The organism is Sphingomonas sp. ID1715 (genome assembly GCF_013044515.1).
Lineage (GTDB): Bacteria > Pseudomonadota > Alphaproteobacteria > Sphingomonadales > Sphingomonadaceae > Sphingomonas_B.
In genome coordinates, this window is sequence record NZ_JABEPR010000001.1 from 1 (window position 1) to 56690 (window position 56690).

Below are 56690 nucleotides of genomic sequence, written 5' to 3' on the forward strand. Positions count from 1 at the left end.
TGGCGAGTGGCCGACTGTCTTCGGCGACCCCAAGATGACCACCGCGCTGCTCGACCGCATTACCCACCACTGCGACATCGTCGAGACCGGCAACGACAGCTGGCGCTTCAAACACCGCAGCTGACGCCCGAGGCACCCGGCAGAGAACGCTTCGCGCTGGTTGCGCCTCCGGTCGGGCTACGCCCGCCCTACGCCGCAACCAGCGCGAACGGCGCGCCCGTCATACCTGTCACGCTGCTCGACGAAGGGGGTCTCTTTTGGACGCCGATAGGGGGTCCTTTTTGGACGCCGATTGACACCGACGAGCTGCACGTCCTGACTGACGGCGGCTACTCCAACGCGCTCGAGGTCGCCCGTTGCGAGGCCGACGCGATAATCGTGTCAGCGCCCATCAAACGGGGCGCGATGAACACCGAGCATTTTCGGCCGACCCAGTTCGTCTACGACGAGGAGAGCGACACCATCAGGTGTCCCGCTGGCGAGATCCTCCGGCCATCAGGCAAGCATACCCGCAACCGGGCGATCAGATATCGCACCTCCGCCTGTAAAGACTGTCAGCTGAAGAGCCGATGTACGCCGGGCGCCCAGCGGACGATCCACCGACTTGTTGATCAGAGCGCACTGGATCGCATGGAGAGGCGCGTCTATGCGGACCCAAGCCTCATGCGGATCAGGCGATGTACGGTCGAACATCCCTTCGGCACCATCAAACGAATGTCCGGCGGCGGTAGATTCCTTACTCGAGGCCTACGGAAGGTGAAGGCGGAAGCGGCACTATCGGTCCTGGCGTTCAATATCATCCACGCCGTGAACGCCTTCGGGTCTGAAACGATGATCGCCAAAGGCTGAGGGCCCTCTGCAGCTTTTGCGAAGTTCGCGCGGACCACGCCGTTCGCAAGTTTCTGCACAGCCTGGGGGTGTCCCCGCAGAAGGGGTCGGTCGAGACGAAAGGCTTGGCCGCAGGGGAAGGCTTTCCCCTCCAGCGATGATTACCTCTATGTTTATCTTGTTGGGTAAGCCGAACTTCACATCTTACGACTATTATAGTCGCATCCCTAAGTGTCAGTTGAGTTGGACGGCGACCGTGTTGTTGCATATCCAGAACAAGATATTGCGGATGATCGCCAACAGCGAACCTGTGGCTGACACGGCGCGCGAACTCTGTGCCGACATTGAGACACTGATGTCTGGCGTGATCTGCTCGATCCTGACGGTCGATCAGGCCGGACTTTTGCATCCGCTCGCAGCGCCGAGTCTGCCTGCGGACTATTCTTCTGCACTGGATGGGATGATGGTCGGCCCGGAGGTCGGGTCCTGCGGCGCTGCGGCTTATCTGCGCGAACCCGTCATCATCGAGGATATCCGACGTGATCTGCGCTGCGCCCGCTCCATGGGACTCATAGAAGGCCTTGGCGTGAGCGGATGCTGGTCCTTCCCTGTCGTCAACGCGGGCGGTGACGCCATTGCCGTCATCGGCTTCTACAGCGAGCAAGCGCGCTCGCCGAGCGCTTCTGAGCGCGCGCTGGCGGACGCCTGTGTCGATCTCTGTGGTCTCGCGCTTCAGCGGCATGAGCGAGCCGTCGACCGCGAGCGCCGCGCGAACATAGACGCGCTGACCGGACTTCCCAACCGCTCGGGCTACAACGTCGCGATGGCGCAGATTCCGTGTGACGTCCCGGGGGCCTGGGCCCTCTTCATTATCGACCTCGATAATCTGAAGATCGTAAACGACACGTTCGGCCATCTGGCCGGTGATGCTCTCATCAAGGCGGCGGGGACCCGGATCGCGCGGGCGATGGCGCCGGACGTCAGCTTCCGGCTGGGCGGCGATGAATTCGCCGTCATCATTCAGAACCCCGGCTCACTCGCCGATCTGAATGCGGCGGCGGAACGCGTGCTGACAGGATTGGAGCGCAGCGCCGATTGCGAGGGGCATGCCGTGGCGCCTCGTGCGACGATCGGCGGCGCGGTTCTGGGTGTCTCCGAACGGAGTGCCATGGCGGTCAACGAGGCCGCGGATTTCGCGCTCTATCACGCCAAGGAGACCGGGCGCGGCGGCTTCGTGCGCTACTGGCCGGGAATCGGCACGCGGATCACGCGGCGCCGGGACGCGATACGCGATGTGGCCGATGCGCTCGCCGATGATCGCATGGAAACGCATTACCAACCGATCGTCGGTCTCGATACGGGCGAGATCGTCGGGCTCGAGGCGCTCTGCCGCATGCGCACCGTGACGGGTGAACTCGTCAGTGCCCTCGCTTTTCGGGAAGCGACCAGCGACGCCCATATCGCTGCGGAGCTTACGCAACGTGTTGCGGTGACGGTTGCGCGGGACATCGCCTTCTGGCGGGATCGGGGTCTGGTTATCCAGCAGGTCGGCCTCAATGTTTCGACCGCCGATTTCTATACGGGCAGCCTGGCTCAGAAACTCGAAGACGCCTTCGGTCGCGCTGGCGTCCCGCTCGGCGGTTTGATCGTCGAAGTGAGTGAGGACGCATGTATCGGCCGAAGTGATCGCGTCGTAGCACGAGAGATAGAGGCATTGCGCGCTGCAGGCGTCCGCGTGGCGCTGGACGATTTCGGTACTGGCCACGCGTCATTGACGCACCTGTTGAATATGCCGGTCGACATCATCAAGATCGATCAGGCGTTTATCGGCCGTCTATGGCCGGACGATCCGAGCTTGGTGATCGTGGAGGGCTTGATCGATATCGCCCGCCGCCTCGGTATCGAGATCATCGCCGAAGGGATCGAGACCGAGGTGCAAGCAAGCCAACTCTGGTCTATGGGCTGCAAGATCGGCCAGGGGTACGCCTTCGCGCGCGCCGGTGACCGCGATGCGACGGCGACCCTACTTCGCCGCCACGCCAACGGCGTTGAGGGCGCGACGCCTCTTTTCGCCTATGGTTCGGCGGACAGCACGCCGCAATCAAGGCGGCGCGCCGCTGCATCGTGAACGCCGCAGTGCATCGTACGTCTAGCGAAGGCGCGCGGCGTGTCGTCGAAGGATGGATGTGAAGGCGACGAGGCCATGGCGTTCGAGCGCGTCCACGAATTCGGTAACGGATGGCGTCGTGCGCCTGAGGTTTTCCCGAGCCCGCGCGATACTACTGAGAAGGGCTTTCGGATAGGCTCGGTGCAGGGCCGAAAGGAAGGCGTCGGGCGACACTGCGGCGATTCCGTGAGGGGCGATCTGCGGAGCGGGGAAATCCTTCAGGTTCCAAGTCACGATCGTCTCGGCACCGCCAGCGATCGCGGCCGCAAGCACATGCCGGTCATCCGGATCGGGCAAGGAAAGGCTCGGGATCAGGCTCCGATGGTTGGCGACATTGGCGTCAGGCAGGACGGCTTTCATCATGTCGCGGGTGGTCTCGAAGCGCGCGACCGGTGTGCCGGGGGAATTGGCGGCCAGATTGCGTATCCATTCCGCGTGAATGTCGTCGGTCCAGCGCGCGGCAACTAAGCCATCGAAGGCGCACTGGATCAGGACGTTGCGCAGATGGAAGGGATAGAGGACGCAGGCGTCGTAGACCGCGATGGGCGGTCTAGAGGCCATGGTTGACGACAAGATCCTCTGTGTCCTCAGCCAGGGCGTCCATCGCCTTCTGGCGGGCGTCCAGCGTCTCCTTCAAGGCCAGCACGTCCTTCAGCGATGCCCGGCGGTGCTTTCCGACGTAGCGGAACGGCAGATCGCCGATGTCCATGCGATGGACGACGAGCGGACGCGAGATGCCCAGGATCACCGATGCGTCGGTCGGGCTCAGCTCTTGATCTTCCGTGAGCACGGCGACCCTCTCGCCGTTCAGCAGGCGAGACAGCAGCGTCTCGACGGCGCTGATGGCGGCCGGCGGAAGGGACAGGGTCTGCTCCCGTCCATCGCGACGCCGCACATGCAGCTCCACGTGATCGCCCTCTGCCAAGGTTGGCAGAGGCGTCACGGTCTTGCGGTCGCGGTCGGACAGACCGGCGAACTGAACCACTTGGCTGGCCATGATCGTGTCTCCTGACCATCCAATATAAGGGGTGCGGGGCTTAACTGCAATAACTGAAACCCCCATCGCGCGATCAAGCTGCAAGCAACTGCTCCGCGTCCTCGGCCGTGTCCTGTTCCGTAGCGGCGGCCTTCTGGAGGAACCGCGCAAGGGCGGCTTTCCGTGAGTCGCGGTCCAGGGCGTAGGCCGTCTGTTTGAACTCGATCCCATCCAGAAGCCCCTGAATGTAGCCCGAGATAGTGTCGGCGGCCATGATGAGCGCGGTATCGAGCGTATGGATGTAGTTGCTCGTGACCGATCCCTTCGCATGCCCCACCAGCGCGGCGATCGTGACTTCGGTGAAGCCGAGATCGTTGGCGATACTGGCGAAGCTGTGCCGCAGGACGTGTGGGGTGATGTCGGCGAGCGCGGTGTCCGCGAATATCTGCTCCCAATGGTTGGGGAAGCTCCCGAACGCATTGTCATCGCCTTGGCCGGGGAAGACGTAGGTGCCGCTCCGCTCTTTCCGGCGCGCTTCGAGATACTCTACGACAGGTAGGCCGATAGGGCGGATCGAGCTTCCTTCCTTGCTGTCGATCAGGCGGAGGCAGCTTGAATCCGTATCAGCCTCGGTCCAAGCCAAGGTGATCATTTCGGTCCGACGGCATCCGGTCAGTGCGAGCTGCCGGATGATGTCGACCGACAACTCATACTTCTCGTTGGCGGCGGCTTTGGTCAGGATGTCACCGAGCAGGCGATATTCGGCTTCGGTCAGGCGCCGTCCGCGTACATTGTCCTTCGGCCGCCGAACGCCGTGGACGGGATTGATGTCGATGATGCCTGCTTCAACCGCGTAGGTGAGGATGCCGCCGAACAGCCCGATCGTGCGGGTAGCCGTTCCGGCGCCGCCGCGTACGATGGCGCGGCCGCGCAGCTTCTTCGTCTTGACGCTGCAGCGGGTCTTGCCGGCCATAATGTCTTTCAGGGCCTTCGTGATGTCGGCCTTCACGAGGTCCTTGACCCTCCGAGTGCCAAGCAAGGGCACGATGTGGCGCTCGATGCGTCCTGTATCCGAGAGGATCGTGCTCGCCTTCTTTGGCCGGCCACCCTTACCCAGGATGAGGCCAGCCTTGAGATCAGCGACGTAGAGGTCACACAGCTCCTTGACGGTGATCGCCTTGTTGTCGAGCTGCTTCTCCTCGGCGGGATCTTCACCCTGAGCAATGCGGCCCAGTTGGACCTTCGCTTCCTGGCGCGCGCGCTCGGGCGTCCAGATGCCATGCAAACCGATGGTGAACCGACGCGAACGCTTGCCGAGGCGATACTGGATGACGTAGCTGCGCTTGCCCGACGTGAAGACGCGGAGGCCGAAGCCGGGGAGTTCGTCGTCCCAGATGACGTAATCTTTGGAGCGGCTTTCAGCGGCGTCAACGACTCTTTTTGTGAGCTTAGACATGGGCTTTCTCCGACCCAACAGCGCTCTCTCGCGTAAGCACCACGTAAGCAAGCGGGCGAAAACTGTGGCGAGACAAAGCGTACCTCCGGCGGAAGGCGAAAGCAAATTCTTTAGCGATTACAGTGAGATAGGCGGTCATCGGCGGTTCCTGGCGTTTATTGGCGGAGCCAGCGATAATCCCTCCGAAGGCAAAGGCCACACGTTCGAATCGTGTCGGGTGCGCCATTTTCTTACCATCGCCGACCCCTATATCCTCACCGTCATCAGCGATGAGGCGCGAGGAGTTATGAGCCTGGTATTGCCAGCTGGACTGGCCGCACGCATGTCGAGCGACCGCCTGTCGGGCTTCGAGAAAGAGCTGGCGGCGGAAAAGGTCTCGTCGCTGGGAAGGGCAGGGCGGCGGCTGGAGCTGGCGCTTGCCCGCTGGCGCGAGCCGCGGCCGGAGGACGACGCCGAAGACCTGTTGTTCAACGCGGCAGAGGCGGCGCACGCCTATATGATCCAGCGGGAGCTGTGCGGCTTTCGCGATCACAAGTCCGCCTTTGCACATTATCAGGTGCCTGCCGCCGTCATCGCACGGATGGGCGCGGCGCGGCGCTGACCCTTCGGTCCGTTTCGGATCGAACTCCTTTTGACCCGCTCCCCGGCCCCGGACACCTTCGCGCAAACGCGTGATTTCAGGGGGGATTCGGATGCGCCGCTTGCCGGTTTACTTGGTGCTGGACGTGTCGGGCTCGATGATGGGCGAGCCGATCGAGGCAGTCCGCAACGGCATGCAGATACTCGCAAGCACGCTGCGCACCGACCCCTATGCGCTGGAAACCGCCTATCTGAGCGTCATCACCTTCGACGGCGAGGCGCGGCAGGTGGTGCCGCTGACCGAACTCGTCGCCTTTCAGCCCCCGCAGATCGACGCCGGTTCCACCACGTCGCTGGGCGCGGCGCTGAAACTGATCAGGGAGTGCATCGAGCGCGAGGTGCAGAAGACCACGCCCGACGCCAAGGGCGATTGGAAGCCGCTCGTCTTCCTGATGACCGATGGCGCGCCGACCGACGATTGGCAGAAGGGACTGGCCGAGTTCAGGAAGGCCAAGGTCGGCATGGTGATCGGCTGCGCGGCGGGGCCGGGCGTCGACACTTCGGTCTTGAAGCAGATCACTGAGAATGTCGTCTCGCTCGACACAGCGGATTCGAGCACGATCGGCGCCTTCTTCAAATGGGTGTCGGCAAGCATCTCGACCTCTTCCAAAAAGGTCGATCTGAACAAGTCGGACGCTGGCGACATCAGCGAACTGCCGCCGCCGCCGCCCCAGATCAGCCTGGTCTGAGCCGATGCGGAGACTGCCCGTCTATCTGCTGCTCGACACGTCCGGATCGATGCGGGGCGAGCCGATCGAGGCGGTGAACACCGGCCTCAAGGTGATGATGAGTTCCTTGCGACAGGACCCCCATGCGCTGGAGACGGTGCATATCGCGATCATCACATTCGACGCGGAGGCCAAGCTGGTGGTGCCGCTCACCCCGTTGGACGAGCTGCAGGTGCCCGAGATCGTCACGCCGGAATCCGGGCCTACGCATCTCGGCATGGCGCTGGAGCTGCTCGTCGGGCGGCTGAAGCGGGACCTGATCCGCTCGACGCCCGAGCGCAAGGGCGATTGGGCGCCGTTCCTGTTCGTCATGACGGACGGCAAGCCGTCGGACACGATGCTGTTCGAGGATCATTGCCCGATCGTCCGGCGGCAGGGCTTTGCGAACATCGTCGGCTGCCTGGCAGGTCCCAAGGCGCGGCGACAGGATCTCGAGCCCCTGTGCGACCACATCGTCTCTTTGGACACGATGGACAGCGCTGCGTTCAACTCGTTCTTCAAATGGGTGACGTCCACCATCGCCGGCGGCAGCCGCTCGATGGGCCTGCAGGGCGAGGTGCCGCTGCCGCCGCCACCGGCCGAAATCCAGCTGGTGATCTGATGCGCAGGCTTCCCGTCTTCCTGCTGATCGACGTCTCGGAATCCATGGTCGGCGACAGCCTCTACCAGCTCGAACAGGGGCTGACCGAGATCGCGCGCACGCTGCGCACCAACCCATATGCGTTGGAGACGGCTTATCTGTCCGTGATCGCCTTTGCCGGCAAGCCGCGCACCCTGGTGCCGCTGACCGAGATGGCCATGTTCCAACCGCCGGAGCTGCCGATTGGCGGCGGCACGGCACTCGGGGCGGCGCTCGCTCATCTGATGAAGGAGATCGATCGCCAGGTCGTCCGCACCACGCCCGACCGCAAGGGCGATTGGAAGCCGCTCGTCTTCCTGCTGACCGACGGCCACCCCACCGACGATGCCGAGGCGGCGATCCTTCGCTGGATCAGCAGCTATGCGGCGCGGGTCAATCTGGTGGCGGTCTCGATCGGCGGCGGCGCCGACCACAGCCTGCTCGGCCGCCTCACCGAGCAGGTGATCCTGTTCAACGATCAGGCGCCGAATGCCTTTGCGCGGTTCGTGCAATGGGTCAGCATGTCCGTGCAGGCGCAAAGCCGGAGCGTCGACGCGGTCGGTGATGCCGCGCCCGTCAGCCTCGCCAAGAGCGATGCCGACCTGATCGCACCTTTGCGTGATCCTCATTCGGGAGAAATGGCGAGCGGGGTGGACGATCGCTACGCGGTGATCGTCGGCAAGTGCGCGGAGAGCCGACGGCCCTATCTGATCAAATATGAGCGGATGAAGGCCAACCTCGAAACCGGCGATGCGCGACTGGCGGGGCTGTTCTACCAGAACAGATACACGCTGCGCACGGCGGTACCGGTCAAGAACAGCTATTTCGAGCTGAGCGACGACAGCGGCTCGACGGCAAAAATCGCATCGGCCGACCTGATCGGCGCGCCCAGTTGCCCGCACTGCATGGCCCGCTTCGGCATGGCCATGTGCGGCTGCGGCGGCGTGCACTGCATCGAAGGGGAAGTGGAAGCGGTCTGCCCCTGGTGCGATCGCGGCGCGACCTACACCGCGGTCGATGAGGATGCGCCCGGACCCGCCATCAACCGGGGGCGGGGATGAGCGGATACGAGCCGTCGCGACTGGCACGCAGCGCGATCGAAACCCTTCTCCACGCGATCGAACACGAGCCGGTGCCCGACACCCATCTCTTCCACGAAGACGGAATGGACCCGGCATATCAGCGCGCGCTGGCCGTCCTCCGCGCCTGCGCCGCGACCGAAACTCGCGCTGCTCCGGCGGCGGAACTGGACGATGCGGGTGCGGAGGCTGCGCCGGAAGAGCCTCAGGTCATCATCTCGCGCTTTGGTGACGGCCCTCAGCCTGTGAAGAAGTTCGACCTTGGCGCGACCCAGTTCACCACGCCGCCGATCCTCCCCAAGGAAGCGGCCGATCCTGTGGCCCGCGATGAGCCTCCCGCCGAGACGCAGCCAACTGGGGAAGCGCCCGATCGGGTGAGCCTGCTAAGGGATGACGAGCCGGCGCAGCCCATCGCCAAGCCTGAGCCAGCGCAGCAGTCGATGCTGGCGATCAGAAGGCGGGTTGCACTTAAGAATGCGCGGGCAGGCGAGCCCTACAGCGCCGAACTCGCGATCGACGGCGCGCGTGACCTGAGGCTGGTCGACGCCGGTCAGACCGGCCTGTGCTTCGATGAGGCGAGCGGCAGCCTGTCCGGCACCCCCAGCGACGCTGGCGATCATGAGATCCAGCTTACCGGCGTCATCGATGGGCGCGCCGCTGAGATCACCGCGACATTGATCGTGGTCGCGGACCCGAAGTCGCTCTGGACATCGCAGGACAGCAACAGCTCCGATCCTTATTGGAAGCCGGACGAACATTTCTCCGCACTTACCGGACCGACGTTGCGCATGATCGGAGCGAGCAAGCGTGGGCGTTCGCATGCCAAGAATGGCGGCTTCCGGGAGGATGATTTCGCGTTTGCAGTCCATGGCGAGTGGCACATCGCGGCAGTGGCGGATGGCGCGGGGAGTGCGGCCTATTCGCGGCTCGGCTCGAAGCTGGCGGTGGAAACGGTCGTGCGCGAACTGCCGCCGCTGATCGACAGACACCTCGGCGACGACTTCGCGCCGCTCCTCGAGTCGCGTGCGGACGGCCAGATCAGGACCAGGCTTTACGAAACGCTGGTGACCGCGGGGTTCAAGGCGGCGGAGGCGCTGCACCGGCAGGCCGAACAACTGGATGAGACGGTGTCCAAGCTGTCGACGACGATCATCGCCCTGATCGCCCGTCGTTACGGCACGCGCTGGTTCGTGGGCTCCTTTTCGATCGGCGATGGCGGCGCGGCGCTGTTCGATCTCGCCGCTCCTGCCGTGCAGCCGCTCACCTCGCCGGACGCGGGCGAATATGCTGGGCAAACCCGTTTTCTCGCCAAATCCGAGTTCCTCGACAGTGCCGAAGTGATGAACCGGGTTCACTTTGCGATCGCGGACCGGTTCACCGCCATCGCGCTGATGAGCGACGGGATCACCGATCCCAAGCTGCCGACCGACAAGGTGTTCGCCGATCCGGCTGCCTGGACGGCGCTGTGGCACGACGATCTCTGCAAGGATGTGGATCTTGCCGCCTCGGACGGCGACATCGGCGAGCAATTCCTCGCCTGGCTCGATTTCTGGTCGCCCGGCAATCACGACGATCGCACGCTCGCCCTGCTGCTGCCGAAGGAGGGCTGAGGCCGTGGCGATAGTGCGCCTGCAGACGCTCGACGGCCGCACGGTCGAATATGACGATGCCAAGCTGCTCGGGCAGGGCGGCATGAAGGACGTCTATCTGGGCGCGGACAAGAGCTATGTCGTTGCCTGGTACCGTGACAAGCTGGACCATGCGGGCCAGGAGCGACTGAAGGCGATCGTCGGCTCCTACCGCGAGGGGATTCAGAGCCGCGAGGGCGGCGACTATTGGCGCGACCTGTATTGCTGGCCGTCCTCGATCGTGCAGGATGGGCAGCGGATCGGCGTCGTCGCCCCGGTTTATGGTCAGAACTTCTTCTTCAAGCACGGCTCGGTGCAAGGCGATGTGCTCGGTATCAAGGGCAAGGAGAAGGAGGGCAAATGGTTCGCCTCCGCTTCCAATCGCGCCAAATATCTGGCGGCGGAAGAGAAGGGGACCTGGCTCAGCTATCTGCAGGTCGCGCTGTCGATCAGCCGCAGCGTGCGGCGCCTGCACGCGGCCGGCCTTGCCCATTCCGACCTGTCCTACAAGAATGTGCTGGTCGATCCTCTGACCGGCAAGGCGTGCATCATCGACATCGACGGGCTGGTCGTGCCGGGCAAATACCCGCCGGACGTCGTCGGCACGCCCGACTTTATCGCGCCCGAAGTGATCGCGACCCAGCATCTGGCGAAGACCCACCCGGCGCGGAAACTGCCCTCGACGGCGACCGACCGCCACGCGCTCGCGGTGCTGATCTACATGTACCTGTTCTACCGCCATCCCCTGCGCGGCGGGAAAGTGCACGACATGGACGCGACGAAGGACGAGGAGCTCACCATGGGCTCCAAGGCTCTGTTCGTCGAGCATCCGACCGATGCCAGCAACCGGGTCAAACCCGCCGATCTGAAGCCTGCGCAGCTTCCCTGGGGCGATCCGGCGAAGATGCCGCACACGATTGCCGGGCCGCTGCTCACCGATCTGTTCCGCCGGTCCTTCATCGACGGGCTACACAATCCCGCGCTCCGGCCGACCGCCGCCGACTGGGAGACGGCGCTCGTCCGCACCATCGACATGGTCCAGCCCTGCTCCGCCAAATGCGACATGGGCTGGTACGTCTTCGACAACAGTACGAAGCCGAAATGCCCTTATTGCGGTACTGCCTATCGGGGGCAGTTGCCGGTGCTGAACCTCTATTCCAGCCGCGGCGGCACCGATTTCAAGTCCGACAATCACCGGCTGATGGTCTGGGACGGTCAGTCGCTCTTCCCATGGCACGCCAACCGCCTGCTCTTCCCCAACGAACATCTGAAGCCCGAACACCGCAGGCGTGCCGGCTATTTCCAGAAGCATCAGGGCGACTGGTATCTCGTCAACGAGAATTTGCCGACGATGCATGACGCCGATGCGAGGCAGGATGTGCCGATCGGCAAGAACGTCCGGCTGAAAGACGGCGCCAGGATCCTGCTTGGGCGCGAGGAGGGCGGGCGGCTGATCCATGTTCAGCTGGTGACCGGCTGAGCCTTTCCGCTATGGCGGACGCCGGAGGTGGAGCATGGAGCAAGTGACCGGCGGCTGCCAGTGCGGGCGGGTTCGCTACCAGGTCGGCATCGAGGATGACGAGGCCTATCTCTGCCATTGTCGCATGTGCCAGAGGGCGACGGGTGGCTTCGCCGCGGCGTTCAAGAATGTGAAGCGCGACAATCTGCGCTGGCTGGGCGACGAGCCCGACTGGTATCGAAGCTCGCCGATCGCGCAGCGGCCCTTCTGCTCTCGCTGCGGCACGCCGCTTGGTTTTGCCTTTGTGGAAGGCAGCGGCAATATGGACCTGACCGTCGGCAGCTTCGACGATCCCGGCCGGTTCAAGCCGACCAGCCATTTCGGCGTCGAGAGCATGCACGAGGCCTGGCTCGACACGACCGGGCTCAAGCGGATGCGCTGCGACGAATATCAGGCGCTGATGGACAAATGGGCGAAGGCTGGCGCGGTCCCGCCGACCTGATAGGGAGGCGGGATGAAGCCGACCACCCACTTCTTTACCGCGCCCGACGGCGTGCGCCTCGCCTGGCACGAACTTGGGGAGGGCCGGCCGGTCATCCTGATCCACGGCTATATCTCGTCGGCCGATATGAACTGGATCCGCTTCGGCCATGCGGCGAAGGTCGCCGCCAAGGGGTTTCGCGTGATCATGCCCGATCTGCGCGGGCATGGCGCCAGCGACAAGCCGCACGATCCCGCGCTCTACACGCCCGACATACTGGCCGATGACGGATTTGCCTTGCTCGATCAGCTCGGGCTCGCGGACTATGATCTGGGCGGCTATTCGCTCGGCGCGCGCACCGTCTCCCGCATGCTCGCGCGGGGTGCTGGCCCCAAGCGCGCGATTCTGTCGGGCATGGGATTGGAAGGGCTTACCCAGACCTCGCGCCGCGCCGGCCACTTCCGCGAGGTGCTGACCAATCTCGGCAGCTTTCCGCCGGGAACGCCCGGCTATAATGTCCAGACGTTCCTCAAATCGACCAAGGGCGATCCGGTCGCCCTGCTCAACATCCTCAACAGCTTCACCGACACGCCGGAAGAGGTCATCCGCGGGCTCGACCTGCCGGTGCTCGTCCTGTGCGGAGATGAGGATGACGATAACGGCTCCGCCGCCGCCCTGGCAGAGGCGCTGCCGCGCGGCGAGCTGGTGCTGGTGCCCGGCGGCCATATGAGCGCGGTCGTGAAGCCTGAGCTGGGGAACGCCTTGGCCCAGTGGCTCGCGACCACTTGACCCCGCGCAGGCCACGGCTTTTAGCGGCTTTCACAAGATCAGATTGCGAGAGGGTTTCGATGAAGAAGACGATGATCTCGGCGCTTGCCCTGGCGGCGGCGCTGGCCGGCGGCGCGGCGGTTGCGCAGAATGCGGCCGCCCCGACTAAGGCCGATGCGGATGCCTTCGTGGCCGATGCCGAGAAGCAGCTTTCTACCTTCGGCGTCGACGCCGCGCGCGTCGCCTGGATCAACAACACCTACATCACCGACGACACCGACGCGCTGTCGGCCAAGTACGGCACGATCGGCACCGAGATGTCGGTCAAGTTCGCCAAGCAGGCGGCGACCTTTCAGAACGTGCCCGGGCTGTCCTTCGACACCAAGCGCAAGCTCGACACGCTGCGGGGCGGTCTCGTGCTGCCCGCGCCGACCACCCCCGGTGCGGCGGGCGAGCTGAGCGAGATCGCGACGCGGCTGAACTCCACTTACGGCAAGGGCAAGGGCACGCGCGGCGGGCAGCCGATCAGCGGCAGCGACATCGAAGCGGCCATGGGCCAGAGCCGCAACCCCGACGAGCTCAAGGAAATGTGGGTCAGCTGGCACGACAATGTCGGCAAGCCGATGCGCAGCGACTATGCCCGCATGGTCGAGATCGCCAACCAGGGCGCAAAGGAGCTCGGCTATCCGGACGTGGGCGCCATGTGGCGCTCGCAATATGACATGTCGCCGCAGGAGTTCGCGGCGCTTACCGATAAGCTCTGGGCCCAGGTCAAGCCGCTCTATGACGAGCTGCACTGCTACACCCGCACCAAGCTGAACCAGAAATATGGCGACGCTGTGCAGCCGAAGTCCGGCGCCATCCGCGCCGACCTGCTCGGCAATATGTGGGCGCAGGAATGGGGCAATATCTACGACGTCGTCGCGCCCGCGGGGGCGGGGGATCTCGGCTATGATGTGGGCGAGCTGCTCAAGGCGAAGAACTACGATTATCTGAAGATGGTGAAGGCCGGCGAGGGCTTCTATTCGTCGCTCGGCTTTGCGCCGCTGCCCGAAAGCTTCTGGCAGCGTTCGATGTTCCTGAAGCCCGCCGATCGCGAAGTGGTCTGCCACGCCTCGGCCTGGGACATCGACAATAAGGACGATCTGCGCATCAAGATGTGCATCAAGGTGAACTCGGACGACTTCACCACCATCCACCACGAGCTCGGCCACAATTACTATCAGCGCGCCTATAACAATCAGCCCTATCTCTATCTGAACGGCGCTAACGACGGCTTCCACGAAGCGATCGGCGACTTTGTGGCCTTGTCGATCACGCCGGAATATCTGGTGCAGATCGGCCTGCTCGACCGCGCGCAGGTGCCGAGCGCGGACAAGGATATCGGTCTGCTGCTGCGCCAGGCAATGGACAAGGTCGCGTTCCTGCCGTTCGGCCTGCTCGTCGACAAGTGGCGCTGGGGCGTGTTCTCCGGCCAGGTCCAGCCCGCCAACTACAACAAAGCATGGACCGATCTCCGCCTGCAATATCAGGGCATCGTGCCCCCGGTCGAGCGGACGGAGGCGAATTTCGATCCCGGCGCCAAGTATCACGTGCCCGGCAACACGCCCTACACGCGCTACTTCCTGGCCCGGCTCCTCCAGTTCCAGTTCTATCAGGCCGCGTGCAAGCAGGCCGGCTGGAAGGGCCCCCTCCACCGCTGCTCCTTCTACGGTAACAAGCAGGTCGGCGAGCGGCTGAATGCGATGCTGGAGATGGGCGCGTCCAAGCCCTGGCCCGACGCGCTGCAGGCCTTCACCGGCAGCCGTGAAATGTCGGGTGACGCGATGGTCGCGTACTTCAAGCCGCTGATGACCTGGCTGAAGGCGCAGAACAAAGGGCAGAAGTGCGGCTGGTAAGCGCCTGAAGACTGCGACCCGAAACGGGACGCAGTCAAAGCTTCGTCAAAGCTTCACCAAAGCGTCACCGGCACATGCGAGGCCGGCGCCGCGACCGGGGGAAGTCAGTCAACCTCTCTCTCGATTGCTCTCACCGAGGGCCTGGGTGCTCGGAAGCCGGCCGCTTCCCGGGTCGAGGCCCTCTGTCTGAAGATCTTGGAAGGGGTGTTCCATGAAGACTATGCTCTTGGCCGCTGCCGCTTTGGCCGCGTTCGTTGCCGGCGCCGCTCATGCGGAAACGATCAGCAATCCTGCGAGCGGCTCAAACGTCGGTCCGCTCTGCGGCTGGCCGTATCAGGGCGGCGCCTGTCAGACCGTGTTCATTGGCGAGAGCTTTGCCGCCTCGACATCCGGCAACCTGACGAGCCTTCAATTCTCGCTGCTGGGCGGATCGACCCTCACCTCTGTGCAGGCCATCGTCTATGCTTTAAATGGCCCACTGGGTTCGACCTTCACGCCGGGTGCGGAAATCTGGCGTAGTGCCGCCGTAGCCGGCAGTTCCGGCCTGCTCGAGTTCAATCCCGTCGGCGTGAAGCTGACGGCGGGGCAGAATTATGTCGCCTTCCTCACCACCTATTACACCACCGGCACGGGCCAGGCGAGCGTTGCCTCCTGCAACGTCTTTATTGGTGGCCCGGCCTGCCAGGCCGCCAACGCGAACCCGAGCCTCGGCCGGGCGATCACGGGGCGCGCCCTCGGCGCCAATCTCGACGAGCTCACCTTCACTCAGGTCGTAAACGGGTCGCAGGACCTGACCTTCTCGGCGACCATCACGCCTGTGCCGGAACCCGCCAGCTGGGCGCTGATGCTTGGCGGATTCGGTCTGATCGGCGGCGTCATGCGTCGTCGGGTGGCGAACGTCACTTACGCCTGAACTGGTCGTGCCGCGGGAGATCGTCTCCCGCGGCCGCCCAGCCGATCCGGCTGGCATAGAAGATGTGGAACTCCGGCCGGACCGCGTCCGGATCGTCGAGCGTCGCGATGCTGAAGTCGACCGTCCCCGGCTGGTGGTCGACCTTCATGTACAGCGGCGTGCCACAGCGGGTGCAGAATGCGCGGTGGCCGGAGCTGCTGGATGGGATTGTGCCGAGCGCATCCGCGCCTTGGTCCAGCTGCCAGTCGCCGACTGCGACGCTTGCAAAGGCCATGGCCGGGCTTCCGGAGTTGAGCTGGCAGGTCCGGCAGTGACACCAGCCCGCGTCGAACGGTTCCGCGCCAAGGCGATAGCGGACCGCGCCGCACAGGCAGCCGCCGGTCAGCTCGGTCATGACCGGTAATCCGCGTTGATTGAGATATAGCCGTGGGTCAGGTCGCAGGTCCAAACCGTGGCGCGGCCATCGCCCATGCCCAGGTCTGCCCCGATTTCGACATCCTGGCCCTTCAGGTGCGCGGCGACGGGGGCTTCGTCATAGCCCTCGACCGCACAGCCGTCGCGCGCCACGATGGTGTTGCCGAAGCGAATCGACAGGCGGTCGCGCTTGGCCGGTTCGCCGGCCTTGCCCACCGCCATGACGACGCGGCCCCAATTGGCGTCCTCGCCGGCCACTGCCGTCTTCACCAGCGGCGAGTTGGCGATGCTCATCGCGATGCGGTGCGCGCTGGCGTCGCTGGTCGCGCCGGTGACCTGAACCTCGATGAACTTGGACGCGCCTTCGCCGTCGCGTACCACTAGCTGCGCGAGTTCAAGGCACAGCGCATCGAGCGCCGCAGCAAAGGCGTCCGCGCCCGCATCGTCGAACGATGACAGAGGAGTGTTGCCGGCGCGACCGGTGCCGAAAGCAAGCACCGTGTCCGATGTCGAAGTGTCCCCGTCGACGGTGATGCAGGAGAAGCTGCGGCGATTGGCGCGCTCGAGCAACTGCTGAAGAAAGCCCGGTTCCACTGCGGCATCGGTGAAGATGAAGCCGAGCATGGTCGCCATGTCCGGCGCGATCATGCCAGAGCCCTTGATGATGCCCACCAGCGTGACGGTGCGGTCGCCGATCACGGCACGCTGCACGGCTCCCTTGGCGAAAGTGTCGGTCGTGCCGATGGCTTCCGCTGCGTCCCGCCAGCTGCACTCCGGCGCGGCAAAGGCGGCGTCGAGCCCCGCTTCCGCCTTGTCGATCGGTAGCGGCACGCCGATCACCCCGGTCGAGGCGACGAAGATGTCGGACGGCTGGCAGCCCAGATGCGCGGCAGCGCGGGCGGCGATGGCTTCGACCGCAGCGCGTCCGCGCCCGCCGGTGAAGGCATTGGAGTTACCCGCATTCACGACCAGTGCCCGTGCCCGGCCGAGCGTCAACGCCCTGCGGCACCATTCGACCTCGGGCGACGCACAGGCGCTGCGGGTCAGCACGCCCGCAACCGCGGTTCCCTCATCCAGGGCGACGAAGGTCAGATCGCACCGATCCCACTCCTTGTAACGGGCGCGCGCCACGGCTGGCTGTGCTCCGGCGATCGGCAGCAGGTCGGGGAAGGGACGGGCGAGGGGAGAGATGGCGGACATGGGCGTGCCCTAATCCCGCTTCCCCGCACGCGCCAGAGATGGTTGACCGGTGCGGAGACGGTGGACGGAAGGCGGGGGCGATACTATGTGCCTGATCTGTTTCCGCTGCTGTGCATGGGCTTGGCTTTGCGCTTTCTGATTCTCCTGTCCGCGATGATCGCGGGTCTGACCGGCCTCATCGCCGGCAGCCCGGCATCAGCGCGTGCGGGCGAGCCGACCATGATCGCCGCTTCGCTCGTCTCGGGAACCGAGCAGGCGCGGACTTCGGTGGCGGTTCGCCAGTTCGCAACGCGCCACACGTCCCTGCGGTCGGACGAAGCACGGCCTTTGGCCCGGAGCCTTCCGCTTGCTCCTCAGTCGCACCCGGTGAACGAGCGCCGCAACGAATAGCGCGTGCTGACGTCTTTACCGATTCAAGCGCGGCTGAACGGCCGCACCCAGCATCATATTCAAGGGTTCATCCATGCTCGCCGCAGTCGCCAAGGCAATTTTCGGTTCGTCCAACGAACGTTACGTCAAATCCCTCCAACCCATCGTGAACCGCATCGCCGGCTTTGAGACCAACATCTCGGCCCTGACCGATGACGAACTGCGCAACCAGACCGTGCTGTTCCGCGAACGGCTCGCCAATGGCGAAAGCCTCGACAGCCTGCTGCCGGAAGCGTTCGCGACGGTGCGCGAGGCGGCCAAGCGCACGCTCGGCCAGCGGCACTATGACGTGCAGATGGTCGGCGGCATCGTCCTGCACCGCGGCGAGATCGCGGAGATGCGGACGGGCGAGGGCAAGACCTTGGTCGCGACGCTCGCCACCTATCTGAACGCGCTGCCGGGCGAAGGCGTGCACGTCGTCACCGTCAACGACTATCTCGCCCGCCGCGATTCCGAATGGATGGGCCAGATCTACCGCTTCCTCGGTCTCACCGTCGGCGTGATCGTGCCGAACCTGACGGACCAGGAGCGCCGCGATGCCTATGCCGCCGACATCATCTACGGCACCAACAACGAATTCGGCTTCGACTATCTGCGCGACAATATGAAGTACGAGCGCGCGTCGATGGTGCAGCGGCCGTTCAACTTCGCGATCGTCGACGAGGTGGACTCGATCCTGATCGACGAAGCGCGCACACCGCTGATCATCTCCGGCCCGACCGACGACAAGTCCGAGCTTTACAAGCAGGTCGACGCGATCGTGAAGCAATTCGTGCCCGAGGATTACGAGCTCGACGAAAAGCAGAAGTCGATCATCCTGACCGAGGACGGCACGGAAAAGGCGGAGCGCATGCTCGAGGCCGCCGGGCTGCTTGAGGGCTCGAACCTCTATGATTTCGAGAATACCCAGGTGGTTCACCATTTGAACCAGGCGCTGCGCGCCAACGCCATGTTCAAGCTCGATACGGACTATATCGTCAAGGACGGCAAGATCGTCATCATCGACGAGTTCACCGGCCGCATGATGGACGGTCGCCGCTGGTCGGACGGGCTGCACCAGGCGGTCGAGGCGAAGGAAGGCGTGACGATCGAGCCCGAGAACCAGACGCTCGCCTCGATCACCTTCCAGAACTACTTCCGTATGTATCCAAAGCTCGCCGGCATGACGGGCACCGCGGCGACGGAGGCTGGCGAGTTCCACGACATCTATAAGCTGAACGTCGTCACCATCCCGACGAACAAGCCGATCGCGCGCGTGGACGAGGACGATCAGTTCTACAAGAATATCAAGGACAAATTCGCCGCCATTGCCAAGTCGATCGAAGAACATAGCGGCCGCGGCCAGCCGGTACTGGTCGGCACCGTGTCGATCGAGAAGTCGGAGCTGCTCAGCCAGTTTCTTCGCCAGCTGAACGTCCCGCACAATGTGCTGAACGCCCGTTTCCACGAGCAGGAAGCGCATATCGTGGCACAGGCGGGGCGTTCGGGCGCAGTCACGATCGCGACCAACATGGCCGGCCGCGGCACCGACATTCAGCTCGGCGGCAATGTCGAGTTCCGCGTCGAGGACGAGCTGAAGGGTCTGCCCGAAGGCCCGGACCGCGACGCTGCGATCGCCCGCATCAAGCGCGAGGTCGAGGAAGAGCGGCAGAAGGTGATCGAGGCGGGCGGCCTGTTCGTGCTCGGCACCGAACGGCACGAGAGCCGGCGCATCGACAATCAGCTGCGCGGCCGTTCGGGCCGGCAGGGCGATCCCGGCCTCAGCCGCTTTTACCTGTCACTCGACGACGACCTGCTGCGCATTTTCGGCCCGGACACGATGTTCGCCAAGATGATGAACGCCAATCTGGCGGACGGCGAGGCGATCGGTTCGCGCTGGCTCAACAAGGCGATCGAGACCGCGCAGAAGAAGGTCGAGGCACGGAACTACGACATCCGCAAGCAGCTGCTCGAATATGACGATGTCATGAACGACCAGCGCAAGGTCATTTACGAACAGCGCACCGACATCATGGATTCGGACGCGCTGCAGGATGTCGTGGAGGACATGCGCCACGAGACCGTCAATGTGCTGGTCGGCGAGGCGTGTCCGCCGAACAGCTACCCCGAGCAATGGGACATTGCCGGCCTCAAGACCCGGTCGCAGGAAGTGCTCGGCATCGATCCACCCGTCGAGGAATGGATCAAGGAAGAAGCGGTCGATCCGGAAATGGTCGAGGAGCGGCTGCGCGCGCTCACGGACGAGGCGATGGCCGCCAAGGCTGGCGAGCTGGAGCCGGGTACCTGGACACAGGTCGAAAAGAGCGTGCTGCTCCAGTCGCTCGATCTCCACTGGAAGGAGCATCTGTCGACGCTCGACGCGCTGCGCCAGGTCATCCACCTGCGCGCTTATGCGCAGAAGACGCCGATCAACGAGTATAAGCAGGAGGCGTTCGGCCTGTTCGAGCGCATGCTGGAGGTGATCCGCGAGGATGTGACGCGCGTCCTCTCCCATGCCCAGTTCATGGCCGCACCGCCGCCGCTGCCCGCCATGCCGGAGTTCGTCACCACCCATATCGACCCGCTCACCGGCGAGGACGACACATGGGACGGCGAAAGCCTGGGCGAAGGCACGATGACCCTCCCGCCGTTGCAGGTTGCCCGGCCGCAAATGGCCGATGAACTCGGCGACGATCCGGCGCAGTGGGAAGGCAAGGTCAGCCGCAATGCGCCGTGCCCGTGCGGATCGGGGCAGAAGTACAAGCACTGCCACGGGGCGCTGTAAGGGCCTAGGTTCTCCGCTCGCTTCGAGCGTAGTCGAGAAGCGTATCTCGACTTCGCTCGATACGAACGGCTACTCCTAAGCCTTGCTCGGTCTCGCCCTTCTTTTCGCCCTCACCGCCGCGCTCTACGCCAGCGTCGGTTTTGCCGGCGGTTCAACCTATAATGCGCTGCTTGCGCTGGCTGGCGTGGACCACCGCGTGTTCCCGGTCGTGGCGCTGGTCTGCAACCTGGTCGTCGCGACAGGAGGCACGATCCGCTTCGCCCGCGCGGGGCTGGTGCCATGGCGTCGGCTCGCGCCGTTACTTGCGCTCTCGGTGCCCGCCGCGTGGATCGGCGGGATGGTGCCGGTGTCGAAGCAGCTCTTCCTGCTGCTGCTCGGCTGCTCGCTGATCGTGGCGGCCTTGCTGCTGCTCCTCCAGCAGGAGCGGGAAGCGGAGGAGCGTCGCTGGCCGTTGCTCGGTCCCGCCTTGGCTGCTCCGATCGGGCTCCTCTCCGGCATCGTCGGCATTGGCGGCGGGATCTTCCTTGCGCCGGTCCTGCACCTGATCGGCTGGGAGCGCACCAAGCGCGTCGCCGCCGCCGCCTCGGTCTTTATCCTCGCCAACTCGCTCGCCGGACTGGGCGGACAGCTGACCAAGCTGGCTGGATCGCCTGAGCTGGTCGATGTCGCCTTGGCATATTGGCCGCTCGTTCTCTCGGTGCTCGTCGGCGGTCAGATCGGCAGCCGAATCGGCATCGAGCTTCTTCCCGCCGCCTGGCTGCGTCGCTTAACGGGCCTGCTAATCCTCTACGTCGCGGTGCGGCTGCTGCTGCAGGCGTGGAGCGCATGAGCTTTCAGCGTTCGCTCGGCACCGTCGGCGTGCTGCTGCTGACCCTCTCGGCAACGACGCCGGCCTCGTCCGTGTTCGTGATCGTGCCGGAGATGCTGCAGGTCGCCGGGAGCGGAGCCCTGATCGCGATGCTGCTCGCAGCGGTCGTCTGTGTAGCGACGGCGTTCGTCTATGCCGAGCTGTCCTCGGCCTTTCCGGTCGCGGGGGGCGAATATGTGATGGTCGGCCGCACGCTCGGGCCGCTCGCCGGGTTCGTGATGCTGGCGATCAACCTGGTCAACAATCTGCTGTTCCCGGCGGTGATCGGGTTGGGGCTGAGCGACGTGCTTTCGGGCGTGCTGCCGGGCCTGCCGGTGATCCCGACCGCCATCACGATGGTCGCGCTGTCGACGCTTGCCGGCATACTTCATATCCGCCTGAACGCCTGGCTCACCGGCCTCTTCCTGCTGGCTGAACTGGCGGCGCTCGCCGCGATCATCCTGCTTGGCTTCGCAGAGCCCATGCGCGGCGTCTTCGATGCACCCGTGATGGGCGCCGACCTCATGCCCGCGACGCCGACCAGCATCGGCCTTGCCACCACCGCCGCCATCTTCGCGCTGAACGGCTATGGCCTTGCCGTCTATTTCGGCGAGGAGATGCACGAGGCGGCCGACCGCATCGCGCGCGTGGTGTTGCTGGCGGCCGGGCTTACGATCGCGTTGGAGCTGGCTCCCCTGGCGGCCGCCATCGCTGGCGCACCCGATCTGCCGACGCTCTTCACGCACGCCGATCCGTTCGGTTGGTTTGCCCGGGCGCGCGGTGGGGACCTGGTCGCGGATCTGCTCGCCATTGCAATCGCGCTTGCGATCCTGAACGCGGCCATCGCCGGCATTCTCGCTTATGCGAGGTTCTTCTACTCTACGGGACGTGACGCGATCTGGGGCAAGCTGCTCGACCCGTGGGTGACGCGCATCCATCCGCGGCTGGGATCCCCCTGGATCGCGACGGTGGCGGTGGGCGCGGTGAGCTGCGCCGCCTGTTTCCTGCCGCTGCGCTTCCTGCTGGTGCTGAGCGGGGCAGGGATCGCCGTCACCTATCTCGGCATCGCGCTGGCAGCAATCGTCGGCCGCCGCACCGGATCAACGAGCCATGCCGCCTACCGGATGCCCTGGTTTCCGATCGCGCCGCTGGTAACCGTCATCGCTCTGGTAGGCGTGTTCTTGGCAAGCTGGCTGGATACCGAGACTGGTCGTCCCGGCCTGATCGCGACTCTCATCCAGATGCTCGCCGCCGCGCTTTATTATGCGCTGGTGCTGCGCAGGCGCGGCGGCTGGACTGTCTATGTGGGGGATCAGCCCCCGGCAGCGGCCGCCTGAGCCTCGAGCTGATCGGCGGTCATGCCGATCACCAGCCCGTTCGGACCCGCCGCGATGGCGGCCTTCGGCAGGCGGACCATCTTGCCGCTCTTCAGCTTGACGGTCACGAACTCGCCCTCGACCTTCTCGACGGTCGCGGCCTGGGCACCGCCGCTGCCATTGACCACCGCACCGGCCTTCAGCGCATCGGCCGTCTGGGCTTTGGCCTGCTCCACCTGGGCGTTCAGCTGGTCGCGCGACAGACCGATGACGAGCCCGTTCGGGCCGGCTGCAAAGGCGGTGCGCGGCAGCCGCACTTCATGCTTGTCGGTCTTGACGACCGCGAAATCGGCGCCCGTGGAGGCGATCGTTCCGACGGCTCCGCCATCGGGGCCGCTCACCTGAGCGCCGGCCGTGATCTGAGGAGCGCCAGCAGCGGCAGGCGTGGCAGCAGCCGACGGGGTCGCAGCCGGTGCCGGCGCGGCAGTCTGGCCGAACGCGGGAATGCTGAGCAGGGCGGTCGTGGCGACCGCCAAGGTCCGGATCGTGTTCATCGCAAACTCCTTGAACTGTTCGTCAAGGAAACGTTGCATCCGCGGAACCGGTTTCTTGGCCTGCGACAAGCTGACCGTAGTGCGGGATCGCTGGCTCCCCGGGCCTGATTCGAACAGGCGGCCGTCCGATTAACAGTCGGATGCTCTACCGCTGAGCTACCGGGGAACGAGCGAGGCCGCGCCTATAACAAGCCTTCCGCCCAATGCAAGCCGCTCAAACGATGAACTGTTCCATGGTGATGCGGTCGTCGAGCGCATGTTCGGGATCGAACATCAGGCACAGGCTGGCGCTGCGGTCGATCGAGACGGTGACCGCTGCCACGTCGCGCACTTCGCGCTGGTCGGCGACCGCGCTGACCGGGCGCTTGACCGGCTCGAGCACGCGGAAGCGGACAGTGGCGCTGTCCGGCAGGATCGCGCCGCGCCAGCGCCGGGGCCGGAACGGGCTGATCGGCGTCAGCGCGTGCAGCGACGATCCGAGCGGCAGGATCGGGCCATTCGCCGAAAGATTATACGCGGTCGAACCGGCGGGCGTGGAGACCAGCACCCCGTCGCAGACCAGCTCGTCCAGGACCACCCGGTCGCTGACGGTGATTTCCAGCTTTGCCGTCTGCCGCGTCTCGCGCAGCAGCGAGACTTCGTTGATCGCGGGCAGCACGCTTCGCTCTCCGTCCACCGTCTCAGTTTCCATGCGCAGCGGCGTGACCTCGAAGCGCCGGGCGCGGGCGAGCCGCTCTTCCATGCGATCCAGGCTCCAGTCGTTCATCAGAAAGCCGACCGTGCCGCGATTCATGCCATAGACCGGGACGATCCGCCGCCGCTCCAGCATCTGGTGGAGCGTCTGCAGCATGAAGCCGTCGCCGCCGAGTGCCACGATCAGGTCCGCATCCTCGACCGGCACCCAATCCCATCGCGCGCGCAGCATCTGCTCCGCCTCCTGCGCAGTCTCGACGGTCGAGGCGACCAGGGCACGCTTGGCGATCATCTTGGGCGAGGGCAGATCATGGCCTGGGGGGTTTATGGTGGGGCGGCGCATGCGGCAAGCCATTGGCAGCGTCCCGGAAATCGCTACCATGGCCCAAAATATAACGGGGAGCGTCGATTTGGCCGAAGTGGCGGCCCCTGCCTCGGGCGAGGCGGCGGCTCTGTTCATTCTTTCGTTCCGGCACCGTGACGAACTCACCGACTGCGTGAGCCGGGGAGGGTGGCGGTCGATCGCCGCGCGACGGGCCGCCGGCGCCGAGCAGCGCTTCATCGCCAGTGGGGCGACCATCGCGCTGGTGGACGGGCGCGGTGCCTTCGACGAGGCGATCGGCGCGATCCGCGCGCTAGCCGATGCCGCCGAAGCCAATGCCGCCAGCCTGCTGGTCCTGCTCTCCCGCAACGATGTCGCGCGATTGGGCGATGTGTTCGCCGCCGGTGCCACCCACTATCTCGCCAGCCCGTTCAACGAGGCGGAGCTGCTGCAGGCGCTGCGCTTCGCAGCGCGGCATGCCGAACGGCTGGGGGGCACGATCAGCCGTCCGGCGCTGCGGCAAAAGGAGGATCTCAGCTGGACCTATCGCAACGGCCAGCTGAACCTCAGCGAGGCGCTGGCGGGGCAGCTTGGCGTGGACAACGGTACGATCTCGGTCCGTCAGGCCTATCGCCTCCTGTCGCGCGGCGATCGGGATGCGGCGCGAGCGGCGCGACAGCGGCTGAAGTCCGGCTATGGCACGACCGCCTTCTCCCATAGCCTGTCGCAAGGCGGCCGGGCGGTTCATCACCTTAATGTCGCCGAAGCAGGGGCATCGGGTCTGGTCGAGCCGCTCGGCGCGGAAGAGGGGTCTGCTCCCGGCCTGCGACGCGATCCACTCACCGGGTTGATGGACGGAGCCGCCGCACGGCGTTGGCTGGCCGCGCGTGCTGCGGAGGCGCGGCCGCTCGGACTGTTGCTGGTCGGGCTCGATCGGCTGGAGCTGGTCAATAATTTCTATGGCCGCGCCGGCGGTGACGCACTGCTCCAGGCGGCGGCGCGGCGGATCGAAGGCGCGGTACGGGCGGCGGTGGCCGCTCGCGGCTGGATCGCGCGCATGGCCGGGGCCGAATTCCTCGTCGGGCTCACCGACGCCGATGCCGAGGAGCTCGGCCTGGTCGCCGCCGCCATCCAGCAGGCGGTCGAGCAGCGCTTCGTGGCCGCGCCCGACATCTTCTTCCTGACTGCCAAGATCGGCGGGGTGCTGAGCCTAGGCGAGGAGCCGGGGCAGGCGCTGCGGCGCGCCAGTGCCGCGCTCGCCGATGCGCGCGACGTGCAGGGCAGTGCGATCCGCATCCTGGACGCTGACGGCGCCGACCCGCTTCCCCGCGCCGCGCGGCTCGCCGAGGAGTTGCGGCGCGCGATCGGTGACGAGCAGATCGAAACGCTCTTCCAGCCGCAGGTCGACATCGTCAGCGGGCGGATCGAAGGCGTCGAGGCGCTCGCGCGCTGGCGTCATCCCGAACTCGGCGAAGTGGGCGCGGACGCGCTGTTCGCGGCGGCGGAGCGGGCCGAACTGGTCGCGGTGCTGACCGAGCACATCCAGCAGCGCGCGCTGACGATGGCAAGCGCCTGGCCCGCGTCGCTTAACCACCTGCGCCTGTCGCTGAACGTGCGCCCGGAGGAGATCGCTCGCGCCGGCTTTGCCGAGGACATGCTCGCCCGGATCGACGCCAGCGGCTTCCCGCGCAGCCGGGTAACCCTCGAGATTACCGAGGAGAGCTTCATCGACGATCTCGCCTCGGCGGCGACCGCGCTGGCGCAGCTGCGGCAGGGCGGGTGCCGGGTCGCCATCGACGATTTCGGCACCGGCTATTCGAGCCTCGCCTATCTCAAGGCGTTGCCGCTCGATTATCTGAAGCTCGACAAGCGGCTGAGCCAGGACATCACCGGCTCGCCGCGCGACCGGGTGGTGGTGCGCGGCGTCATCGACATGGGGCGCTCGCTCGGCATCGGCGTCATCGCTGAAGGAGTGGAGACCGAGGAGCAGCTGGCGCTGCTGGCCGCCGAGGGTTGCACGCTCTACCAGGGATTTCTCTGCGCGGCCCCGATCGGCGTGGAGCAGTTGGTCACACTGGTGGGCGCGCGCTGATGCCAGCGCCCGCCGGCACGATCACGCGCAAGTCGATGGCGATCGCCGCCTTCTCGACCGTGGTCGAATGGTATGATTTCACCCTCTACCTCTACATGGCGACCCTACTCTCGCGCGTCTTCTTCGGCGGGGGCGAGGCGTCGCTCGCAACGACGCTCGGCGGGTTCGCGGTCGCCTATCTGATGCGCCCGATCGGGGCTGCCGTGTTCGGCTATTTCGGCGATCGCCATGGCCGTCGCCCGACCATGCTCGCATCGATGGCCATCATGACCGGCGCCATGCTCGCTACCGCCCTGCTGCCCACCTACGCCGCGATCGGTTCGACTGCGGGATTGCTGTTGATGTTGCTGCGCTGCCTGATGGGCTTTTCAGTCGGTGGCGAATATACCGGCGTGGTCGCCTATCTGCTCGAAGGCGCCCCTCGAGAGCGCCGAGGCTTGATCACCTCACTGGCCGCCATGGCGAGCGAGATAGGCGCCTTGTTTGCGGCGGGGGTGGCGGCGATCACTGTCAGCGCTTTCGACGCCGAGACCCTCGAAGCCTGGGGCTGGCGCATTCCCTTCTTCGTCGGCGCGGTGCTGGCCGGCAGCGTGTTGCTCGCCCGCTCGACCATGCAGGAATCGCCCGAGTTCGAGCGGCAGGTGGCACGAGGCACGGTACCGGCGCGACCGCTGCGCTTCGCGCTGCAATATCGCGCGGCGATCGCCCGCGGCTTTGCCATCTCGGCGCTCGGCTCGATCACTTACTATGTCGGTATCACCTATGTGCCGGCCTTTCTGACCGAGACGAACAGCTTGGGCGAAGGGCAGGCGCTCTGGCTCTCCACGCTTGCGGCGGTCGTGGTCATTCTGGTGACGCCGGTCGTCGGGCTGCTGGCGGACCGGATCGGGCGCAAGCCGATGCTGCTCCTGCTCTGCGCCGGCGCCGCCTTACTGCCGGCGACGATGTTCGCCTGGATGGCAGCCGCTTCGGACCTGCGGGTGCTGGTCGGCGCAGTCATCCTCGCCGCGGTGGGCGGCGGCGTGAGCGCAGTCGGCGCGGTGACCACGGCCGAGCTGTTTCCGGGCGAGGGTCGGCTCAGCGGCCTCGCCCTCGGCGCCACGGCCGCGACGGCGATCTTCGGCGGCTTCGCCCCCTATGTGGCGCAACGCCTGATGGCCGCCACGGGATCGCCGCTGGTGCCCGGCTTCATGATCGCGGTGGTCGCGATCGGAGTATTACCGGTCCTGCTGACGATGCCCGAGACGCGGCCGCGCGCCTAGGCCGCGAGCTTCGCCAGCCCACGCGACAGCTGCAGCGCGCCATTCAGCCGCTGCTTCGGGTTCGCCCAGTCGCGGGTGATCACGAGCTTGGAATCCGGCCGCAGCTTGGCCGTCTCGCCGATCTTCTCGACATATTGCAGCACGGCCGGCACGTCGGGCGGCGTGTCGTTGTGGAAGGTCACGACGGCACCGCGCGGTCCCGTTTCGATCTTCGACACGCAGGCCGCCTTGGCGTTGAGCTTGATCTCGATCAGCCGGATCAGGTTCTCGGTCGCGGCCGGCAGCTTGCCGAACCGGTCGATCAGCTCGGCCGCAAAGCCTTCGATCTGCTCGGCATTGTCGAGTTCGTTGATGCGCCGATAGAGCCCCATGCGCAGGTCGAGATCGGGGACATATTCCTCCGGGATCATCACCGGCACGTCGACGGTAATGGTCGGCGAGAACTCGTCGCGGCGCAGTTCCTCGGCGCGCCGGCCGCCCATCTTGGCTTCGGTGATCGCCTCTTCGAGCATCGACTGGTAGAGTTCGAAGCCGACTTCCTTGATGTGCCCTGACTGTTCGTCGCCGAGCAGGTTTCCCGCGCCGCGAATGTCGAGGTCGTGGCTGGCGAGCTGGAAGCCGGCGCCGAGGCTGTCGAGATCGGACAGGATCTTCAGCCGCTTTTCCGCCGTGTCGGTGATCGCGGTGTCGGCGGGCGTGGTCAGATAGGCATAGGCGCGGATCTTGGCGCGGCCCACGCGGCCCCTCAGCTGATAAAGCTGGGCGAGGCCGAAGCGATCGGCATTGTTGACGATCAGCGTGTTGGCGCTCGGAATGTCGATGCCGCTTTCGATGATGGTGGTCGAGACGAGCACGTCGTAGCGGCGGTCGTAAAAGGCCGACATCCGCTCCTCGACTTCCGTCGGCGACATCTGGCCGTGCGCGACGACATAGCGCACTTCCGGCACGTCCTTGCGGAAGAACTCCTCGATGTCGGGCAGGTCCGAGATTCGTGGCGTGACGAAATAGCTCTGACCGCCACGATAATGCTCGCGCAGCAGCGCCTCGCGCAGCACGACCGGATCCCAGGGCATGACATAGGTGCGCACGGCCAACCGATCGACCGGCGGCGTCTGGATCACCGACAGCTCGCGCAGGCCCGACATGGCCATCTGCAGCGTGCGCGGGATCGGCGTCGCGGTCAGGGTCAGCTGGTGAACGTCGGTCTTCAGTGCCTTCAGCCGCTCCTTGTGCGTGACGCCGAAACGTTGTTCCTCGTCGACAATGACGAGCCCCAAAGACTTGAATTCGATGCCTTTCGCCAGGATCGCATGAGTGCCGACGACGATGTCGATCTTGCCCTCGGCGAGCCCTTGCTTGGTTTCCTTCGCTTCCTTGGGCGGCACCAGCCGCGACAGGCGGCCGATCTGTAGCGGAAAGCCCTGGAAGCGCTCCCTGAAGGTATTGAAATGCTGGCGGGCGAGCAGGGTGGTCGGGCAGACTACCGCCACCTGCAGACCCGACATCGCAGCGACGAAGGCGGCGCGGAGCGCGACTTCGGTCTTGCCGAAACCGACATCGCCGCAGACCAGCCGATCCATCGGCTTGCCGGCGGACAGGTCGCCCAGCACATCCTCGATCGCGCGGTCCTGGTCGTCCGTCTCTTCATAGGGGAAGCGGTCGGCAAAGGCCGGGTAGCTGCCGCTGTCCGGTTCGGCGACTTCCGCGGGACGGAGCGCCCGTTCGGCGGCGGTCTTGATCAGCTCGTGCGCGATCTCGCGGATGCGCTCCTTCATGGCCGACTTGCGGCGCTGCCACGCCTCGCCGCCGAGCTTGTCGAGCGCCACGCCTTCGCTCTCGCTGCCGTAGCGGGAGAGCACTTCGAGATTTTCGACCGGCACGTAGAGCTTGTCGCCGCCGGAATAGCTGACCGCGACGCAGTCGTGCGGCGTCTTGGCGACCGGGACCTGGGTCAGCCCCTCGTAGCGGCCGATGCCGTGATCGACATGGACGACCAGATCGCCTGGGCTGAGCGTTGCCAGCTCATTGAGGAACGCATCGGCCTGCTTGCGCCGCTTGCGCCGGCGGACCAGTCGGTCGCCGAGCATGTCCTGCTCCGTCAGCAGCGCCACATCGGGGGTGGTGAAGCCGTGATCCAGCGGCAGGACGACCAACGCGGCATTGGCCTTGTCAGCAGTGCCGAGCGCATCCTGCCAGTCGTCCGCCGCCCTGGCCCCCTTCAGCCCATGGTCGCCGAGCAGGTTGGCGAGCCGCTCCCGCGCACCATTCGAATAGCTGGCAAGAACGACGCGGCGGCCATCCTTCTTGAGCTTGGCCGTGTGCTTGACGACGGCCTCGTAGACATTCGCGTTCTGCGCACGCTCGGGCGCGAAGTCGCGGGGGCCCTCGACGGCAAAGTCCAGGCTCTTCTCGCTTTCCGGCGCCGCGAAGGGCGTCGCGAGGTGCACAGGCTGGGCATCGATGGCGTCGCGCCACTCGTCCGCAGCGATGTAGAGACGCTGCGGCTCGATCGGACGATAGCTGCCAGGCTGCGCGGTCATGGCGCGCTGACGATTCGCGTAATAGTCGTCGATCGCTTCGAAGCGCTGGTCCGCCGCTGCGCTTGACCCGAAGTCGCGAACCACCACGGCATCGTCGCCAAGATGATCGAACAGGGTGGTCAGCCTGTCTTCGAGCAGCGGCAGCCAATGCTCCATGCCGGCCAGACGGCGGCCTTCGGAAACGGCCTCATAGAGCGGATCGCCGGTGGCAGTGGCGCCGAAAGCCTCACGGTAGCGGCTGCGGAAGCGCTTGATGCTCTCCTCGTCGAGCAGCGCTTCGGATGCAGGCATCAGCGTAAAGCCGTCGATGCGGCCAATGGTGCGCTGGTCGGCCGGATCGAACTGGCGGACGCTCTCGATCTCATCGCCGAAGAAATCGAGGCGCAGCGCAAACTCCTCACCGGTCGGATAAAGATCGATCAGGCCGCCACGGATGGCGAACTCACCGGCCTCGGCAACCGTGTCGACCCGCTGATAGCCGTTGGCATTGAGCTTGGCGGCGAGCTGGTCGCGGTCGATCCGCTCACCGGGCGCGAGTTTCGCGACCAGCTGGCGGATGCGGAACGGCGTCAGCGTGCGCTGGGTTGCCGCATTGGCCGTGGTGACGAGCAACTGCGCGGCGCCCGGCTTTTGCTGGAGCCGGTGCAGGGCAGCAATCCGCTCCGCCTGGATACGCAAGGACGGCGACGCGCGATCATAGGGCAGCACGTCCCAGGCCGGAAAGGTCAGCACCTCCAGTTCGGGCGCGAAATAGCCGGCCGCATCGACCAGCGCGCGCATCGCCGCTTCGTCCGAGGCGATGAACACCGCACGCTTCGACGATGCCCGGGCAAGGTCGGCCATCAGCCAGGGCAGGAACCCGCCGGGCACCGAGGCGAGGGTGAGCGGCTGGGAAGCGGAAAGGATCTTCTTCAGGTCGGGCATGTCTTTAGCCCGTTCGGGTCGAGCGAAGTCGAGACACGTTTCTCGACTTCGCTCGAAACGAACGGATTCTCCTCAATCCGAAATCGGAATATAGTCGACGCGGCGCAGCTGGTTCATCATCTCGCCTTGCCAGCGTTCCGGCACCGGCGCCGAGCCGATCGCCCAGGCCATGATGTCTACATCCTGCTCGTTCATCAGCGCCTCGAACCAGCCGATCTGGTCATCGTTCCACCCGGACGCGTGGCGGTCGTAAAATCCTCCGACCAGCAGGTCGGCCTCCTTGGTGCCGCGGTGCCAGGCGCGAAAGCGCAGGCGTTTCAGGCGAGTCTCGCGATCCATTCAGGCTCCAAGGACGATTGCCCGAACGACGCTAGGAGCGTCTCGGGTTTCTGGTTAGACGCTGCACTTAGGCATGCGACCCGAAATCCTCAATCCGCTGTTCGCCGAAGTGGAGGCGCTGAAGGGCATCGGGCCGGGCCTGCGCAAGCCGCTGGAGCGGCTCGGCCTGAAGCGCGCCGTCGATGTTGCCTTTCATCTGCCGAGCGGGTGGATCGACCGGAAGCGCGTGACCATTCTCGACCAGGGGGATGTGGGGCAGGTCATCACGATCGCGCTGACGCCCGTCGATTACCGCCAGGCTGCTGGCCGCGGTCCCTTTCGCGTCCATGCGACCGATGCTCAAGGCAACTATGTCAGCCTCGTCTATTTCGGCGGCAATCCGGGCTGGGCGAAGAAGCTGCTGCCGTTGCACGAGACGCGGACGGTGTCGGGCAAGCTCGAAAGTTATGGCGAGTGGCTGCAGATCGTCCATCCCGATCTGGTGCTGAAGCCGGGCGAAGAAGCCCCGGCAGCGCGCGAGCCGGTCTACCCCTTGTCGGAAGGGATCACCTCTCGCCGCCTGAGCCAACTGGTCGAACAGGCGCTCGACCGCGCACCCGAACTGCCGGAATGGATCGAGCCGAGCGTGCTGCGCCAGCGTGGCTGGACGCCATGGCGCCAGGCGCTGGCTGCGGTGCACGCCGATCCCGCCGACCAGAAGGCGCGGTGCCGGCTCGCCTATGATGAGGTCTTCGCCAATCAGCTGGCGTTGATGCTGGTGCGCGCCTCGACCCGACGGCGGAAGGGGCAGCCGCTTGCAGGCGATGGTCGCCTCCGGGAAGCGCTCAAGCTTCCTTATGCACCGACCGGCGCGCAGAGCCGGGCGGTGCGGGAGATCGAGGGCGATCTTGCCCAGTCCACCCCGATGCTACGGCTGCTGCAGGGCGATGTCGGGTCGGGCAAGACGCTTGTCGCCTTGATGTCGCTGCTGATCGCGGTGGAGGCGGGCACGCAAGGCGCCTTACTGGCGCCGACCGAGATCCTAGCTCGCCAGCACTTCGAGTCCCTCACCCGAATGCTCGCCGGGCTGCCCGTCAATGTCGCCATCCTGACCGGACGCGAGAAAGGCCGGAGCCGTGACTCGACGCTGATGGGTTTGGCGGATGGCTCGATCGACATCCTGGTCGGCACGCATGCGATCTTCCAGCAAAGTGTGAGCTATCGCCGCTTAGGCCTTGCTGTGGTTGACGAACAGCATCGCTTCGGTGTCGCCCAGCGGCTCATGTTGAGCGCCAAGGCCGAGCGCCCGCCGCATCTGTTGGTGATGACCGCCACGCCGATCCCGCGCACGCTGACGCTCACCCAATATGGCGAAATGGACGTCAGTCGGCTGGACGAGATGCCGCCCGGCCGTCAGCCGATCGAAACGCGCGTGATCTCGGACGATAGGCTGGCCGAGGTGGTGGACGGGCTCGGCCGGCACATCGCCAAAGGCGGCCAGGCCTATTGGGTCTGTCCCCTGGTCGAAGAGAGCGAGAAGAGCGACCTCGCCGCCGCCGAGGAACGCGCCGCCACCCTGCAGCTCCGGTTCGGCGAGCGTGTCGGCCTGGTGCATGGCCGCATGAAAGGTCCGGAAAAGGACTCCGTCATGGCGGCGTTCGCGAGCGGGCGGCTGTCTGTGCTGGTCGCGACCACCGTGATCGAGGTCGGTGTCGATGTTCCGAACGCGACGCTGATGATCATCGAACATGCCGACCGCTTCGGCCTCGCCCAGCTCCACCAGCTGCGCGGGCGGGTGGGGCGCGGGGAGGGCAAGTCGGTGTGCCTTCTCCTCCGCTCGGGACAGCTCAGTGAAACCGCCCGGTCCCGGCTGGCGCTGATGCGCGACACCAACGACGGCTTCCGGATCGCCGAGGAGGACCTGATGCTGCGCGGTCCCGGCGAGTTGCTCGGCACCCGCCAGTCCGGCGAACATGTCTTCAAGCTGGCCACGGCCGAGCTGTTGGGCGAGCTGCTGCCGATTGCCTCGCAGGACGCGCGCCTGCTCGTGGATCGGGACCGGGGCCTGGAAGGAGAGCGCGGCCAGGCGGCGCGGCTGGCGCTTTATCTGTTCGAGCGCGACGCCGGCGTGAACCTGCTCAGAAGCGGGTAGCGGTCAGGAGCGGAAACGCTTGACCAGGTTGGTGCGCCTGGTTTCCCAGTTTTCGAGCTCGAGCGTCTCTTCCGACTCCATGCCGACGATCTCGTCAGAGCCCAGATCAATCCGCTCCACCTCGGGGTGAAGGGCGTCGGCGACCGAAAGCAGAGGCGGGCGCGACGGGTCTTCGGGGTTCTCACCGATGACCATCGCCGCACGGCCCGATTTCAGCCTCACGAGCGCGCCGACCGGATAGATGCCGACGCTCTTCACGAAAATCTCGAACATGTCGGGATCGAAATGCCCCGTCCAGCCACGCATCGTCTGCACCGCTTCGACCGGGGTCCAGGGTCGCTTGTAGCAGCGCTCCGACGTCACCGCGTCGTAAACGTCGCAGAGCGCGGCCATGCGCGCGAACAGGGTGATGCGATCGCCGGTCAGGCCATCGGGATAGCCGGTGCCATCGAACCGCTCGTGATGGTGCAGGCAGACGTCGAGCGCATTGTGATTGACCCCGCTGCTGCGCGCGAGCAGGTCGCGGCCGCGCACCGGGTGCGTCTTCATCACCTCATATTCTTCGTCGGAGAGCGCGCCCGGCTTGTCGAGCACTTCGGGCGGCATGACTGCCTTGCCGATGTCGTGCAGCAGCCCGGCCATACCGGCATCGCGCACGGCCGCTTCGCCGAAGCGCAGCTCGCGCGCCAGATTGATCATCAGCGCGCAGACGGCGACGGAATGCATATAGTGGTATTCGTGCCGGCTCTTCAGCTGCGCGATGCTGATAAAGGCCTGCGGATTCTGGTCGATCGAGCTGGTAATCTCGTCGACGAGCGGCACCAGCTTCTCGGCCTTGATGGCCTTGCCGAGCCGGACATCGGAATACATGGCCGAGACGACACGCTTTGATCGACCGAACAGCTTGACCGCCCGGCCATAGCTGCCGGCGAAGGTAGCCGCGGGCTGTTGCACCGCTCCATAGGCCGGGCTGAAAGCCGGGACAGGGCGCGCCGGCGGCTGCCAATCGGCGGCGGGGGACCTGATCTCAATTTGTGGCGCCGGGGCAAGGCCGCGCTCATCGTCGATGAACACGCCGGCCACCGCGCTTTCGCGCACGCGCTGCAGGTCGCTCTCCTTGGCGATCACGAAGCGAGTGCGCCAGAACGGATGATCAAACCACGAGCCGTCAAAGCCCTGGATGAACATGCCAAGCTGAACTTCGGCCGGTGAAATGCGCTGCAGTGCTATGGTCCCGCCCTCCCGAGCTACGGGTTTTACGGTCCAGAGGTTAGCGACTGGTGAAATCCACCTCCCTCGTGCTAGGCAGCCCCCAAAGGAGTTGGATGATGAAGAGACTGGCTGGCTTCGTGATCGCCCTGGCATTCGCAGCGGGAACGGCAAGCGCCGCGGATTGCTGCAAGGAAGGCGCCGAGTGCTGCAAGCAGCACCGCGACTGCTGCCACCATGAAAAGGGCAAGCCGGAACCGAAGCCCAAGGCGGCTCCCGCGGACTAGCGGACCTCTTTCGCGAGCGCGCCGAGCAGCTCGAGATATTGCGCCAGGTCGATCGGGCGCACGAATTGACACCCGATCCGGCCGGCGAGCGCCCAGCGGACTTCCGCCTCCCGCTCGCCGAGCAGGGGCAGGCGGATGCGCAGCGGCGTTTCGGGTTCGATCTCGGCTTCCGTTCGCGCCATGAACCCGCCGGCCGAGATGTTGACCAGTTGCAGCGGCACCGTCTGTCCACCCGGCAGCATGCCGCGCGTACGATGATAGACTTCCTCGCGCGGCGCTTCGCGGCGATCCTGTTGCACGCGCGCTCCGAGGCCGAATGCGGCCATGACGTTCCTCCGGCTTCTCCGGCTCAAAGCTAGTCGCGCGGCCTTAACGGCGGCGCAAGGAACAGCGTTAAGCGAACCTTGCCGCCGCCTAATTGTCGCCGTGTCCGCGCTCCCGCTCCACATGTTCCGGAATGGTGCCGTGACGCGCGTTGCCGGCGGCAGGCAGGGGGTGGCCGTGCTCCTTCGCGTCGGCAGGCCGATCTTCCGGCTCCACCTCGGCATCGTCGCGGCCGATGATGATCTCGGGGTCGTTCTCCTTGGCCATGGCGGACCTCCTTGCATGCTCGGGCCTGCCGACTAGAAGCCGCGAGCAGGGAGATTGTTCATGGCGGATTTCTGGCCGGTCGAGAGTGAGAAGGTGTCGCTCGCGAAGTTGTTCGAAAGCGACCCGAGCCGGCTTGGTGCCTTTACCCTGGGCGCGGCCGGCATCTATTTCGACTGGTCGAAGACGCACCTGACAGAGGATCTCGTCCGGCAATTCTCGGCGCTCGCGGATCGACAGGGCCTGCGCGCGGCGCGGGACGCGCTGTTCGGCGGCCGTGTCGTCAATACCAGCGAAGGTCGTGCTGCCGAACATACTGCCGAACGCGGCGAGGGGCACCCCGATAGCGTCGCCCGAGCGCGGACCTTCCACAATCGGATGCGGGCCCTGCTCGACGCGGTCGAGGCCGGGGCACTGGGCGACATCCGTCATGTGCTGCATATCGGCATCGGCGGCTCGGCGCTCGGCCCCGACCTGCTGATCGACGCGCTCGGCCGCGATGCGGATCGCTATGATGTCGCCGTGGTGTCGAACGTCGACGGCGCCGCGCTCGAAGAGGCGACGCGGGACTTCGATCCGCATGCGACCTTGCTGCTGATCGCCTCCAAGACCTTCACCACGACGGAAACGATGCTGAATGCCGCGAGCGCGCTCAGCTGGATGGCGGAGGCAGGCGTCGAGGATCCTTATGGCCGTGTGGTCGCGCTCACCGCTTCGCCCGAAAAGGCCATGGAGTGGGGCGTCGACGAAACGCGTATCCTGCCCTTCTCCGAAAGCGTCGGCGGGCGCTACTCGCTCTGGTCCTCGATCGGCTTCCCGATCGCGCTCGCGCTCGGCTGGGACGCGTTCGAAAGCCTGCTCGAAGGCGCGGCCGAAATGGACCGGCACTTCCGCCTCGCCGAGCCCGCCCTTAACGCCCCGTTGCTCGCGGCCTTTGCCGACCTCTACTACACGCAGCTGCGCGGCTGCGAGACCCGCGCGGTCTTTGCCTATGACGAACGGCTGCGGCTGCTGCCGTCATATCTGCAACAGCTGGAAATGGAATCGAACGGCAAGCGCGTGACCCCTGCCGGAGAGCCGCTCGCCTGGCCCACCGCGCCGATCACCTGGGGCGGCGTCGGCACCGATGCCCAGCATGCCGTCTTTCAGCTGCTCCACCAGGGCACAAGACTGGTGCCGCTCGAGTTCGTCGCGGTCGCCGAGGCCGGCGACAATCAGGACGAGGCGCATCACCGCGCGCTGCTGACCAACTGCTTCGCGCAGGGCGCCGCGCTGATGACCGGCAAGGACAGCGACGATCCGCAACGCGCCTATCCCGGCGATCGACCGTCCAGCACGATCCTGCTCGAACGGCTCGACCCTGCCACGCTCGGCGCGCTCATCGCGTTCTACGAGCATCGCACCTTCGCCAATGCGGTGTTGCTCGGCATCAACCCGTTCGACCAGTTCGGCGTCGAACTCGGCAAGCAGATCGCCCGCTCGATCGACGAGCAGGGCACCGACGATTTCGATCCGTCCACCCGCGCGCTGATGGCGAGGGCATTCGATTGATCGCGCTGATGCTTGCCGCCGCGGCACTGACCGTGCGCGGCGACCGGCTCTTCATCCCCGCCCGCATCAATGGCGTTGCGACGGAAGCGGTGCTCGATTCGGCTGCCGAGTCGACGATCGTCGACGATGATTTCGCGCGCCGGATCGGCATGGGCAAGGGCAAGGCGGTGACCGCCCGCGGCTCGGGCGGCAAGGCGGAAGCCGAGCTCGTCGAACATGCGCGACTGGACGTGTTGGGCGTAGACCTGCCGGACGTGACGCTCGCCGTCATCGATCTCGACGATGTCGGCAAGCGGCTGTTCGGACGCAAGCTCGACGCCATCGTCGGACGAGAACTGTTCGACGCGGCACGCCTTCAGATCGATATCGAGGGCGGTCAGGTTGCAGCGATTGGCAGGGACCGGCGCCCCGCAGGCACCAAACTCCCGCTCCAGACCTTTCACGGCATCGAGACCATTCCGGTGACGATCGAAGGCTTTGCGGCGCGGGCCGAGTTCGATCTCGGCAACGGGTCCGATCTGCTGATCGGCAAGGCCTTTGCCCAGAAGACCGGATTATGGGCACGGAGCCATGGCGTAGAGGGCGGCGGCGGCATTGGCGGTGCCGTGCAGCGGCGGATCGTGACGGTGCGGGCAATCCGTATCGCCGGCGTGACCTTCCGCGACGTGCGCGCCGCGATCGACGAGCAAGCCAATGCGGCGGACGCGAATGTGGGCGTGAAACTGCTACGCAAATTCCGGATCGTCACCGACTTCGCGGACAAGGCCGTGTGGCTGCAGCCGCGACATGGTCGATCGAAGTGATGCAGGAAAGTGATTGGCGATACGCGCACGAGCTCGCCACAAGCCGGCCGGAGGTGAGGAATGGCTGATTTCGACTATGACCTGTTCGTGATCGGCGGCGGCTCCGGCGGTGTCAGGGCTGCGCGCGTTTCCGCGGCGCACGGCGCGCGGGTGGCGCTCGCGGAGGAGCACAAGGTCGGCGGCACCTGCGTGATCCGCGGCTGCGTTCCGAAGAAGCTGCTCGTCTATGGCGCCCACTTCGCCGAAGACCTGGCCGACGCCCGCCGCTTCGGCTGGGACGTGCCCAGCTGCGCCTTCGACTGGCCGACACTGCGCGACAATGTGCTGGCAGAAGTCGAGCGACTGAACGGCGCCTACACGACCACGCTCGAGAACAACAAGGTCGAGATCATCCTGGAGCGGGCGACGGTGTCCGGACCCAACAGCGTCCGGCTCGCGAGTGGCCGCGAAATCACGGCGCGTTACATCCTGATCGCAACCGGCGCGTGGCCGGCGGTCCCGCAGGTGCCGGGGGCCGAACATGGCATCACGTCCAACGAAGTCTTCCATCTCGAAGCCCTGCCCAAGCGTGTGCTGATCGCCGGCGGCGGCTACATCGCCAATGAATTTGCCGGCATCTTCCATGAGTTCGGATCGGAAGTGACGATCCTCAATCGCACCGACGTGATCCTGCGCGGCTATGACGAGAGCGTGCGCGACCGGCTGCTGCAGATTTCGATGACCAAGGGCATCAACTTCCAGTTCAACTCGACCTTCAGGAGCATCGAGAAGACGAACGAGGGCCTGCACGTCACCTTCGATGGCTGCGAGCCGATGGACGTCGACGTGATCCTGTTCGCAACCGGCCGCGTGCCCCACACCAAGGGTCTCGGCCTCGAAGAAGCCGGCGTCCAGCTCGACAAGCATGGCGCGGTGGTGGTCGACGAAGACAGCAAATCGTCCGTCGACAGCATCTATGCGGTCGGCGATGTCACCAACCGCGTTCAGCTCACGCCCGTGGCGATCCGCGAGGGCCAGGCCTTCGCCGACACCGTGTTCGGCAACAAGCCCTGGCGCGTGGATTATCACTGCATTCCCTCGGCCGTGTTCAGCCATCCGCCGCTCGCCGGTGTCGGGCTGACCGAGAGCCAGGCGAAGCAGAAATATGGCGCGGTACGCGTCTACTCGTCGGACTTCCGCCCGATGAAGAATGTGCTCGCCAACCGCAACGAGCGCGCGCTTTACAAGATGGTGTGCGAGGCCGAGACTGACCGCATTCTGGGCCTGCACATGATCGGCCCGGACGCGCCCGAAATCCTGCAGGCCGCAGCCGTCGCGGTGAAGGCGGGTCTCAACAAAAAGGCGTTCGACGACACCGTCGCCCTCCACCCCAGCATGGCGGAGGAGCTGGTGCTGCTTCGCTGAAGTGCTATATTGCGCGAAAGTGTAGGAGCGCGCCGATGCCGCAGATCAATGTGTCCGTGCCGGAGGGTCTCAAAGACTGGATCGAACACCAGATCGGCGGTGGCCGATATAGCAGCGCGAGCGATTATATCCGCGAGCTGCTCCGCAATGACGAGCGACGCGCCCAGCGGCTGGCGACCCTGCAGGCGGCGATCGATGAAGGGCGCGCCTCTGGCCCCGCCCGCGAGTATAAGCAGGTCTTTGATGACCTGCGGAGGAAGCGTTCCGAAGCGGCATGACGCGCCTCGTCATTCGGCCGCGGGCTGAAGCCGACCTTATCCGCATCGAGGAGTTTAGCTTCGACAACTTCGGCGCTTTAGTCGCTGAGGAGTATATGGGCGCGCTGGAACGGGCACTCGATCGATTGTCGCAGCTTCCTGAAAGCGGGCCGGAATATGAGGGGATCAGGCCGCCAGTTCGCTCCTTGAGCGTTCGCAAGCACCGCATCTTCTACGATTATGATGGTGAAATCGTCTCAGTCGTTCGAGTTCTCCACCAGGCGATGGTTCCGGAAGATCACCTTTGATCAAGGAACCCATTTCCTTTCCCTGATCCACTTGGTGAAGAGATATTTCGTGCCGCGCGTGACCGGCAGGCCGGCGTGCTTCGACAGCGGGTCCACGCTGCGGTCGGGCAGTGCACTCGTGAAGATCAGCGCGTCGCCCTTGCGGCCCTTCACCTTCAGGTCGATTTCGGGGAAATAGGTCTCGCCGCCTTCATAGTCGTGGTTCAGATAGACGAGCACCGTCTTGAAGCGCTGATTGTCCTCGGATCGGACGAAATCGAAATGCGGCTTATATTCCTGCGCGCCCTTGTAGCGCAGGATCAGCGTCGCCTCGCCTTGCTCGTAAGCTGTAGCGCTGACGGCGGCGAGGCGCCGGTTGAGCGCGTGGACGGCCGGATCCTCGATCATCCAGTGGATGCTGGCCCCGTCTGACGTGCGGATCGGATCACGGACGGGCCGCCCGGAGGCATCGTTCACGACCGAGGGCTCATATTCCTTGTCGACGAGCTGGCGCAGATAATCGCACTCGGCCGCGGTGAAGAGCCGCTCGACCCGACGCACGTCAGGCCGCTCCGCCAACACCTCGGGAGCGAACTGCCGCACCGGATCGCCCCGGCCGTCCAGCGACATTTTCTCGATCAGCTGCAGCGCCGCCTTGCGCTGCGGCAAGCGCCGGGCTTCCTGCCTCAGGCGCTCCAGCGCCGCCGGCCAGTCCCGCGTGCCGGCGACGCCATTTGCGAGCAAATTGGTGGTGGTCGTTGCCGCCTGCGCGTGGCCGAGATCTCCGGCGCGCCTCCACATTTCGCGCGCGCCAACCGGGTCCTGCGGCACCATCCCGCCGCGCCACTTCATCTCCGCCATCATGGCGAGCGCCTGCGGATGCTGCTCGGCCACGAGGCGTCCGATAATCAGCACGGCTTCCGCATTGCGGCCCGCAACCGAAAGCTGGACCGCCTGCTGAAGCAGGGGATGGAGAGGAGGGGACTTGCTCATGCTTTCAGGGGCACCTGCCGGCGCCATTCGTTCGGCCTGTCGATCACCGGAATCCTCAGTTCACGTCAGGCAGACTGCCGGTTCGCGACCAGATCATCGACCACCGCGGGATCCGCCAGCGTGGACGTGTCGCCCAGGCTGGAGACATCGCCCTCGGCGATCTTGCGCAGGATCCGCCGCATGATCTTGCCGGAGCGGGTCTTGGGCAGTCCGGGCGCGAACTGGATCGCATCGGGCGTGGCGATCGGGCCAATCTCGGTGCGGACCCAGGCGGCCAGCGACTTGCGCAGTTCGTCGCTCGGCTCCTCGCCGACGTTCAGCGTTACATAGGCATAGATGCCCTGGCCCTTGATCTCGTGCGGCATGCCGACGACGGCGGCTTCCGCGACCTTCGGGTGGAGGACCAGCGCGCTCTCCACTTCGGCAGTGCCCATGCGGTGACCGGAGACATTCAGCACGTCGTCCACCCGGCCGGTGATCCAGTAATAGCCGTCCTCGTCGCGGCGGCAGCCGTCGCCGGTGAAGTACTTCCCCGGATAGGTGGTGAAATAGGTCTGGAAGAAGCGGCCGTGATCGCCCCAGACGGTGCGCATCTGCCCCGGCCAGCTCTTGGCGATGCAGAGATTGCCCTCGGTCGCGCCCTGCAGGACATTGCCGTCCGCATCGACGATCTGCGGATCGACGCCGGGCAGCGGGCGGGTAGCGGAGCCGGGTTTCAGGTCGGTGGCGCCGGGCAGGGGCGCGATCAGGGCGCCGCCGGTTTCTGTCTGCCACCAGGTGTCGACGATCGGGCAGCGGCCTTCGCCCACCACCTGGTGATACCAGCGCCACGCCTCGGGGTTGATCGGTTCGCCAACTGTACCGAGCAGTTTCAGTGACTTGCGGCTGGTCTTTCGTACCCACTCATCGCCTTCGCGCATCAGCGCGCGCAGCGCCGTGGGCGCGGTATAGACGATCTCGACCTGGTGCCGGTCGACCACTTCCCAGATACGCGAGGGCGTCGGCCAGTTGGGCACCCCTTCGTACATCAGCGTCGTCGCGCCATTCGCGAGCGGGCCATAGAGGATATAGCTGTGTCCCGTGACCCAGCCGATATCGGCCGCGCACCAATAGATCTGCCCCGGCTTATAGTCGAAGACCAGCTCGTGCGTGTAGCTGACCCAGGTCAGATAGCCGCCGGTCGTGTGCAGCACCCCCTTGGGCTTGCCCGTCGAACCCGACGTGTAGAGGATGAAGAGCGGGTCTTCCGCCCCCATCGGCTCGGGCGGGCAGTTCGTCTCCACGCCGGCTGCGGCGTCATGGTACCAGACGTCGCGCCCGTCCCGCATAGACAGGTCGCCGCCGGTCGCGCGCACCACCAGCACCTTCTCAAGGCTCGGCGCATGCGCGGTCGCGGCATCGACATTGGCCTTTAAGGGCACCTTCTTGCCGCCGCGTCGACCTTCGTCGGCTGTGACGACGATGCGGCTGTCGCAATCCTGGATGCGGCCGGCGAGCGCCTCGGGCGAAAAGCCGCCGAACACCACCGAATGGATCGCGCCGATCCGTGCGCAGGCGAGGACCGCGAACGCCGCCTCGGGGATCATCGGCATGTAGATGGTGACGCGATCGCCCTTTTCGACGCCTTGAGCCTTCAGAACATTGGCGAAGCGGCAGACTTCGGCATGAAGCTCGCGATAGGTGAAGCGCCGCGGCTGTTCGGCTGGATCGTCCGGTTCCCAGATGATCGCGAGCTGGTCCGGTCGAGTCTTCAGGTGCCGATCGAGGCAGTTGGCGGCGGCGTTGAGCTTGCCGTCCGGATACCAGCTGATGTGGAAATCTTCTTCCCGGAACGACCAGTCGCCGGCGATCTCCGGCCGCTTGATCCAGTCCAGTCGCCGCGCCTGCTCCAGCCAGAAACTGCCCGGATCGGCCAGCGATCGCCCGTAGATCTGCGTGTATTTGTCGGAGTCGACGCGGGCGCGCTTCGCCCATTCGCTCGGAACCGGATAAAGATCGGCCATGCACCCTCCTGCGCCGCCGTTCATCGCCGGGCAGGGTGCCGAACGCAAGTCAGGTGATCGTGTAAGGAACGATATCGCGCCGTTCTGGAGCAATTCGGATCGCGCGGTCGGTGGGCGGAAAGGCGCGCTGGTCGCAATCCGTGCGCGGGCAGATGCGGCAGGAAATGCCGATCGGTGTTGCGCGTCCGCGTTCCAGATCAAGGCCGTCCGCATAGACGAAGTCGCCCGCGTGGGTGACTTCGCAGCCAAGCGCCACGGCATAGCGGCGCGGGCTGCGATCATAGCGCCCGGAAGGCTTCACCAGGCCCTTGGCCATCGACACGTAGCGGACGCCATCCGGCGTTTCGGCCAATTGGACCAGAACCCTGTCGGGGATGGCGGCGGCCTCATGCACCACCCAGAGTGGACACGCGCCCCCGAACCGGGCGAATTGCAGCCGGGTGGCCGAGTGGCGCTTGGTGATATTCCCCGCCAGATCGACGCGGCAGAAGAAGAAGGGGATGCCGCGCCCGCCCGGCCGCTGCAGGGTGGACAGGCGGTGGCACGCCTGTTCGAAACTGACTCCAAACCGCCGCGACAGCCGGTCGATATCGTGGCGCAGGGTCCGGGCGCTCGTGCGGAACTTCTCATACGGCATCAGCAACGCGCCGGCAGCATAGTTGGTCAGGCCCAGTCCGAGCAGGCGGCGCGCCTCGACGGTGCGCAGGGCAGCGCTCTCGGCAATCGCCGCGATGTCGCGCCCCATTTCCAGCGCGACCAGCTGCCAGGCGAGCTGGAAACGCCGGCTCTCCGCCGGAAGCGCCGATCCGAGCAGGAGCGCGCGCCGTGAGGCGTCGAAGCGCCGGATCGCCGAGGCGTCCAGCTCCGCCATCTCCTCTACCGTCACGCCATGAGCTCCGGCGAGGCGCTCGACGAGCGCATTGTCGCTGGCGCCGCGCAGCTCCGCCGCCAGCGCCTCGGCGCCGCGGTCAAGCAGGTCGATATAGTTGCCGGCCTCATGGAACCAGTCGCGGATTTCGTCCCAGGGCAGCCGCGCCCCCTGGTCCGCGCCGGCGCCGATCGTTTCGTCGAGGATCTGCAGCCGTTCTTCGGCGGCGCGAAAGGCGGAGTGGAGCGCGATCAGGCGGTCGGCGAGTTCCGGCTGTTGTTCGGCCAGGCGCGCGACCAGGTCCGGGGCAAGGCGTGCGTCACCGAAAAGCGGATCGTCCAGCACGGCGCGGGCGGCGGCGAAGCGCGTGGTGTGATCGTCGGCTTCGAGCGCGTCCAGCTCCAGGGGAAAGGCGCGGCCGAGCGCTGCGAGCACCGCCGAGGTGAGAGGGCGATCGTCCGTCTCCAGCTGGGACAGGTAGCTGACGGAGACTCCGAGCCGCTGTGCCATCGCAGCCTGACCCAGCCCGTTCCGACAGCGGAGCGCTCGGAGGCGTTGACCGGCAAATAGTCTGCGTCCCACTGGGCACTCCTCCGCTGCAGTGTTTGCAAACTACACGTTCGCAACTTCGCAACTCCACATTTGCACTCGCGCGCGATCCCGGCAATGGCGAGGCATGCAGACCATTCTCGACGAACTTGAACGGCACCGCGGACAGGCGCGGCTCGGCGGCGGGCAGAAGCGCATCGACGCGCAGCATGCCAAGGGCAAGCTGACCGCGCGCGAACGGATCGAGGTGCTGCTCGACGAGGGCTCGTTCGAAGAGCTCGACATGTATGTCGAACATAACTGCGTCGATTTCGGCATGCCGGACCAGGTGGTGCCGGGCGACGGCGTCGTCACCGGATCGGGCACGATCAACGGCCGCCTCGTCTTCGTGTTCAGCCAGGACTTCACCGTCTTCGGCGGCTCGCTGTCGGAACGCCACGCGTCCAAGATCTGCAAGATCATGGACATGGCGATGAAGGTCGGCGCGCCGGTGATCGGCCTGAACGATTCGGGTGGCGCGCGCATCCAGGAAGGCGTCGCCAGCCTCGCCGGCTATGCCGAGGTGTTCCAGCGCAACGTGCTCGCGTCCGGCGTGGTGCCGCAGCTCAGTCTCATCATGGGCCCCTGCGCAGGCGGGGCGGTCTATTCGCCGGCGATGACCGACTTCATCTTCATGGTGAAGGATTCCTCATACATGTTCGTGACCGGTCCGGATGTGGTGAAGACGGTCACCAATGAAGTGGTCACCCAGGAAGAACTGGGCGGCGCCGTTACCCACACGACCAAATCCGGCGTGGCCGACGTTGCGTTCGAGAACGACATCGATGCGCTGCTCGCGGCCCGCGATTTCATAGACTTCCTGCCGCTCTCCAACCGCGAGCATGTGCCCGAGCGCCCGACTTCCGATCCGTGGGACCGGGTCGATGAAAGCCTGGACACGCTGATCCCGGCCAACGCCAACCAGCCCTATGACATGCACGAGCTGATCCGGAAGACGGTGGACGAAGGCGACTTCTTCGAGCTGCAGCCGGCGCATGCGGGCAACATCATCATCGGCTTCGGCCGCGTCGAAGGGCGTACCGTCGGCATCGTCGCCAACCAGCCGATGGTGCTGGCCGGCGTGCTCGACATCAACTCGGCGAAGAAGGCGGGCCGCTTCGTGCGCTTCTGCGACGCCTTCGACATTCCGATCGTGACCTTCGTGGACGTGCCCGGCTTCCTCCCCGGCGTCGCGCAGGAGCATAACGGCATCATCAAGCACGGCGCGAAGCTGCTGTTCGCCTATGCCGAAGCAACCGTCCCCAAGATCACCGTCATCACGCGCAAGGCCTATGGCGGCGCCTATGACGTGATGGCGTCCAAGCATCTGCGCGGCGACCTCAATTATGCCTGGCCCACCGCCGAAATCGCCGTGATGGGCGCGAAGGGCGCGGTCGAGATCATCTTCCGCGGCAAGACGCTGGAGGAGATCGCCGAGCGCACCGCCGAATACGAGGCCCGCTTCGCCAACCCGTTCGTGGCGGCAAGCAAGGGCTTTATCGACGAAGTGATTATGCCACATTCGACGCGGCGGAGGATCGCGCTGGGGCTACGGAAGTTGCGCAACAAGCAGCTCGAGAACCCATGGAAGAAGCATGACAATATCCCGCTTTAGCCTGTTCCCCGGCGAAGGCCGGGGCCCATCCTTGTCGCCGGGCTGGACCCCGGCCTTCGCCGGGGAACGCGCATGAAACTCGGCCGCTTGAACCATGTCGGGGTCGCGACCCCGTCGATCGAAAATTCCATCGCCTTCTACCGCGACGTGATGGGGGCGGGGGTGATCCGGGAGCCGTTCGACTTGCCGGCGCAGGGCGTGAAGGTGTGTTTCGTCGACACGCCGAACAGCCAGATCGAGCTGATCGAGCCGCTGGGCGAGGGCTCGCCGATTCACGGCTTCCTCGCGAAGAACCCGGCGGGCGGCCAGCATCATCTCTGCTACGAAGTCCCGGACATTCACGAGGCCAAGGCCTGGTTCGAGGCGAAGGGCGCGAAGGTGCTCGGCGAGCCGCGCATCGGCGCGCATGGGACACCGATTTTCTTTGTCCACCCCAAGGACATGGGCGGGGTGCTGACCGAGATCATGGAGACGCCCAAAGATCATTGATGGACGGCTGACGCTTTTCTCTTCCGTTCGCTTCGAGCGAAGTGGAGAAGCGGAGCTGGGCGTCATGCGCGTTTCTCGACTTCGCTCGAAACGAATGGATTGGGGTTCAAGCCTGTGACCGATTACCAGACCATCCGCACCACCCGCACCGGCGACGTGCTCACCATCACGCTGAACCGGCCGGAGCGCCTCAATGCGGCTCCCCCGGCGATGTTCGACGAGATTGCCGACACGCTCGACCATCTGGGCGGTGCCCGTGCGGTGCTGATCACTGGCGAGGGTAGGGCTTTCTGCTCGGGTGCGGATTTGGCCGCGGGCGGCGCCGAGGCGGCGGCAGGCGGGGGGCAGAAATCCTATCGTGCGCTCACCCGCAGCTACAATCCGACGATGATGAAGATCGCGCGGCTGGACGTGCCGGTTGTGACAGCCGTGAACGGACCCGCGGCGGGTATCGGCTGCAGCCTCGCGCTCGCGTCCGATTTCGCGATTGCGGGTGAGAGCGCCTATTTCCTCCAGGCCTTCGCCAATATCGGGCTGGTGCCGGATGGCGGGGCGAGCTGGATGCTGGCGCGGATGGTCGGCAAGGCGCGGGCGACCGAGATGATGCTGCTCGGCGAGCGAATTCCCGCCGCCAAGGCCGAAGCATGGGGCCTGATTTACAAGGCGGTGCCCGATGCCGAGCTGATGGACCAGGCGAACGCGCTCGCTGCTCGCCTGGCCGCCGGCCCGACCCGCGCGCTCGGCCTGATGCGCCAGGGCCTCGCAGCCGCGCTGGAGAGCGACTACGCCAAGGCACTGACGATGGAGGCGGAGCACCAGCGCATCGCCGGCGACAGCGAGGACGCGCGCGAGGGCGGCCTGTCCTTCCTCGAAAAGCGCAAGCCGGCGTTCAAGGGAAGATAGGGCATGCGTGCCGCGTGGAGCCAGAGCGATGACTGACAAGCACACACTGGACGACTGGTCCGCCCTCGCCGCGAAGGAAGTGAAGGGCCGCGACCTCACCTGGCCCACGCCGGAAGGGATCGCCGTCAAGCCCCTCTACACGGCGGACGACACGGCCACGCTCGACCCGGGCCTGCCCGGCTTCGCGCCGTTCACGCGCGGCGTGCGCGCGTCGATGTATGCCGGCCGCCCCTGGACCATCCGCCAATATGCCGGCTTCTCGACCGCCGAGGAATCGAACGCCTTCTATCGCCGCAACCTGGCCGCCGGGCAGAAGGGCCTGTCGGTTGCTTTCGATCTCGCCACCCACCGCGGCTATGACAGCGACCACCCGCGCGTCACCGGCGATGTCGGCAAGGCGGGCGTTGCGATCGATAGCGTTGAGGACATGAAGATCCTGTTCGACGGCATTCCGCTCGACCAGATGTCGGTTTCCATGACGATGAACGGCGCGGTGATTCCGATCCTCGCCTTCTTCATCGTCGCGGCGGAAGAGCAGGGCGTCTCGCAGGACAAGCTCGACGGCACCATCCAGAACGACATCCTCAAAGAGTTCATGGTGCGGAACACCTATATCTATCCGCCCGAACCGAGCATGCGGATCGTCTCCGACATCATCGGCTACACCTCGGCCCATATGCCGAAGTTCAACTCGATCTCGATCAGCGGCTATCACATCCAGGAAGCCGGCTCGACTATCGTGCAGGAGCTGGCTTTCACGCTGGCCGACGGGATGGCTTATGTCCGCGCCGCCCAGGAAAGTGGGCTGGATATCGACGCTTTTGCAGGGCGTTTGAGCTTCTTCTTCAATATCGGCATGAACTTTTTCATGGAGGTGGCGAAGCTCCGCGCCGCCCGCCTGCTCTGGCACCGCGCGATGACGATGCTGGGCGCGAAGGAGGATCGCTCGAAGATGCTCCGCACCCATTGCCAGACCTCGGGCGTGAGTTTGCAGGAGCAGGACCCCTACAACAACGTCATCCGCACCACGATCGAGGCAATGGCGGCGGTGCTGGGCGGGACCCAGTCGCTCCACACCAACGCGCTCGACGAAGCGATCGCGCTGCCGACCGACTTCTCCGCCCGCATCGCCCGCAACACCCAGCTGGTGATCCAGGAAGAGACGGGGATCACCAAGGTAGTCGATCCGCTGGGCGGCTCCTATTATGTCGAAGCGCTGACGAACGAGCTGGCCGAAAAGGCGTGGGAGATCATCGAGCGGGTCGAGGCCGAAGGTGGCATGGCTAAGGCGGTCGCCGCCGGCTGGCCCAAGGCGATGATCGAGGAAGCCGCCGCCGCCAAACAGGCCCGCGTCGATCGTGGCGAAGACGTGATCGTCGGCGTCAACAAATACAAGCCGCTCGAAGAGTCCGAAATCGAGATCCTCGACGTCGACAATCACCGCGTCCGCGAAGCCCAGATCGCCCGCATCGAGCGGGTCAAGGCAGGACGGGACGAGGCGGCGTGCCAAAGTGCACTGAAGGCTCTGAGGAAGGCTGCTGCAAATCCTCCCCGGAACGGGGAGGGAGACCATGCGAAGCATGGTGGAGGGGGCCCAGTCACCAGCACCCAACCGGAGGGCCCCCTCCACCAATCGGCTGACGCCGATCGGTCCCCCTCCCCGGTCCGGGGAGGATCAAATCTCCTCGCCCTGGCCGTCGAGGCCGCCCGCGCACGCGCGACGCTCGGCGAAATCTCCAAGGCGATGGAGGATGTGTTCGGCCGCTATGGCACCGTGCCGACGCCGGTGAAGGGCGTCTATGGCGGCGCCTATGCCGATGACAGCCGCTGGGAGGCGGTCGTCGCCGGCGTCGAGGCGTTCGAGCGCCGCCGTGGCCGCAAGCCCCGCATCCTCGTCGCCAAGATGGGGCAGGACGGGCATGATCGCGGCGCCAATGTGGTCGCCTCGGCCTTTTCCGATTTGGGCTTCGAGGCGATCAGCGGGCCGCTGTTCCAGACGCCGGAGGAGACGGTGATGCTCGCGCTGGAGAAGGATGTCGACGTGGTCGGCGCCTCCAGCCTCGCAGCCGGTCACAAGACGCTGATCCCCGAGCTGATCCGGCTGCTGAAGGAAGCTGGCCGGCCGGACATCCGCGTCACTGCGGGCGGGGTCATCCCGTCGCAGGATTATGAGTATCTGCGCGCGGCTGGGGTGGCCGGCATTTACGGACCCGGCAGCAACCTGGTCGAGTGCGCGGCCGACGTGCTCCGCCTGCTCGGCCACAACATGCCCCCGGTCGAGGAGGCTGCGGAGTGACGGAGGTGGCAGAAAAGAATCCGTTCGTTTCGAGCGAAGTCGAGAAACGCGCGTCCACGCACTCCGAGCCCCGCTTCTCGACTGCGCTCGAAGCGAACGGAGTAAGGATCGATTGGACCCGCGAGGAAATCCGCGCCCTCTTCAATCTCCCCTTCACCGACCTCCTCTTCCGCGCCGCGACCGTCCACCGCACCCACCACGCGCCGGATCAGGTCCAGCTTTGCACCCTGCTCAGCATCAAGACCGGCGGCTGCCCGGAGGATTGCGGCTATTGCTCCCAGTCCAAGCATGCGAGTTCGGGCGTCAAGGCGACCAAGCTGATGGACCCGCGCGCGGTGCTGCAGATGGCCGCGCAGGCCAAGGATGCGGGCTCGCAGCGCTTCTGCATGGGTGCCGCCTGGCGCAACCCGAAGGACCGCGACATGCCCGCCATCGTCGAGATGGTGAAGGGCGTCCGCACCATGGGGCTGGAGACCTGCATGACCTTGGGCATGCTGACGCCATCCCAGGCCGAGCAGCTCGCCGAGGCCGGCCTCGACTATTACAACCACAATATCGACAGCAGCCCGGAATATTATGAGCGGGCGATCACCACGCGGACGATGGCCGACCGGCTCGACACGCTGGCCAATGTGCGTGGCGCGGGGATCAACGTCTGCTCGGGCGGCATCGTCGGCATGGGCGAGACGCGGGAGGACCGCGTCGGCTTCATCCACACGCTGGCGACGCTGGAGCGCCATCCCGAAAGCGTGCCGGTCAACGCGCTGGTGCCGGTCAAGGGCACGGTGCTGGGCGACATGCTCGCTGACACGCCGATGTCCAAGATCGACGATATCGAGTTCGTCCGCACCGTCGCCGTCGCCCGCATCACCATGCCGCTCAGCATGGTGCGGCTGAGTGCGGGTCGCGAGAGCATGTCCGAGCCGACCCAGGCGCTCTGCTTCCTCGCCGGCGCAAACAGCATCTTCACCGGCGACAAGCTGCTGACCGCGCCGAACGCCGGTGACAATGCTGACGCGGCACTGTTCGCGAAGCTGGGGCTGAAAGCTGCTCCTTCAGTGAGCGCGGAAGGCCACGTCCAATGATCCTCGCCCTTCTAATCTCAATGGCGATGCAGACTGAAGTCAACTGCGACGATGCTGTCACTCAGCGGGACATGAACTTCTGCGCGGGCAAGGATTACGCGGCCGCCGATGCCGCACTCAACCGGCAGTGGGCGCGGACATCGACCGCGATGAAGGCGGCTGATCGCGACTTCAACCGACCCGATGGCGGCCCTGGGTATCATGCGGCTTTGTTGGCGGGCCAGCGAGCTTGGCTCAAATACCGGGACGCACACTGTGTATCAGAAGGATATGGCGCAAGGGGAGGTAGTATGGCGCCGATGCTCCTAAACCTGTGTCTAGCTAAGCTCACCAAAGAGCGGACCGAGCAGCTTAGGCAGTTGGCAGTCGAGGAATGATGTTCAAGAAAATCCTGGTCGCCAATCGCGGCGAAATCGCGTGTCGGGTGTTCCGCACGGCCAAGAAGATGGGGATCGCGACGGTCGCGGTCTATTCGGATGCGGATGCGCGGGCGCCCCATGTGATGATGGCGGACGAGGCGGTGCGGCTGGGGCCGGCGCCGGCGGCGGAGTCCTATCTGAAGGCGGACCTGATCCTGCTCGCCGCCAAGGAGACGGGCGCGGACTGCATCCATCCGGGCTATGGCTTCCTGTCCGAACGCGAGAGCTTCGCGCGCGCCTGTGCGGAGGCGGGGATCGCCTTTGTCGGGCCGCCGCCGAACGCAATCGCTGCGATGGGCGACAAGATCGAGTCGAAGAAGCTCGCCAAGCAGGCCGGCGTCAATGTCGTGCCCGGCTATCTGGGCGAGATCGCCGACACCGAAGAGGCCGTTCGCATCGCCAAGGACATCGGCTTCCCGGTGATGATGAAGGCCTCGGCTGGCGGCGGCGGCAAGGGCATGCGGCTGGCCTGGAGCGAGCAGGACGTGCGCGAAGGCTAAGCGTGAGGGCCTCGCCAGCTTCGGCGACGACCGCGTGTTCATCGAGAAGTTCATCGAAAGTCCGCGCCACATCGAAATCCAGGTGCTGGGCGACCAGCACGGCAACATCGTTTACCTGAACGAGCGCGAATGCTCGGTGCAGCGCCGCCACCAGAAGGTGGTCGAGGAGGCGCCGTCGCCCTTCGTCAGCCCGAAGATGCGCAAGGCCATGGGCGAGCAGGCGGTCGCGCTGGCCCGGGCAGTCGGCTATTATTCGGCGGGCACCGTCGAGCTGATCGTCTCCGGCGCCGATACGACCGGCGAGAGCTTCTACTTCCTCGAAATGAACACCCGCCTGCAGGTCGAGCATCCCGTGACCGAGGAGATCACCGGCCTCGACCTTGTCGAGCAGATGATCCGCGTCGCGGCGGGCGAGCGTTTGGCGTTCGGCCAGGAGGATGTGAAGATCAACGGCTGGTCGGTCGAAAACCGGGTGTATGCCGAGGACCCGTATCGCGGGTTTCTGCCGAGCACGGGGCGGTTGGTGCGGTATCGCACACCGGGCACCCAAACTCCGTTCGCTTCGAGCGAAGTCGAGAAGCGGGGCTCGGAGCAGGTGGACACGCGTTTCTCGACTTCGCTCGAAACGAACGGAAGGGTAAGGGTCGACGACGGCGTGGCGGAAGGCGGCGAAGTTTCCCGCTTCTACGACCCGATGATCGCCAAGCTCATCACCTGGGCGCCAACGCGCGAGGAAGCGATCGACGCGCAGGTCGCCGCGCTCGATCGGTTCGAGATCGACGGCCCGGGCCATAATATCGATTTCCTCTCCGCGCTGATGCAGCATCCGCGCTTCCGCTCGGGCGCGCTCACCACCGGCTTCATCGCCGAGGAATATCCGGACGGGTTCCACGGCGCGCCGGCGTCGGACCCGCTCATCGACCGCATCGCTGCCGTCGCCGCGATGATCGGCCTGGAGACCGACGCCCGCGGCGCCGAGATCAGCGGCCAGCTCAACGGCCATGAAGGCGTCGCCGCCGAGCGCGTGGTCCGGATCGGCGGGCGCGACCTCCACGTCTCGTTCGACGAGGATGAGGACGGTCTGATCGCCACGATCGACGGCGATCGCAGCCTGTCGCTTGCCGGTGACTGGGCGCCTGGTCAGCCGCTGTTCGACGGCACCGTCGACGGCGAGCCGGTCGCCATCCGCGTCGAGCGCAAGGGCCGCCGCTGGAAGCTCACCACGCGCGGCGCTTCCCACCTTGTCGACGTCTGGCCGCCCCACGTGGCCGCGCTCACCCGGCACATGATCGAGAAGGTGCCGCCCGACCTGTCCAAATTCCTGCTCTGCCCGATGCCCGGCCTGCTCGTGTCGCTGACGGTCAAGGAAGGCGACAAGGTCGAGGCCGGCCAGCCGCTCGCCACCGTCGAGGCGATGAAGATGGAGAACATCCTCCGCGCGGAGAAGGCGGGCACGGTCAAGCGGGTCGAGGCGAAGCCGGGCGACAGCCTGCAGGTGGATGCGGTGATCCTGGAGCTGGAATAGTCGCTCATTCCCGCTCGTCCCGAGCGAAGTCGAGGGGCGCTTGTGCCGAACTCCGAGCCACCGCCCCTCGACTACGCTCGGGACGAGCGGCTTAGGTAATCCACCACCTCAGCACCAATGCTACCACGCCTAGCGCCAGCACGCTCGCCGCCCAGATCGCGGCGAACCAGCCGATCCGCTGCAGCCACAGCCTAGTGATAGCCGGCCTCGGCAACCTTGCCGCGGAACACCCAATAGCTCCACGCCGTATAGGCGAGGATGATCGGGATCAGCACCGCGGCGCCTACGAGCATGAAGAGCTGGCTCTTGGCCGGCGCCGCGGCCTGCCAGATGGTCACCGCGCCGGGCACGATCTCCGGAAAGATCGAGATGCCGAGCCCCAGCAGCGACAAACCGAACAGCGCCAGCGTATAGAAGAACGGGCTGCGCTCATGTCCCCTGGCGAGCGCGCGGAAGAGCATGACCGCAGTGATCGTCACCAGCAGCGGCACCTGGGCGGTCGCGAGCACGCCCGGCCATTCGAACCAGCGCTTCCAATATTCGCCCTCTAGGAACGGCGTCGCCGCGCTCACCGCGCCGATGGCGAGCAGGGTGGCGATGGCCAACGGACTGGCCCAACGGCGGGCATCGTCATGGATGCGGCCTTCCGTCTTCCACATCAGCCAGCAGGCGCCGAGCAGCGCATAGCCGGCGACGAGGCTGGCGCCGGTCAGCAGCGAGAACGGGCTCAGCCAGTCCCACCAGCCGCCGCCATAGGCGCGCCCTTCCACATGGATGCCCTGCAGCAGCGCACCGAGCGCGATGCCTTGGGCCAGCGTCGCGGTCAGCGACCCGGCGAAGAAGGCCCAGTCCCAAAAGGCGCGGTGTGCGGGATCGCGCCAGCGAAACTCGAACGCGACGCCCCTGAACACCAGCCCCAGCAGCATCGCGATCAGCGGCGCATAGAGCGCCGGCAGGATGATCGCATAGGCCAGCGGAAAGGCTGCCAGCAGCCCGCCGCCGCCCAGCACCAGCCAGGTCTCGTTGCCGTCCCACACCGGGGCGATCGCGTTCATCGCCGCGTCCCGCTCCTTGCCCACCTGGAAGCTGGGGAAGAGGATGCCGATGCCGAGATCGAACCCGTCCATCACCACATACATCGCGACCGCGAATGCAATCACGAAGGCGAACACGACGGTGATGGTGGGATCGGGGGTCATCCGGCGTATCCGATCCTTCGAGACGAGCCTTCGCCTCCGCTCAGTCTCTCCTCAGGATGAGCGTAGATGGGTTTCCCGCTCATCCTGAGGAGCCGTTGAGCCTGGCGAAACGGCGTCTCGAAGGACAAGTTTGCACCGGACGTGACGGCGGCGTGGAGCACTCTCACCGCGCGCCCTCCGCCACGTCCGCGCGCGGGTCGATGCGGCGATCCACCTGGCTTGCGGGCGTGATGCCGGCCGTGCGGATCGGCGCGTCGGCGGGGCCGGGCTCGTGCGGCATTGGCGGGTGAGCCATCAGCTTCAATATGTACCAGGTGCCGAGGCCGAACACGGCGAAATAGACGAGGACGAACGCGACCAGCGACGTCGCCACGGCAGGCGCGGCGAGCGGCGCCACCGAGTCCGCGGTCCGCAGCACGCCATAGACGGTGAAGGGCTGGCGGCCGACTTCGGTCGTGACCCAGCCCGCGATGACGGCGATGAAGCCGGTCGGCCCCATCAGCAGCGCCCAGCGGTGCAGCAGCGGCCAGTCGTAGAGCCGCCTCCTCAAGCGAGCGATCAGGCTCGCCGCCCCGAGCGCCGCCATCAGCAAGCCGAGGCCGACCATGATCCGAAACGACCAGAATATGATCGCCACCGGCGGCTCGCGGTCGTCCGGTATTGTGTCGAGGCCCGCGAGCGGCGCGTCCGGATCATGCTTCAGGATCAGCGACGACGCCTTGGGGATCTCCACCGCATAGTCGACGCGCTTCCCGGCCTGGTCGGGCAATCCGAACAGGATCAGCGGCGCGCCCTTCGGGTGGCTGTCGAAATGCCCTTCCATCGCCATCACCTTGGCCGGCTGGTGCTCGAGCGTGTTGAGGCCGTGCATGTCGCCGAGCAGGATCTGCAGCGGCGCGACCAGCGTCAGCATCCACATTGCCATGCTGAAGCTGGTGCGAACCGCCTCGGTGCTGCGGCCGCGCAGCAGGTGAAAGGCGCCGACCGCTCCCACCGCCAGGGCGGTCGTCAGATAGGCCGCCGTCACCGTGTGCGCGAAGCGATAGGGGAAGCTCGGGTTGAAGATGATCTCCCACCAGCTCGCCGTCGGCAGCAGCTGCCCGGTCGGCCCGACCGAAAAGCCGACCGGCGTCTGCATCCAGCTGTTCACCGACAGGATCCAGAAGGCGGAAATGGCCGTGCCCAGCGCGACCATGCAGGTGGCGAGGAAGTGCATGCCCCGGCCGACCTTCTCCATGCCGAACAGCATGACGCCCAGGAAACCCGCTTCCAGGAAGAAGGCGGTCAGCACTTCATATTGCATCGGCGGGCCGATCACCGGCCCTGCCTTGTCGGAGAAGACCGACCAGTTGGTCCCGAACTGGTAGGACATGACGATGCCCGACACGACGCCCATGGCAAAGGCGACCGCGAAGATCTTCAGCCAATATTTGAACAGGTCGAAATAGCGGCTCTCACCGGTCTTCAGCCACAGCCCCTCCAGCACCATCAGGTAACTGGCGAGGCCGATCGAGAAGGAGGGGAAAATGAAATGAAAGGAGACGGTGAAGGCGAACTGCGCCCGCGCGAGCAGGAGCGCGAGTTCGCCGTCGGTCACGCGACCTCCGCCTCCCGCCGCTCGGCAAGCTTGCGCTCCCAGGCCAGGGCGTCCTGGATGATGGTGTCGAGATCGTCGCGCTCTGGCCGCCAGGGCAGGGCGGCGAGGATCGCGCTGTTGTCGGCGACCAGCTCGGGCGGATCGCCGGCGCGGCGCGCTTCCATCCGCCGCTCGATCGTCATGTTGGTGACCCGGTCCACCGCGTTCAGCACCTCGAGTACCGAAAATCCGCGGCCATAGCCGCAGTTCAGCGTGTAGCTCCGTTGCGGCTCCGCAATCAACGCCTCCAGCGCGTGCAGGTGCGCCGCCGCGAGGTCGCTGACATGAATATAGTCGCGGATGCCGGTGCCATCGGCCGTGGGGTAATCCGTGCCATAGACCGAGACATGGCTGCGCTTGCCGGTCGCAGCCTCGACCGCGACCTTGATCAAATGCGTGGCGCCCGCGGTCGACTGGCCGGTGCGCCCCTGCGGGTCCGCACCTGCGACATTGAAGTAGCGAAGCGCGCAGTAATTGAGCGGATGCGCCGCGCTGACATCGCGCAGCATCTTCTCCGTCATCAGCTTGGATTCGCCATAGGGATTGATCGGCCGCGTCGGTGTGTCCTCGGTGATCGGCACCACATCCGGCATGCCATAGGTCGCGGCAGTCGAGGAAAAGATGAAATGCCTCACACCGCATTCCACCGCGCTTTCGATCAGCGAGCGCGATGCGGCGGTGTTGTTCTTGTAATATTTCAGCGGCTTCTCGACCGACTC

The 56690-nt window shown here is 65.7% G+C and carries 51 protein-coding genes, 1 tRNA gene and 1 pseudogene (1 of these 53 running past the window's edge); 33 read left to right on the forward strand and 20 right to left on the reverse strand.

Annotated features, from left to right (window positions below):
• The 3 genes from HJG53_RS00005 to HJG53_RS00015 all read left to right on the forward strand — a co-directional run.
• Positions 1–124, forward strand: a 124-nt coding sequence (locus HJG53_RS00005; protein WP_171127209.1) for an ATP-binding protein, incomplete at its 5' end; no start/stop codon positions are given.
• 281 nt (positions 125–405) lie between these two features.
• The gene (locus tag HJG53_RS00010) at positions 406–849 is read left to right on the forward strand and encodes a transposase (protein ID WP_217352546.1); all 444 of its coding nucleotides are present in this window, start codon (positions 406–408) and stop codon (positions 847–849) included.
• A gap of 235 nt (positions 850–1084) precedes the next feature.
• Complete coding sequence (locus HJG53_RS00015) at positions 1085–2956, forward strand: EAL domain-containing protein (protein WP_171127210.1); 1872 nt, start codon at positions 1085–1087, stop codon at positions 2954–2956.
• A gap of 21 nt (positions 2957–2977) precedes the next feature.
• On the opposite strand, the gene HJG53_RS00020 is transcribed toward HJG53_RS00015, so the two are convergent.
• From HJG53_RS00020 to HJG53_RS00030, 3 genes are all read right to left on the reverse strand, one after another.
• Positions 2978–3556 carry a PIN domain-containing protein gene (locus HJG53_RS00020; protein WP_171127211.1) on the reverse strand — a complete coding sequence of 193 codons (579 nt, stop codon included), beginning with the start codon at positions 3554–3556 and terminating at the stop codon, positions 2978–2980.
• Positions 3546–3992, reverse strand: a complete 447-nt coding sequence (locus tag HJG53_RS00025) for a DNA-binding protein (RefSeq protein ID WP_168073943.1) — start codon at positions 3990–3992, stop codon at positions 3546–3548. The genes HJG53_RS00020 and HJG53_RS00025 overlap by 11 nt, the downstream gene beginning before the upstream one ends.
• 73 nt (positions 3993–4065) lie before the next feature.
• Positions 4066–5445, reverse strand: a complete 1380-nt coding sequence (locus HJG53_RS00030) for an integrase family protein (protein WP_254447448.1) — start codon at positions 5443–5445, stop codon at positions 4066–4068.
• A gap of 199 nt (positions 5446–5644) precedes the next feature.
• Between HJG53_RS00030 and HJG53_RS00035 the strand changes: the two genes are divergently transcribed.
• The 10 genes from HJG53_RS00035 (at position 5645) to HJG53_RS18445 (ending at position 15639) form a co-directional block, all read left to right on the forward strand.
• Positions 5645–6028: a DUF6665 family protein gene (locus HJG53_RS00035; protein WP_171127212.1), complete on the forward strand. Its 384-nt coding sequence runs from the start codon at positions 5645–5647 to the stop codon at positions 6026–6028.
• A gap of 91 nt (positions 6029–6119) precedes the next feature.
• Entirely contained in the window at positions 6120–6755 is a 636-nt protein-coding gene (locus HJG53_RS00040) for a VWA domain-containing protein (RefSeq protein ID WP_171127213.1), read from the forward strand.
• Positions 6756–6759: 4 nt separating this feature from the next.
• Positions 6760–7395, forward strand: coding sequence for a VWA domain-containing protein (locus HJG53_RS00045; protein ID WP_171127214.1), 636 nt, complete (start codon positions 6760–6762; stop codon positions 7393–7395).
• On the forward strand, positions 7395–8474 hold the full coding sequence (locus HJG53_RS00050; protein WP_171127215.1) for a TerY-C metal binding domain-containing protein: 1080 nt from the start codon (positions 7395–7397) through the stop codon (positions 8472–8474). Before HJG53_RS00045 ends, HJG53_RS00050 begins: the two co-directional genes overlap by 1 nt.
• A complete protein-coding gene (locus tag HJG53_RS18285; protein WP_217352548.1) occupies positions 8471–10102 on the forward strand; it encodes a PP2C family serine/threonine-protein phosphatase in 1632 nt (543 codons plus the stop codon). The genes HJG53_RS00050 and HJG53_RS18285 overlap by 4 nt, the downstream gene beginning before the upstream one ends.
• Before the next feature lie 4 nt (positions 10103–10106).
• The gene (locus tag HJG53_RS00055) at positions 10107–11600 is read left to right on the forward strand and encodes a hypothetical protein (RefSeq protein ID WP_217352549.1); all 1494 of its coding nucleotides are present in this window, start codon (positions 10107–10109) and stop codon (positions 11598–11600) included.
• A 34-nt stretch (positions 11601–11634) separates the two neighbouring features.
• Positions 11635–12081 carry a GFA family protein gene (locus HJG53_RS00060; protein ID WP_171127217.1) on the forward strand — a complete coding sequence of 149 codons (447 nt, stop codon included), beginning with the start codon at positions 11635–11637 and terminating at the stop codon, positions 12079–12081.
• A gap of 12 nt (positions 12082–12093) precedes the next feature.
• Entirely contained in the window at positions 12094–12849 is a 756-nt protein-coding gene (locus HJG53_RS00065; protein ID WP_171127218.1) for an alpha/beta fold hydrolase, read from the forward strand.
• A gap of 59 nt (positions 12850–12908) precedes the next feature.
• Positions 12909–14726, forward strand: coding sequence for a M2 family metallopeptidase (locus HJG53_RS00070; RefSeq protein WP_171127219.1), 1818 nt, complete (start codon positions 12909–12911; stop codon positions 14724–14726).
• 211 nt (positions 14727–14937) lie between these two features.
• Positions 14938–15639, forward strand: coding sequence for a PEPxxWA-CTERM sorting domain-containing protein (locus HJG53_RS18445; RefSeq protein WP_254447449.1), 702 nt, complete (start codon positions 14938–14940; stop codon positions 15637–15639).
• Here HJG53_RS18445 and HJG53_RS00080 read toward each other — a convergent pair.
• Together HJG53_RS00080 and argJ are read right to left on the reverse strand one after the other, a co-directional pair.
• Positions 15626–16033: a GFA family protein gene (locus HJG53_RS00080; protein WP_171127220.1), complete on the reverse strand. Its 408-nt coding sequence runs from the start codon at positions 16031–16033 to the stop codon at positions 15626–15628. The two genes, HJG53_RS18445 and HJG53_RS00080, sit on opposite strands and share 14 nt — an antisense overlap.
• Positions 16030–17253, reverse strand: a complete 1224-nt coding sequence (gene argJ / locus HJG53_RS00085; RefSeq protein WP_171127221.1) for a bifunctional glutamate N-acetyltransferase/amino-acid acetyltransferase ArgJ — start codon at positions 17251–17253, stop codon at positions 16030–16032. Before argJ ends, HJG53_RS00080 begins: the two co-directional genes overlap by 4 nt.
• Positions 17254–17340: 87 nt before the next feature.
• Between argJ and HJG53_RS00090 the strand changes: the two genes are divergently transcribed.
• The 4 genes from HJG53_RS00090 to HJG53_RS00105 all read left to right on the forward strand — a co-directional run bounded on the left by HJG53_RS00090 (position 17341) and on the right by HJG53_RS00105 (position 22630).
• Positions 17341–17643 (forward strand): hypothetical protein, encoded by a 303-nt coding sequence (locus tag HJG53_RS00090; protein WP_171127222.1) that lies wholly within the window; start codon positions 17341–17343, stop codon positions 17641–17643.
• Between the two features lie 73 nt (positions 17644–17716).
• Positions 17717–20446 (forward strand): preprotein translocase subunit SecA, encoded by a 2730-nt coding sequence (gene secA, locus HJG53_RS00095; protein ID WP_171127223.1) that lies wholly within the window; start codon positions 17717–17719, stop codon positions 20444–20446.
• Positions 20447–20528: 82 nt separating this feature from the next.
• Positions 20529–21275, forward strand: coding sequence for a sulfite exporter TauE/SafE family protein (locus HJG53_RS00100; protein WP_171127224.1), 747 nt, complete (start codon positions 20529–20531; stop codon positions 21273–21275).
• Positions 21272–22630 carry an APC family permease gene (locus HJG53_RS00105; protein ID WP_171127225.1) on the forward strand — a complete coding sequence of 453 codons (1359 nt, stop codon included), beginning with the start codon at positions 21272–21274 and terminating at the stop codon, positions 22628–22630. Before HJG53_RS00100 ends, HJG53_RS00105 begins: the two co-directional genes overlap by 4 nt.
• Here HJG53_RS00105 and HJG53_RS00110 read toward each other — a convergent pair.
• The 3 genes from HJG53_RS00110 to HJG53_RS00120 all read right to left on the reverse strand — a co-directional run bounded on the left by HJG53_RS00110 (position 22606) and on the right by HJG53_RS00120 (position 24148).
• Entirely contained in the window at positions 22606–23163 is a 558-nt protein-coding gene (locus HJG53_RS00110; RefSeq protein ID WP_171127226.1) for a hypothetical protein, read from the reverse strand. The genes HJG53_RS00105 and HJG53_RS00110 overlap by 25 nt on opposite strands.
• A gap of 91 nt (positions 23164–23254) precedes the next feature.
• Positions 23255–23329 (reverse strand) — tRNA-Asn (locus tag HJG53_RS00115).
• A gap of 48 nt (positions 23330–23377) precedes the next feature.
• Complete coding sequence (locus HJG53_RS00120; protein ID WP_171128053.1) at positions 23378–24148, reverse strand: NAD kinase; 771 nt, start codon at positions 24146–24148, stop codon at positions 23378–23380.
• Between the two features lie 127 nt (positions 24149–24275).
• On the opposite strand from HJG53_RS00120, the gene HJG53_RS00125 reads away from it, so the two are divergent.
• Together HJG53_RS00125 and HJG53_RS00130 are read left to right on the forward strand one after the other, a co-directional pair.
• The gene (locus tag HJG53_RS00125; protein ID WP_368039504.1) at positions 24276–26270 is read left to right on the forward strand and encodes a putative bifunctional diguanylate cyclase/phosphodiesterase; all 1995 of its coding nucleotides are present in this window, start codon (positions 24276–24278) and stop codon (positions 26268–26270) included.
• Positions 26270–27532 carry an MFS transporter gene (locus HJG53_RS00130; RefSeq protein ID WP_171127227.1) on the forward strand — a complete coding sequence of 421 codons (1263 nt, stop codon included), beginning with the start codon at positions 26270–26272 and terminating at the stop codon, positions 27530–27532. Before HJG53_RS00125 ends, HJG53_RS00130 begins: the two co-directional genes overlap by 1 nt.
• On the opposite strand, the gene mfd is transcribed toward HJG53_RS00130, so the two are convergent.
• Positions 27529–30996 (reverse strand): transcription-repair coupling factor, encoded by a 3468-nt coding sequence (gene mfd, locus HJG53_RS00135; RefSeq protein ID WP_171127228.1) that lies wholly within the window; start codon positions 30994–30996, stop codon positions 27529–27531. The two genes, HJG53_RS00130 and mfd, sit on opposite strands and share 4 nt — an antisense overlap.
• Positions 30997–31068: 72 nt before the next feature.
• Positions 31069–31335: a succinate dehydrogenase assembly factor 2 gene (locus HJG53_RS00140; protein WP_171127229.1), complete on the reverse strand. Its 267-nt coding sequence runs from the start codon at positions 31333–31335 to the stop codon at positions 31069–31071.
• 73 nt (positions 31336–31408) lie between these two features.
• Between HJG53_RS00140 and recG the strand changes: the two genes are divergently transcribed.
• Positions 31409–33466 carry an ATP-dependent DNA helicase RecG gene (gene recG / locus HJG53_RS00145; protein ID WP_171127230.1) on the forward strand — a complete coding sequence of 686 codons (2058 nt, stop codon included), beginning with the start codon at positions 31409–31411 and terminating at the stop codon, positions 33464–33466.
• Positions 33467–33469: 3 nt separating this feature from the next.
• Here the strand turns inward: recG and HJG53_RS00150 are convergent, their stop codons facing one another.
• Positions 33470–34831, reverse strand: a complete 1362-nt coding sequence (locus tag HJG53_RS00150) for an HD-GYP domain-containing protein (RefSeq protein ID WP_302477338.1) — start codon at positions 34829–34831, stop codon at positions 33470–33472.
• Here HJG53_RS00150 and HJG53_RS00155 point away from each other — a divergent pair.
• Positions 34795–34962 (forward strand): hypothetical protein, encoded by a 168-nt coding sequence (locus HJG53_RS00155; protein ID WP_171127203.1) that lies wholly within the window; start codon positions 34795–34797, stop codon positions 34960–34962. The two genes, HJG53_RS00150 and HJG53_RS00155, sit on opposite strands and share 37 nt — an antisense overlap.
• Here HJG53_RS00155 and HJG53_RS00160 read toward each other — a convergent pair.
• The gene (locus HJG53_RS00160) at positions 34959–35288 is read right to left on the reverse strand and encodes a PilZ domain-containing protein (protein ID WP_171127232.1); all 330 of its coding nucleotides are present in this window, start codon (positions 35286–35288) and stop codon (positions 34959–34961) included. The two genes, HJG53_RS00155 and HJG53_RS00160, sit on opposite strands and share 4 nt — an antisense overlap.
• Before the next feature lie 88 nt (positions 35289–35376).
• Positions 35377–35553, reverse strand: a complete 177-nt coding sequence (locus tag HJG53_RS00165; RefSeq protein WP_171127233.1) for a hypothetical protein — start codon at positions 35551–35553, stop codon at positions 35377–35379.
• Between the two features lie 60 nt (positions 35554–35613).
• Between HJG53_RS00165 and pgi the strand changes: the two genes are divergently transcribed.
• From pgi to HJG53_RS00190, 5 genes are read left to right on the forward strand one after another with little or no spacing between them, the layout of a single operon-like run.
• On the forward strand, positions 35614–37101 hold the full coding sequence (gene pgi / locus HJG53_RS00170) for a glucose-6-phosphate isomerase (protein ID WP_171127234.1): 1488 nt from the start codon (positions 35614–35616) through the stop codon (positions 37099–37101).
• Positions 37098–37904 carry an aspartyl protease family protein gene (locus tag HJG53_RS00175; RefSeq protein WP_171127235.1) on the forward strand — a complete coding sequence of 269 codons (807 nt, stop codon included), beginning with the start codon at positions 37098–37100 and terminating at the stop codon, positions 37902–37904. The genes pgi and HJG53_RS00175 overlap by 4 nt, the downstream gene beginning before the upstream one ends.
• A gap of 60 nt (positions 37905–37964) precedes the next feature.
• The gene (gene gorA, locus HJG53_RS00180) at positions 37965–39308 is read left to right on the forward strand and encodes a glutathione-disulfide reductase (RefSeq protein WP_171127236.1); all 1344 of its coding nucleotides are present in this window, start codon (positions 37965–37967) and stop codon (positions 39306–39308) included.
• Between the two features lie 35 nt (positions 39309–39343).
• Positions 39344–39586 carry a type II toxin-antitoxin system ParD family antitoxin gene (locus tag HJG53_RS00185; RefSeq protein ID WP_171127237.1) on the forward strand — a complete coding sequence of 81 codons (243 nt, stop codon included), beginning with the start codon at positions 39344–39346 and terminating at the stop codon, positions 39584–39586.
• Positions 39583–39873, forward strand: coding sequence for a type II toxin-antitoxin system RelE/ParE family toxin (locus HJG53_RS00190; protein WP_171127238.1), 291 nt, complete (start codon positions 39583–39585; stop codon positions 39871–39873). The genes HJG53_RS00185 and HJG53_RS00190 overlap by 4 nt, the downstream gene beginning before the upstream one ends.
• Here HJG53_RS00190 and HJG53_RS00195 read toward each other — a convergent pair whose 3' ends face one another.
• The 3 genes from HJG53_RS00195 to HJG53_RS00205 form a co-directional block, all read right to left on the reverse strand.
• Complete coding sequence (locus HJG53_RS00195) at positions 39874–40845, reverse strand: 2OG-Fe(II) oxygenase (protein WP_171127239.1); 972 nt, start codon at positions 40843–40845, stop codon at positions 39874–39876.
• A 65-nt stretch (positions 40846–40910) separates the two neighbouring features.
• Complete coding sequence (gene acs / locus HJG53_RS00200; protein WP_171127240.1) at positions 40911–42848, reverse strand: acetate--CoA ligase; 1938 nt, start codon at positions 42846–42848, stop codon at positions 40911–40913.
• Between the two features lie 49 nt (positions 42849–42897).
• Positions 42898–44226: a short-chain fatty acyl-CoA regulator family protein gene (locus tag HJG53_RS00205; protein ID WP_254447451.1), complete on the reverse strand. Its 1329-nt coding sequence runs from the start codon at positions 44224–44226 to the stop codon at positions 42898–42900.
• Between the two features lie 166 nt (positions 44227–44392).
• Here HJG53_RS00205 and HJG53_RS00210 point away from each other — a divergent pair, with 166 nt between their 5' ends.
• The 7 genes and pseudogenes from HJG53_RS00210 (at position 44393) to HJG53_RS00240 (ending at position 53136) form a co-directional block, all read left to right on the forward strand.
• Positions 44393–45919, forward strand: a complete 1527-nt coding sequence (locus HJG53_RS00210; protein ID WP_171127241.1) for an acyl-CoA carboxylase subunit beta — start codon at positions 44393–44395, stop codon at positions 45917–45919.
• Between the two features lie 72 nt (positions 45920–45991).
• Positions 45992–46408, forward strand: coding sequence for a methylmalonyl-CoA epimerase (gene mce, locus HJG53_RS00215; protein WP_171127242.1), 417 nt, complete (start codon positions 45992–45994; stop codon positions 46406–46408).
• 99 nt (positions 46409–46507) lie between these two features.
• Positions 46508–47311, forward strand: a complete 804-nt coding sequence (locus tag HJG53_RS00220) for an enoyl-CoA hydratase-related protein (protein WP_217352550.1) — start codon at positions 46508–46510, stop codon at positions 47309–47311.
• A gap of 28 nt (positions 47312–47339) precedes the next feature.
• Positions 47340–49607 carry a methylmalonyl-CoA mutase gene (gene scpA, locus HJG53_RS00225; protein WP_171127244.1) on the forward strand — a complete coding sequence of 756 codons (2268 nt, stop codon included), beginning with the start codon at positions 47340–47342 and terminating at the stop codon, positions 49605–49607.
• Positions 49608–49714: 107 nt separating this feature from the next.
• Positions 49715–50692, forward strand: a complete 978-nt coding sequence (gene bioB, locus HJG53_RS00230) for a biotin synthase BioB (RefSeq protein ID WP_368039505.1) — start codon at positions 49715–49717, stop codon at positions 50690–50692.
• Entirely contained in the window at positions 50689–51069 is a 381-nt protein-coding gene (locus HJG53_RS00235; protein ID WP_171127245.1) for a lysozyme inhibitor LprI family protein, read from the forward strand. Before bioB ends, HJG53_RS00235 begins: the two co-directional genes overlap by 4 nt.
• A pseudogene (locus HJG53_RS00240) lies at positions 51069–53136 on the forward strand (biotin carboxylase N-terminal domain-containing protein). Before HJG53_RS00235 ends, HJG53_RS00240 begins: the two are co-directional and overlap by 1 nt.
• 91 nt (positions 53137–53227) lie before the next feature.
• Here HJG53_RS00240 and HJG53_RS00245 read toward each other — a convergent pair.
• The 4 genes from HJG53_RS00245 to galE all read right to left on the reverse strand — a co-directional run.
• On the reverse strand, positions 53228–53350 hold the full coding sequence (locus HJG53_RS00245) for a DUF2474 domain-containing protein (protein WP_171127246.1): 123 nt from the start codon (positions 53348–53350) through the stop codon (positions 53228–53230).
• A complete protein-coding gene (cydB, locus tag HJG53_RS00250) occupies positions 53328–54335 on the reverse strand; it encodes a cytochrome d ubiquinol oxidase subunit II (protein ID WP_171127247.1) in 1008 nt (335 codons plus the stop codon). The genes HJG53_RS00245 and cydB overlap by 23 nt, the downstream gene beginning before the upstream one ends.
• 163 nt (positions 54336–54498) lie before the next feature.
• A complete protein-coding gene (locus tag HJG53_RS00255) occupies positions 54499–55932 on the reverse strand; it encodes a cytochrome ubiquinol oxidase subunit I (RefSeq protein WP_171127248.1) in 1434 nt (477 codons plus the stop codon).
• Positions 55929–56690: the 3' portion of a UDP-glucose 4-epimerase GalE gene (gene galE / locus HJG53_RS00260; protein ID WP_171127249.1), read on the reverse strand. 249 nt of this gene lie beyond the right edge of the window; only the last 762 of its 1011 coding nucleotides appear in the window; its start codon lies off the right edge, out of view; the stop codon is at positions 55929–55931. Before galE ends, HJG53_RS00255 begins: the two co-directional genes overlap by 4 nt.

Excerpts from the sequence above, each read along its gene's own strand:
- gorA (WP_171127236.1), top strand. The coding sequence starts at position 37,965 with ATGGCTGATTTCGACTATGACCTGTTCGTGATCGGCGGCGGCTCCGGC.
- HJG53_RS00110 (WP_171127226.1), bottom strand. The coding sequence starts at position 23,163 with ATGAACACGATCCGGACCTTGGCGGTCGCCACGACCGCCCTGCTCAGC.
- HJG53_RS00185 (WP_171127237.1), top strand. The coding sequence starts at position 39,344 with ATGCCGCAGATCAATGTGTCCGTGCCGGAGGGTCTCAAAGACTGGATC.
- HJG53_RS00155 (WP_171127203.1), top strand. The coding sequence starts at position 34,795 with ATGAAGAGACTGGCTGGCTTCGTGATCGCCCTGGCATTCGCAGCGGGA.
- HJG53_RS00160 (WP_171127232.1), bottom strand. The coding sequence starts at position 35,288 with ATGGCCGCATTCGGCCTCGGAGCGCGCGTGCAACAGGATCGCCGCGAA.
- argJ (WP_171127221.1), bottom strand. The coding sequence starts at position 17,253 with ATGTCCGCCATCTCTCCCCTCGCCCGTCCCTTCCCCGACCTGCTGCCG.
- HJG53_RS00105 (WP_171127225.1), top strand. The coding sequence starts at position 21,272 with ATGAGCTTTCAGCGTTCGCTCGGCACCGTCGGCGTGCTGCTGCTGACC.
- HJG53_RS00010 (WP_217352546.1), top strand. The coding sequence starts at position 406 with ATGAACACCGAGCATTTTCGGCCGACCCAGTTCGTCTACGACGAGGAG.
- HJG53_RS00020 (WP_171127211.1), bottom strand. The coding sequence starts at position 3,556 with ATGGCCTCTAGACCGCCCATCGCGGTCTACGACGCCTGCGTCCTCTAT.
- HJG53_RS00210 (WP_171127241.1), top strand. The coding sequence starts at position 44,393 with ATGCAGACCATTCTCGACGAACTTGAACGGCACCGCGGACAGGCGCGG.
- HJG53_RS18285 (WP_217352548.1), top strand. The coding sequence starts at position 8,471 with ATGAGCGGATACGAGCCGTCGCGACTGGCACGCAGCGCGATCGAAACC.
- secA (WP_171127223.1), top strand. The coding sequence starts at position 17,717 with ATGCTCGCCGCAGTCGCCAAGGCAATTTTCGGTTCGTCCAACGAACGT.
- HJG53_RS00195 (WP_171127239.1), bottom strand. The coding sequence starts at position 40,845 with ATGAGCAAGTCCCCTCCTCTCCATCCCCTGCTTCAGCAGGCGGTCCAG.
- scpA (WP_171127244.1), top strand. The coding sequence starts at position 47,340 with ATGACTGACAAGCACACACTGGACGACTGGTCCGCCCTCGCCGCGAAG.
- HJG53_RS00190 (WP_171127238.1), top strand. The coding sequence starts at position 39,583 with ATGACGCGCCTCGTCATTCGGCCGCGGGCTGAAGCCGACCTTATCCGC.
- pgi (WP_171127234.1), top strand. The coding sequence starts at position 35,614 with ATGGCGGATTTCTGGCCGGTCGAGAGTGAGAAGGTGTCGCTCGCGAAG.
- HJG53_RS00050 (WP_171127215.1), top strand. The coding sequence starts at position 7,395 with ATGCGCAGGCTTCCCGTCTTCCTGCTGATCGACGTCTCGGAATCCATG.
- recG (WP_171127230.1), top strand. The coding sequence starts at position 31,409 with ATGCGACCCGAAATCCTCAATCCGCTGTTCGCCGAAGTGGAGGCGCTG.
- HJG53_RS00205 (WP_254447451.1), bottom strand. The coding sequence starts at position 44,226 with ATGGCACAGCGGCTCGGAGTCTCCGTCAGCTACCTGTCCCAGCTGGAG.
- HJG53_RS00130 (WP_171127227.1), top strand. The coding sequence starts at position 26,270 with ATGCCAGCGCCCGCCGGCACGATCACGCGCAAGTCGATGGCGATCGCC.
- HJG53_RS00140 (WP_171127229.1), bottom strand. The coding sequence starts at position 31,335 with ATGGATCGCGAGACTCGCCTGAAACGCCTGCGCTTTCGCGCCTGGCAC.
- HJG53_RS00120 (WP_171128053.1), bottom strand. The coding sequence starts at position 24,148 with ATGATCGCCAAGCGTGCCCTGGTCGCCTCGACCGTCGAGACTGCGCAG.
- mce (WP_171127242.1), top strand. The coding sequence starts at position 45,992 with ATGAAACTCGGCCGCTTGAACCATGTCGGGGTCGCGACCCCGTCGATC.
- HJG53_RS00165 (WP_171127233.1), bottom strand. The coding sequence starts at position 35,553 with ATGGCCAAGGAGAACGACCCCGAGATCATCATCGGCCGCGACGATGCC.
- HJG53_RS18445 (WP_254447449.1), top strand. The coding sequence starts at position 14,938 with ATGAAGACTATGCTCTTGGCCGCTGCCGCTTTGGCCGCGTTCGTTGCC.
- HJG53_RS00150 (WP_302477338.1), bottom strand. The coding sequence starts at position 34,831 with ATGCCAGGGCGATCACGAAGCCAGCCAGTCTCTTCATCATCCAACTCC.
- HJG53_RS00065 (WP_171127218.1), top strand. The coding sequence starts at position 12,094 with ATGAAGCCGACCACCCACTTCTTTACCGCGCCCGACGGCGTGCGCCTC.
- mfd (WP_171127228.1), bottom strand. The coding sequence starts at position 30,996 with ATGCCCGACCTGAAGAAGATCCTTTCCGCTTCCCAGCCGCTCACCCTC.
- HJG53_RS00080 (WP_171127220.1), bottom strand. The coding sequence starts at position 16,033 with ATGACCGAGCTGACCGGCGGCTGCCTGTGCGGCGCGGTCCGCTATCGC.
- cydB (WP_171127247.1), bottom strand. The coding sequence starts at position 54,335 with ATGACCCCCGATCCCACCATCACCGTCGTGTTCGCCTTCGTGATTGCA.
- HJG53_RS00070 (WP_171127219.1), top strand. The coding sequence starts at position 12,909 with ATGAAGAAGACGATGATCTCGGCGCTTGCCCTGGCGGCGGCGCTGGCC.
- HJG53_RS00060 (WP_171127217.1), top strand. The coding sequence starts at position 11,635 with ATGGAGCAAGTGACCGGCGGCTGCCAGTGCGGGCGGGTTCGCTACCAG.
- HJG53_RS00235 (WP_171127245.1), top strand. The coding sequence starts at position 50,689 with ATGATCCTCGCCCTTCTAATCTCAATGGCGATGCAGACTGAAGTCAAC.
- HJG53_RS00045 (WP_171127214.1), top strand. The coding sequence starts at position 6,760 with ATGCGGAGACTGCCCGTCTATCTGCTGCTCGACACGTCCGGATCGATG.
- acs (WP_171127240.1), bottom strand. The coding sequence starts at position 42,848 with ATGGCCGATCTTTATCCGGTTCCGAGCGAATGGGCGAAGCGCGCCCGC.
- HJG53_RS00025 (WP_168073943.1), bottom strand. The coding sequence starts at position 3,992 with ATGGCCAGCCAAGTGGTTCAGTTCGCCGGTCTGTCCGACCGCGACCGC.
- HJG53_RS00040 (WP_171127213.1), top strand. The coding sequence starts at position 6,120 with ATGCGCCGCTTGCCGGTTTACTTGGTGCTGGACGTGTCGGGCTCGATG.